We start from the raw sequence: 53,975 nt of genomic DNA, 5'->3' as shown, positions 1-53,975 counted from the left end.
TGCGGTGATGGTGGTTCGAAGCGTGGCTTCGATGTTGATGTATGGCGAGGCTGCCCCCTCACCTCGATCCTCTCCCCACAGGGGAGAGGAGGAAGAGCGGTGGCTCGTACAGCGGGTGTGTTCGCGGCGCGCTCTGCTCCCTCTCCCCTGCGGGGAGAGGGCTGGGGTGAGGGGGACACTCTTGCGGCGATGGTGGTTCGAAGCGCGGCTTCGATGTTGATTTACGGCGAGGGTGGCCCCTCACCTCGATCCTCTCCCCGCAGGGGAGAGGAGGAAGAGCGGTGGTTCGTGCGGTTGGCGTGTTCTACGGCGTGCAGGGCATCTTCGAGTTGCACGGCGGCCATTTCGAAACACGTGCCCAACACGGAACGCCGAATTTCCAGCAGTTCGTCTTCCTCTTCTTTCGTCACTGCGTAAGTCATTTGCGCCAATAGACCCAAGTGATCGCGCAATTGCGCCAGCTTGCTATGGGCCTGTTCCGGCAGCGCCAGGCAAACCCCGGCTGCCGCTGCATGTCGTGCATCGTTCATTGTCTTTGCTCCATGTTGGTAAACACGCCGCACCTTGCGCACGGCGTGCAGGGCTTACAGGAAAAATCCTGTGGTCAATGCCGGAAAGCTGCGCATCCGGTTCGACACGAAGCCCTTAGGGGCTCGACATTGTCTGAGTTGGACAACGGTGAAGCAGTGGGGACGGGCACTGCGGAGGCACGGAGACATGCACGTGCCGTATGATCGAATGTAACCATAACTAATTTCCTAACTCTGGTTGGTTGTGGCCAGCGGATTGTGTGGGTGCTCGCCCATGCAATCCGCGCTTTTCACATCATGTCGGGCGCGCTGCTTGGTTCAAATAACAGAAGCGCGCCCGACAGTGCGACTTTCGCACTTGCGGGTACACCTGTCTGTCGGGGAAAACTGGCAAGCCGAGTAATCGGATTTTGACTAATGCGAGGGCGGCTGCCGCGGAAGCCTGGGCGCAGCGACGCTTAATTTGCCGAGTAATGCAGGCAAAACCATGCCAATGACGAGTGCCAACAACCACGGACTCATCAACCCGTAGGCAGTCATGGCGGCTTGTGTAAGCTTTAGCCATGTCCCACCGTAGGTGATCACCACACCAAGCAGTAGGACGCCCATGCTGCCAAGCAGGGCATTGCTCAGCCACAGTTCCAGGCGTGTATTGAGTGACGTGCGCTGGCGTGCACGTTTGGCAATCTGCGCGGCGAAGTTCGCGGGCAGTTCCATGTCCAGTGGCTCGCGCAGGGCGCGCATCACGCCGCGATAGCGTTGCAGTTCGACATCGGCGCTGGGATCGAGGCCGAGTCGTTCGGCGCGCAAGGCCTGTTCTTGCAAGGACCACTCGCGTTCGTCGACGGGAGGGTTGGGGGGCTGGTTCATGATTCGACTCCTTGCGCCGCTTCCAGAATCGCCCGCAGGCGCAGGCGGGAACGGAATAGGTGGCTTTTGATGGTGCCGCTGGCGAGGCCGGTGATGGTGGCGATTTCCTCGATCGGCAATTCATCCAGATGGTAGAGCGTGAGAACGGTGCGCTGCATCGGCGGCAATGCTTCGATGGCGGTGTGCAGGCGGCCGGCCGTGTCGCTGCGAATGTAGGCGGCTTCCAGGTCGAAGCCGTCGCCGATGTTTTCCAGCAGGCTGGGGGTGTCTTCGTCGCCGGCCTGGTCGACGATGGCGATGCGTTTGCGCTCCAGGTGGCGCAGGGTGATGGTGTAGGCCACACGGCCGATCCAGGATTTGAGCGAGCTCTCGAAGCGGTACTGGTGCAGGCTCTGGTGCACGCGCAGAAAGGTTTCCTGGCACAGGTCGCGGGCATCCTCGGGGTGGCGCACCATGCGGTAGATGATGTGCCAGCACAGGGCCTGGTACTCGCGCACGAGCCGCTCGAAGGCGCCGGGCGCCTTCGCCAGTACGGCTTCCACCAGTGGGCGGTCGGGAGAGGTGCTCATGCGGCGCCAGGATCCAGGATGGGCTTATAGATACGCCATCCGGGCCGCCGGTTGCAGCGGGGTGCACTGCAACCGCGGGGACCCTGGCCGTATCTCTAGCACCAGAAGGCACCCCGCCCGGGGGCCGGCCGAACCTGAGGAGAACAACATGGATAAAACCTTTGTCCCCATCGTGCTGTTTGTCTGCATTACCTTCGCCATCAGCTACGCGATCAAGCTGCTGGTGGAGGCGCGGGTGCGCATCCGCATGTTGCAGGCGACCGATTCGAAGGAGCTGATCGAGACGATCGTGCGCAGCGAGGAGCATATCCGGCGTGGTGCCTCGTTGCGCTGGGGCATTGTGGTGGCGGCGGAGGCGCTGGCCTTCGGGGCGATCCAGCTGGCCGGCTGGAGCACCGTCACCCCTGGCGTGGTGGCCTTGCTGCTGGGTGCGTTCGGCGTGGGGTCGCTGGTTTACTTCTTCCTGTCGCGCCGGCTTGGGCTTGGTTGAGGCGGCGGCGCTGCTTATCATGCGGCGATGACTGTCGATGCCGCTTATACCTTCCGCGTTGCCGCGCCCGCCGATGCCGATACCATCGTGGCCTTGGTCGAGTCCGCCTATCGGGGCGATTCGGGGCGGCGTGGCTGGACTACCGAATCGGACCTGCTCGATGGTCGCCGCACCGATGCGCAGCTGGTCAGCGAACTGCTGGCGGTGGCGGGCAACACGATCCTGCTGATGCACGAAGGCGATGCGCTGCTCGCCTGTTGCCACCTCGAGCAACACGGTCACTCCGCTTATTTCGGCATGTTCGCCGTCGACCCGTTGCGGCAGAACGCGGGTCTCGGCAGGCGCGTGCTGGCCGAGGCCGAACGGTATGCGCGCGAGGTGTGGCAGTGCCGCGCCATGCATATGAAGGTGATTGATCTGCGCGGCGAGCTGATGGCCTGGTACGAGCGCCGTGGCTATCGACGCACCGGTGAGTATTCACCGTTCCCTTATGGCAACGAGCGCGTGGGTGTTCCGCGCCGCGATGACTTGCGTTTTGAATTGATGATCAAGGCCTTTACGGAAGTGAGCGCATGAGCGAAGCATGGGTGGAAGTGGGCACGCGTTCGGAATTGCTGCCCGGTGAATTCAAGGTGGTGTGGGATGGCGGCACCGCCATTGCGGTGTTCAATGTCGATGGCGATCTGTATGCGGTGGAAGATATCTGCACGCACGACGGCGGCGAACTGGCCGGCGGCGATGTGATCGGCTTTGAAGTGGAATGCCCGCGGCATGGTGCGCGCTTCGATCTGCGTACGGGTCAGCCAACATGTCCACCGGCGTATGAGCCGATTCACCGTTTTCCCGTGCGCGAAAGCGATGGCTTGATCTGGACGCGCGACGATCGCTGATACGCTGCATTGAGAGATACACAATAAGCGCCGCATCGTGCCAACGATGCGGCGCTTTTTTTCATATCGATATTCTTCACGCTTCATTCGCACCACATGTCACGCTTTTGACATGTGTTTTTTTGTGCGCGTGTGTGTGCACTGTTGACGGTTCTTTCATCGAAAAATTGATACATCGCAACATAAGTTTTTGATGTTTGCGTCGAGTGTGATGTTGCGCACATCGATGTAGCGGGTCTTCGCGTTGGCCGGGCGTTCGCCGCGCACAAGAGGGAGCAGGTCTAGCCAGTGGCGTCAGCCGGCAATGCGTCGGCAGTCGTCTGATTCGCCGTATCCAGCGTGTCCCGAGTGTCTCCTTGCATGGTGCTGTGGCGGCCGTGACGGGTGAGTTTTGCCCATAACAACAACAGCGCAGTGATCTGCGCCGGGAAGAGTGTGTCCAGGGGTAATGGTGTGAGTCACAAACGCGGGTGCCGCCAGGGCTGATGTCAGGTATCCGCAAGGAGATTGCGCAATGAACCTCGAGCCGGATATGTCGCTGCCGTTGACCACGGCGCAGCGTGGATTGTGGGTGGGCCAGAAGATCGGTGCGGCCGATGCCACCTTGAATATTGCCGAGATGCTGGAGATCTGCGGCGCGGTGCAGCCGGAGCTTTTCATCCGCGCCTTGTTGCAGGTGACGTGCGAGGCGGAGACTTTGCGCCTGAGCGTGATCGAGCAGCAAGGCCAGCCGCGGCAGATCGTACGGGCGGCCTACAACGGCAATTTCCCCTATATCGACGTGAGCCACGAAGCCGATCCGCGCGCTGCGGCCGAGGCCTGGATGCTGGCGGAGCTGAGCCGTCCGGTGGATCTGGCCAACGATCCGCTGTGGGTGAGTGCCTTGTTCAAGGCGGCCGAAGATCGTTACTACTGGTATCAGCGCGCGCATCACATTGTGTACGACGGTTACAGCGGCGGCTTGATCGCGCGCCGGCTGGCGGAGTTGTATACGGCTTATGTCGAGGGGTGCGAGCCGGCGGCTTGCGAGTTCGGTTCGCTCGGCGAGCTGATCGATGCCGAGGCGGCGTATCGCGAATCGGACCGGCCACGACGCGATCGGGCGTACTGGCAGGAAAAGCTGGCGGAGCTGCCCGATGCCGTATCGCTGGCGCGGCTGGGTCCGCATCACAGCATGGGCGGCCTGCGCCGCAGCACCGGGCATTTGTCCCGCGCTACCGTGCAACGCTTGCACGCGCTGGGCAAGGAAACCGGCACCAGCCTGCCGCAGATGCTGATCGCGCTGGTGGCGGCGTATTACCACCGTGCCACCGGTGCGAACGATCTGGTGATCGGCATGCCGGTATCCGGGCGGCTCAATGGCGCGTTGCGCCGTACGCCGGGCATGGTGGCCAATATCATTGCGATTCGGCTCAGCTTCACGCCGCAGACGACGGCCATCGATCTGTTTGCGCAGGTGGCGCAGGTGGTGCGCCAATCGCTGCGTCATCAGCAGTATCGCTATGAAGACTTGCGCCGCGATCTGAATCTGATCGGCAAGGGCAAGCATATTGCGTGGCTGGGCGTGAATATCGAGCCGTTTGACTATCAGCTGCAGTTCGCCGGTGCCGGCGTGATTTCGCACAATGTTTCCAACGGCTCGGGCGAAGATCTCACCATCTTCGTCTACGATCGCGGCGACGGCAGCGACCTGCGTTTCGATCTCGACGCCAATCCGGTGCTGTACAGCATGGCCGAGCTGGACGAACATCGCCGCCGCCTGGCGCTGCTGGTGGATGGTGTACTGGCCGAGCCGCAGCAGGCATTGCGCCGGATCGACATCCTCGGTGCGCAGGAGCGGCAGCGCCTGCTGCAGGACTGGAATGCCACTGCCGCGCCGTTGGCGGCGGAGAGCTTGCCGGCGCAGATTGCGCGCCAGGCGCAGCTTACGCCGGATGCGCCCGCGCTGATCTTCGAACAGACCACGGTGAGCTATCGAGAGCTGCACGCACGCAGTGTGTTGCAGGCGCGGCAGCTGATCGCCGATGGCGTATTGCCCGGCGATATCGTGGCGGTGATGCTGCCGCGCGGCGAGCTATGGCCGATTGTGTTGCTGGCCATCATGCGTACGGGGGCTGCTTACCTGCCGCTGGATCCGGATGGTCCGCCCGAACGCATCGGCATGATGTTGGACGATGCCGCGCCGATTGCGCTGATCGCCTCGCCGGCCTTGTGCGAGCGGCACGGCCTGGGCGGCATGTTGCTGCTGCAACCGGAGCAGATCGATGCGGTGCCGGAGCTGGATGCGCCGGAGCCGGATCTTTCCACCCAGGAAGGCACTGCCTATGTGCTCTACACCTCCGGTTCCACCGGACAGCCCAAGGGGGTGGAAGTAAGCCACCGCAATCTGTGCAACCTGCTGCAGGGTATGCGCGAACAGCTGGCGCTGACGGCGACGGATCGTTTCGTGGCGATCGGCACCATGATCTTCGATATCGCCATGCTGGAGCGCTTCCTGCCGCTGACGGCAGGCGCAAGCGTGGTGATTGCCGATGCGGAAACCGTGCGCCAGCCGCCGGCCCTGCTGCGCTTGCTGCAGCAGCACCGCGCCACGCATATGTGGGCGACGCCTTCGCTGTGGCGTGTATTGCTGGCGGCGCCGAATGCGCAACTGCAGAATCTGCATGCGTTGATCGGCGGCGAAGCGCTGAGCGCCGAACTGGCCGCACGCCTGCTCCAGCACACTGCTCGTGTGACCCAGCTCTATGGGCCCACCGAAACCACGGTGCTTTCCACCGCCATCGAAGTGACCCAGGTAGGCATGGAGGCGCCGCCGATCGGACGTCCCATTCGCAACACGCGCCTGTATGTGCTCGATCAGGAGCAGCAGCCGGTGCAGACCGGTGCCATCGGCGAGCTGTATATCGCCGGTGCCGGCGTGGCCAAGGGCTATCTCAATCACCATCAGCTTACCGAGGCGCGCTTCCTCGCCGATCCGTTTGCCGGCGACGGCAGCCGTATGTATCGCACGGGCGATCTGGTGTACTGGAACGACCAGGGGTTGCTGCATTTTGTCGGGCGCGCGGACGGGCAGGTGAAGATCCGCGGCCACCGCGTGGAGCTGGGCGAAATCGAATCCCGGCTGGCACGGCACATTGCGGTGGCTGAAGCTGCCGTGGCGGTGCATCGCGAAGAAGACGGCGCGGCTGCCCTGGTCGGCTATGTAGTGATGCGGGCCGGCATGCATGCCAGTGCCGATGCGCTGCGTCAGCACCTGGCGATGTTCATGCCCGAATACATGATCCCGGCGCAGATGCTGGTGCTCGATGCGATGCCGCTGACCGCCACCGGCAAGCTGGATCGCCAGGCGTTGCCGGCACCCACACGTTCGAGCAAGGCGGCTTATGCCGAGCCGGTGACGGCGATCGAAAAGAAACTCGCGGCGCTGTGGCAACAGGTACTGGGCGTGGAGCGGATCGGGCTGCACGACAATTTCTTCCAGCTTGGCGGCGATTCGCTTACGGCGGCAGAAATGGTGGCGCGCTTCCCCGAACACTTCGGTATGGAACTGCCGCTGGCCAGCTTTTTCGAAGCCTCCACCATCGGCGGTCTTGCCGTGTATCTGCAGCGTGCGGAAAGCAGCAGCGATCCGTTGGATCCGGTATTGCCGTTGCGTGTGGCGCGGCGCGAACGTCCGTTGTTCTGCATCCATCCGGCGGTTGGACTGAGCTGGGGCTATGCCAGCTTGCTGCGCTATCTGGATGACAAGCTGCCGGTGTACGGGCTGCAATCGCGCGGCTTGCGCGGCGGCGCAAACTTGCCCGGCAGCATTGCGCAGATCGCCGCGGATTACCGGACGCAGATGCGGCGCATCCAGCCGGAAGGGCCGTACCGCATGCTCGGTTGGTCACTGGGCGGTTTGATCGCCCATGAAATCGCCGCGCAATGGCAGGCCGAAGGCGAACAGGTGGAATTCCTCGCCTTGCTCGATGCGTATCCCTTCGTGATCGAAGAGACCGCCGACCCGGCGCGGCAGATTCCGTCGATCCTGCGTTTCCTCGGCTTCCATCGGCAGGCGGAAAATCCGCCGGCGAACCTGGCTGCGCTTACCGATCTGCTATGCCGCGAGTACGGCGTTTTCAACATGCCGCTGGTGCAGGAGATCACCCGCAGCGATCCGCGCCTGATCGAGCATGTCTCGGCGGTCACGCTCAACAACCTGTTGCTGGCGCGCAAGCATGTGCCGCAGCGATTCGACGGCGACGTGCTGTTTGTGCATGCGGCACTCAAGGAAGTCGATCTGAGCGGGCAGCTGTACGACAAGCCTGACGCGTGGCGCCCGTATGTGGATGGCTGGCTGGATGTGCAGGAAATAGCCTGCCATCACCAGGCCATGCTGGATACCGCGCACGCAGCGCAGATCGGCAAGCTGGTGATGCAGCGGTTGCATGCGCTGCCATCGATTCACGCCCCGGCAGCGCTGCCGGCACTGGCGAATACGGCGCAGCCGGTGACGGGAGGCGTGGCTTATGCGTGATGCCATCCATCATGGTGCGCCCATCGCGATCTTCACGGTGGGCACGCAGGGCGATATCCGGCCCTGCGTGGCGTTGGGCGTGGGCTTGCAGCGTGCCGGTTATCCGGTGCGGATTGTCACCAGCGACAATTTCGAAAGCCTGGTACGCGGCAACGGCCTGGACTTCCGTCCGCTGACCGCCAATTTTCAAACCCTGCATCGGGATTATCCGGAGCTCTCCGACCAGGGGCTCGATCTCTCGGCGATGGTGCGGCTTTCGCGCCGCTTCTATCGCCAGTGGGCCATGCATTGGGCGGACGAAGGCATGGCTGCATCCGAGGGGGCGGGCTTGCTGGTGGGCGTGGGGGCCAGCTCCTTGCTGGCCAAGGCACTGTCCGAAGCGCGCGACATTCCTTTCGTGAATGCGCAACTGCAGCCTTTGACGCCATCGCGCCTGGTGCCGCCGCTGGTGTTGTCCGGCGCCGGCAAGTTGCCGCCGGCGCTGAACATGGCCATGTTCAAAGTGCTGCGGATGATGATGTGGTACGCGATGAAGCCGGCCATCAACGATGTGTTGCGGCCGCAACTCGGCTTGCCGCGCTATCCCTGGAACGGGCCGCGCGTGCGGCAGCATCGTGTGCTGTACGGTTTCAGCCGGCATGTGGTGCCACGGCCGGCCGATTGGCCGGATACCGCGCAGATCACCGGCTACTGGTTTCTCAACCAGCCCGAATGGCAGCCGTCGCAAGCGTTGCGCGAATTTCTCGAGGCGGGGCCCAAGCCGATCTATGTCGGCTTCGGCAGCATGATCAGCAACGGCGCCGAGCAGTTCACCGCCCATGTGCTGGATGCCGTGCGCAAGAGCGGGCAACGTGCCGTGCTCTCGACCGGGTGGGGCGGATTGTCCGGCGAAGAAGGTGCGCAGGACGGGCAGATCTTCTTTATCCGCAGCGCGCCGCACGACTGGCTGTTTCCGCGCATGGCGGCGGCGGTGCATCACGGCGGCGCGGGTACCACCGCGGCAGCCGTGCGCGCCGGCATTCCCTCGGTGATCGTGCCGTTCTTCGGCGACCAGCCGTTCTGGGCGCGTTGCCTGCAGCGCGAGGGCGCGGCGCCGGCCATCGTGGATCGCCGGAAGTTGAACGCTGAGACGCTGGCAGCCGGCATCGAAACGGCCGTGGACAATGTGATGCGCGGAGCGGCGGCGTCACTGGGGCAGAGGGTGCGTGCGGAAGACGGCGTGGCCCACGCCATCGCATGGTTGCGGCAATGGGAATTGCTGCCCCACGCCGACAACGACACGACCCGCGTAGGTTGGGTTAGCGCGGCCTAACCCAACGATGCCGCACAGCCATGTTGGGTTACGCTGCGCTAACCCAACCTACGTGCTGCCCTACGAAGGTGGGAATCCATCTTCGCTCTTGCATCGAAGCAACATGGATTCCCGCTTTCGCGGGAATGACGGCACTCAAGAATGAGGCCTGAGGAAGGAGTGGTGCTTATAGCCAGCTGCGTAGGTTGGGTTAGCGCAGCGTAACCCAACGATGCCGCACGACCATGTTGGATTACCCCTGGATCAAGTCCGGGAGTAACCCAACCTACGTGCTGCATGCATTACGGGGACAAGGCAGGTGTTGTGCCTAAGTGAGCACGAGTGCCACGCCAGACTCGGCAACCCTACTTGCCGAACTTCACCACCACCCGCTGCCCAATCCGCAACGGCATCGCCGGCGCCTGGTCGAACGTAAGCACGCACTCCACCGTACGCGTATTGGCGCGCACCTGCGGATCGTCTTCCAGCGTACTGGCGCCGAACACATTGCCGATGCGCAGCACATGCGCCTGCACCGGCGCCATGCCGCTGCCGCTGTCGTCATCCACTTCGGCCGCCATGCCGTCGTGCACTACGCCGACAAAGGATTCGTTGAGTTCGGCGCGCACGATGCGCGGTGCATCGGGCAGCATCACGAAGATCGGACCGGTGGCCGGGGATACGGAAGCGCCGGGCTGCACCATGCGCTGTACGATCTGGCCGTCGACCGGCGCGTGCAGGCTGCGCAGTTCCAGCTGATAGCGGGCGCTGGCCACTTTCTGCGCAGCGAGCGCGACGTTGGCGTGCGCGCTTTCGAGTTCGGTGTGAATCTGGCGGGCGGCATCGCGCGCATCGTCGGCGCTTTGCATGTCGCCCGCACCGGCGGTGGCGGCTTGCTGCAGACGCGAAGCACGCAGATCCGCGGCTTTTACGCGCTGCTCCAGTCCATCGGCCTGGGCCTGGGCCTGCTGCTGTTCGGCCAGGGCGGAATCCAGCGCCAGCTTGGCCGGCTGCGGATCGACCTGAGCCAGCAACTGGCCTTTGTGCACCTGTTCGCCTTCGTGTGCAGCCACGCTTTGCACTACGCCTTCGCTGGGCATGGTGAGCTTGAGCAGGCCGCCTTCGATATCGATGCGTCCGCGTGCAATCGCTGAGTAGGCAGGTGCATGGGCGCTGCTAGCTGCCGGCGCATCGTCGTGCGAGCAGGCGGTCAGTGCTGCGGCCGCGAGCAAGGCGAACGGAAGGCGAAGCTGACGCAGGTTCATGCAGAAGGCTCCTTGGCCTTGGGTTCGGCAGGGGGCGTGGGCACATGGTCGCTCAGGATGCGGCCGTCTTCCATCGCCAGCACGCGGTCGGCGTGGCCGACCAGGCGTGGGTCGTGGCTGACGCACAGCACGGTGGTGCCGTGGTTGCGGGCAATGCGGTGCAGGATATCGATCACGATCTGGCCGTTGGCGGCATCCAGTGCACTGGTGGGCTCGTCGGCGAACAGTAGCTCCGGCTGCTTGGCCAATGCGCGCGCAATCGCCACGCGCTGTTTTTCGCCGCCGGAGAGTTCGGCCGGCAGCAGTTGCATGCGCGGGCCCAGGCCTACTTCTTCCAACGATTCCACCGCGCGGCGGCGTGCGGCGCTTTTGGCCAGGCCCATGTAGCTCAGCGGCAGTTCCACCTGTTCCAGCGCGGACAGGGCCGGGAACAGGTTGAAGCCCTGGAATACGAAGCCGGTGTGCTGCAGGCGAAAATGCTCTAGAGCGCGCATGCTCATGCCGCCCAGCTCGTGTCCGAGCGCGCGCACCTGACCGGCGTCGGCCGGCTGCAAGCCGCTGAGAATGGCCAGCAGCGTGCTCTTGCCGCAGCCGGAGGGACCGGCGATCAAGGTGAGTTCGCCGGCCCGCACATCCAGTGTGAGGTCGTGCAATACCGTGCTTTCCAGGCGCCCGGAAACGAATGACTTGCGTACGTTGAGCGCCTGCAGCGCCGGGTTGGTCGAGGTGGCTGCCATGCTTACCTCAACAAGCTCGCCGGATCGGCACGCCGCAGACTGCGCATGGCGGCCAGGCCGGACACGATCGCCAACGCCATGCTCAGCGCCAGGCAGGCGCCGGCGGTGAGCGGATGCATTTCCATCGGCACGCTGCGGTTGCGCGCGATGATCAGCAGCACGATGCCGATCACGATGCTGCATACGATGCCCAGCAGCCCGACCCAGAAGGCCTGTTCCATGATCACCTTGCGTAGCGCACCGCGGCCTACGCCCAGTGCGTTCAAGGTGGCGTATTCGCGGATCGAGCCGATCACGGCGGCGATCAGCGTCTGGCTGGTGATTACTGCGCCGACCAGAAACACGATGCCGGCCAGGAACAGCACGCCGGCACCGGCGCCGGTATCGAGCATCCAGTAAAGCTGGGAACGGCGCGCAAAGGCTTTGGCCGTCCAGACGGTGTAGGGGCCGAAGGTGTTGGAGCCACTCAGGCGCCGGGCAATCTGCCGCGCCTTGTGCGGATCGCGCAGCTTGGCCACGAAGTAGGTCATCATGCCGGCATCTTCGGGTGCCACGTCCAGCACGCGCGCGGTTTCCAGCGAGGAAACGATATTCACGCCGCCCAGCGCGCGCAGGCCGCTGCTGACACCGACCACGCGCACGCGCTGGCCGTTGATGGCGGCGGTGTCGCCGATGTTCACGCCGAGGCTGTCCAGATCCGCCTTGTCCACAATCACTGCGCCGGGCTCGTTCAGGCGCGCGCGCAGGGCAGGGGCCAGCGCCTTGGAAAACATCATGGCGTCGGAGCTGGTGTCGATGCCGGACACGAATACCGACACGCCGCCGGTATCGCGCGGTCCGCGCCAGTCCGCATCCACCCAGCGGAACGGTTCCACCTTGGTGACATCCGGATCCATGCGCAGACGCATCGCCACGTCTTCGCTGATCGGGCGGCCGAGGTTCACGCTTTGCGTGCCCGGATAGCCAGCCCACAAGTCGGCGGACGAACCGGTGATGTAGACGCTGGCGCTGCCGAAGATGCCCAGCACCAGTGCGGCCTGCAGCAGTTGCAGCAGGCTGGCGAAGCCCACGGCCAGGATCGCCGGCAGAAAGCGGCGCCATTCGTGGACCAGGGTTTTGCGGGCGAGGGCGACCATCAGCCGGCTCGCTCCTTTGTTTGTTTGGCTGGACGGGATGTTTGGGCTTGCCGCGAGTGTGAGGGCTTCACCCCACCCCAACCCTCCCCTACTACACGTAGGAGAGGGAGTGGATTACGCAAGGTTGTTGCAGCAACGCACTTGCCGATGCGCTCCCTCCCCGGTTCGACAGGGGAGGGCTGGGGTGGGGTTGTCCGCGCTTGCCGCGAGGTGAGGGGCGTCATGGCATCCATCAGCGATCACCCTGGTGCTGGTAATCCGCAGCCACGCTGGTCGAGGGCAGCGGCGCGCCACCCAGCGCCTTGTACAACGACACATATGCCAGATCGCGCTGCGCACGCGTGGCCAGCAATTCCAGTTGTGCATGCTGCTGCGCGATCAGGGCATCCTGCTGGTCCAGTCCGCTGCTCAGACCCAGTTGCGCACGCTTCGCCTGCGCCGCCGCATTGCTGTCCACCGCGTGCACCGCCTGTTCGGCGGCGACTTCGCGCAGATGCAATTGCTGCAGATCGCCCATGGCCGTTTCGCTTTCCGCCACGCCTTGCAGCACGGCTTGCCGGTACGCATACACGGCGGCCTGCAATGCGTGGTTCTTGGCGTGTGCCTGCGCCACGCGCAGGCCCCAGTCGAACAGCGGCATATCCACCACCGGACCGGCCGAGAAAATGCCCTCGCCGGAACGGAATACGTTGTGATGGCTGAGAATGGTCAGCGACCAATCCAGTGAGCTGCCCAGGCCGATATGCGGATACACGTCGGCGCGGGCGATGCCGGCCTCGCCGGCCGCGCGCAGCACATCGGCTTCGGCCAGGGCGATTTCCGGGCGCGAGCGCAGCAGGTCGGCCGGTGCGCTGGTGATCTGCAAATCGCCCAGCTGCGGCTGGCTGCCGCCCTGGTCCAGCCAGGCGGGATCGGGCTCGGGCTGGCCCAGCAGTACGGCCAGCTGCTGGGCATTGGCGTTGATGGCGCGCTGCGGCTCGGTCAGCGCCATCTCGGCGCGGGCCAGCTCCGCTTCGGCATTGGCCACCTCAGTCGGTGGCGCCAGTTGCAGTTTTCCGCGTACCTGCAGCAGCTGCAGCCTGGCCTGGTCGGCATCGCGCACGGCGCCAAGCAGCTGTGCCTGTTGCTGCGCGGTGCGCAGTTCCACCCAGCAGCGCACCACCTCGGCCACCAGGGTCACATGCGCGCCATGCAGTTGCGCCTGGGCGGTATCCAGGCTGCCGCTGGCCACGCGATGCGTGCTTTTCAGGGCGCCGAAGAACGGCAGCTCCCACAGCGCGTCGAAGCCGGCAATGAAATACGAGGCGCTGGCGTTGGGCTCGATCACCTGGTTGGTATCGGCGCGCAGGCTGGGCAGGTACTTGTCGTCGGTGTGTTTGTAGAGCGTGCGGGCGGCGAGCAGGCGTTCGCTGGCGGCGGCCACGTCCAGGTTGTTGGCCAGCGCACGCTGTACTAGCGAGTTCAGATATGGATCGTTGAAGGCCAGCCACCAGCCCTGCAGATCGGGCGCGGGCGCGCCGGCCGGCGCAGCCGTCGTATTGCGCCAGGCCTGGGGCAGCGGCGGCTTCAGCTCCGGCAGCGGCGCGGCGCGGCACCCGGCCAGCACGGTCAGTACCAGCGCGGGAAGCAGGCGGGGCAGGCCGCCAAGGCGAAAGGATTTACGCGGGCTGGCGTGGTGCACGGGCGGGGACCGTTGTGAAAGGCGTGCAAGCAAACCGTAAGCATATCCGCTCATAGCCAAGATTTGGCTTACTTACGCGAGGCTTGCTCAGCCGGAAAGGAGACCGAAAGGGGGTAATGGCCAAGATGCCAGCCTCTGATACTGGTTTTACTGCTGGGGTAGCTTGCACGTGACTTCCTGGAACATCCTCTGCGATTTCGACGGCACCATTTCTGTCGAAGACGTAATCGACTCGCTGCTTGACCGTTTCGGTCGCCCAGGATGGGAAGCCCTGGAACAGGAATGGCGCGCCGGCCGCATCGGCTCGCGCGAGTGCATGAGCGGGCAGGTCGCCCTGCTCGATATGCGCAAGGACGAGCTGGACAAGCACCTGGAAGGCCTGTGGATCGACCATGCGTTTCCGGCGTTCGTCGCGCGCTGCGCGGAAAGCAAGACGCCGATCCGCATCGTCAGCGACGGCCTGGATTACGCCATCCACCGCATTCTCGGCCGCTACGGCCTGGATCACCTGCCGCTGGCCGCCAACCATCTGGCGCCGGCCACGCCGCCGCGCCAGTGGCAGCTCACCTCGCCGTTCCAGGCCGAAGGCTGCCGCAGCGGTACCTGCAAGTGCGCCTGTGCGGCGCAGGCCCGCACCCAGGGCGGCAAGACCCTGCTGATCGGCGATGGCGCTTCGGATTTCTGCGCTGCCGATCGCGTCGATTTCGTGTTCGCCAAGCACCGCCTGATCGAGCATTGCCGCGCAGCCGGCATTCCGTACGTGCCGATCACCGGTTTCGAAGATGCGCTGGACCTGTTGCCGCGTTTGCTCGATGGCAGCCTGCTGGCCGAGCATCAGCAGCCGTTGCCGGCGGTGTCGAATTTCTGATTCGAGCGCGCGAAGCGCTCACCGTTCTGCGTGATGCTGGTTCCTCGGAGACGTCATTCCCGCGCAAGCGGGAATCCATTTTGCTCTGATGCACAAACCGACATTGGATTCCCGCTTGCGCGGGAACGATCACGCATCACCCTCCATTTCATCCATTCCTGAATCCCGCCCATGAACACCTACGACAAAAACGCCGCCGGCTACGTCATCCCCGACGCCGAACTCCTCGCCGACGAAGCCGAATGGAGTTCCTTCGGCGACACCGTGCATTACGTCGATCCGCCGAAGATCTTCCGCCACGGCGAAGGCAGCTGGATGTACGACACGGCCGGCGTACCGTTCCTCGATCTGCAGATGTGGTACTCCGCGGTCAACTTCGGCTACGGCAACAAGCGCCTCAACGACACGCTGAAGCGCCAGATCGACGTGCTGCCGCAGGTGGCCAGCCAGTATCTGCACCAGACCCGCATCGAGCTGGCCAAGACCATTGCCGTCGACGCGCAGAAAAAATTCGGCCTGAAGGGCCGCGTGCACTTCAACGTCGGCGGCGCGCAGGCGGTGGAGGATTCGCTCAAGCTGGTGCGCAACTACAAGAACGGCAAGAGCCTGATGTTCGCCTTCGAGGGCGGCTATCACGGCCGCACCCTGGGTGCGTCGTCGATCACCTCCAGCTACCGCTATCGCCGCCGCTTCGGCCATTTCGGCGAACGCGCGATGTTCATTCCGTTCCCGTATCCGTTCCGTCGCCCCAAGGGCATGACGCCGGATGAATACTCCGACGCCTGCGTGCGCCAGTTCGAGCGCCTGTTCGAAACCGAATACAACGGCGTGTGGGATCCGAAGGTCAACCAGGCCGAATACGCCGCTTTCTACGTTGAGCCGATCCAGGGCACCGGCGGCTACGTGGTGCCGCCGCGCCACTTCTTCAAAGACTTGAAGAAGGTGCTCGACAAGTACGGCATCCTGATGGTGGTGGATGAAATCCAGATGGGTTTCTGGCGCACCGGCAAGCTGTGGTCGATCGAGCACTTCGGCGTCACGCCGGACATCATCGTGTTCGGCAAGGCACTCACCAACGGCCTCAATCCGCTGTCCGGCCTGTGGGCGCGCGAAGAAATGATCAACCCCACCATCTTCCCGCCGGGCTCCACCCATTCCACCTTCAATTCCAACCCGCTCGGCACCTCGCTGGGCCTGGAAGTGATCAAGATGGGTTACGAGCTGGATTACGAAACGACCGTGCCGGCCAAGGGTGCGCACTTCCTCGATGCCCTGAAGGATCTGCAGAAGCGCCACAAGGAAATCGGCGACGTCGACGGCCTGGGCCTGGCGCTGCGCGCGGAAATCTGCACTGACGATGGCTTCACGCCCAACCGGGCACTGTTGGACAAGATGGTCGACATCGGCCTCGCTGGGGACCTGGAGCATAACGGCAAGAAGATCGGCCTCGTGCTGGACGTGGGCGGCTGGTACAAGAACGTGATCACGTTTGCGCCGTCGCTCGACATCACCCACGAGGAAATCGATCTGGCCGTGGCGCTGCTCGACCAGCTGCTGACCAAGGCGAAGAAGGCGATGTAATGACGTGGGCGAATGCAGCTTGCTGCGTTCGCTGCGGGACACGAGTTTTTTTGTCGAAACTTCCCATGCAGGGGAACCTGGCAAACACGGCGGCGCTTACGCGCCGCCTTTTTTTTGCGCGCAAGTTGCCGTGAGCAGTATTCCCTTTGCTGCGTAGGCAACGGAGGCTGGGTTAAGGCACGAGCTTGCCGTGCATCGCTGCCATCTGGCACGTCATTGGATAGCCGCGAAAATCCCGGGCTCAGGCTGCGAATCAATAGGTAGTCGGCGACAGTGCGGGACGAATCCGTGCATCACCGATTACTAGTTTTTTCCAGGATGCGCACGATAGCTTGAACTCTATGATGACCATCCCGCGCGCACCCTCCCAATGTGCGTTCGTGTTCTGCGTGCGGGTTTTTTGCCGTATGCCCATGCAGGGGTCTTGGCAATCAGGCGGTGCTTCGGCACCGCCTTTTTTTATGCCTTGCGCCGTGAGCGGCAAATTCTGGTTTTTTCCAGTTCAATAACGACTAGTCGTATTTCTATTATCCAGCTCCCTTCGCGTTCGCTGTTGTGCGTTCGCGAGGTTTGCAAATCCTGATTGCGTCATCGCATCGCCCGGCTGGCCGGCCGCGCGACGGGGTAGTGCGCGCTCGTTTAATGACTGGGAGTTTTTTATGAATGCAATTTATCGGGTTGTTTGGAATGCCGAGACCGGTAAATGGGTGGTGGCGTCGGAGTTGGCCAAGGGGCGCAAAAAGAAGTCGGCGTCAGCAGTGGCGATGGCAGTAACGGCTGTGCTTGGTCTTAGTTTCACTGGTGGCTCGGCGTTTGCGGATACCGGTAGTGCTGCAACTCCGGGGGCAGCATGCACCATGGCAGATGGACGGCTTGGCGTGTATGACACTTCGAATACGTGTGTAGCCAATACCCGTGGCCAAGGTGGAGTCGATCAGCGAGCGGTTGCACCTCGTGCGGCGCTGGCTGATGACCTTATCAAGGTTACTTACAATACATCGTCAGGCACACAAACCAATGCCAGTGCCACGGGTTCCGGGACTATTGCGATAGGAGATGGTGCTGTTTCGGGTGGCACCAATGCCGTTGACTCTATCGCAGTTGGTATTGGATCCAAGTCGACGGCAAGTCAGGCGGTTGCGGTCGGAAGGTATGCATCCGCGACCGGAGTTTATGCGATTGCTTTGTCCAATGAAGCATCTGCGGCCGCTACAAGTTCCTTGGCTTTTGGTGACAAGTCTTCTGTCGATGCTACCTCGACAGGTGCGGCAGCTATCGGATCGAGTGCAAAAGTTGCTGCAAATGCAGCTAATTCTGTTGCACTCGGGAATGGCTCGACCGTGAGCGCTGCCAATACAGTCTCTATCGGCAGCAGTACTCTTACGCGCACGCTCACCGGCCTTGCGAACGGCGAGGTAAGCAGCGCCAGTAAAGACGCGATAAATGGTGCGCAGCTGTATGCGCTTCAGGGCCGGATCGACAACGGCACCGTTGGCTTGGTGCAGCAGGATGCCACCACCAAGAAAATCACAGTGGCGTCGGGTAGCGAAGGCGATACGGTAGATTTTTCAGGTACGAAGGACGGCAAGGCGCTGACGCGCAAGCTGACCGGTCTGTCCGCCGGCAGCCTGTCCGAGAACAGTACCGATGCGGTGACCGGTGCGCAGTTGTATGCCACCAATGCCAACGTCAAGACGAACAGCGACGATATCGCCGCCTTGCAGACCGGCTCGCTGGGTCTGGTGCAGCAAGATGCCGATACCCATGCGATCACCGTGGCAGCTGGCACCGGCGGCAGCGCAATCAGCATTGCAGGCACCGATGGCGGCCGTGTCTTGGGTGGCCTGGCCAATGGCACTGAAAACACGGATGCGGTAACGATCGCGCAGCTCAAGGCCGTGGGCCTGATGGACGGCAACGGCAACACCCTCGCAGCACTGACGTACGACGATCTGACCATGAGCAGTGCGATGCTGGGCGGCACCAAGGGTACGGTGATCAGAAACCTCGCCAATGGCTCGATCGCGCATGGCAGCTCGGAAGCGGTAAACGGCGGCCAGTTGTTCGACCTGCAGCAGAACTTCACCAACCAGATCAATACGCTCAACGGCCAGGTCAATAATCTCAACGACAACGTCAACGGCATTTTGCAGGGCATTGCCGACGGTTCGATCACGGGCAATGGTTCGGTCACGTCGCCGGGTACCGGTACGAACAGTGCGTCGGTGGGTGAAGGCTCCACTGCTTCAGGCAGCGGCAGCACGGCGGTGGGCGTGGACGCCACTGCCAGCGGCGACAACAGCACCGCTTCGGGCAGTCATGCTGTGGCCTCGGGTACGGACTCCACCGCAACGGGCGCCAATGCGGTGGCATCCGGCAGCGGCAGTACCGCGAGTGGCGCAAACGCCGTGGCGTCGGGTACCAACAGCACTGCTGTAGGTTCCAACAGCAGCGCAACGGGTAACAACTCGGTAGCGCTGGGTGCGAACTCCACGGCCGATCGCGACAACACGGTATCGGTAGGGTCTGCCGGCAACGAGCGCCAGATCACCAATGTGGCTGCTGGCACCGAACGCACCGACGCGGCCAATTGGGGCCAGGTGCAGGATGCCGTCAACGGCGTGCAGGATTGGGCGCGTGGCCAGTTCGAGCAGGTCGATCGCCGCATCAATGGCATGGGTGCGATGAGTGCCGCCTATTCGCAGATGGCGTTCAGTGCGCAGGGCGTGGACAAGCTCAATCGCGTCGGCGTGGGCGTGGGTACGCAGGGTGGGCAGTCGGCGTTTGCCGTGGGGTATTCCCACCAGATCGCCCCGAACTTGAATGTGTCGTTCGGTGGTTCGACGTCGGGCCGGGATACCTCGGTGGGTGCGGGTATGGCTATTGGCTGGTAAGGGTGGCGAGTAGTGTGTTTGCTTGTGGCCGGCATCGATGGATGCCGGCCTTTTTTGTGGAACGCGCGATGCGTAGGTTGGGTTATCCCGGCTTGATCCGGGTAATTCACCGATGCTTGATGGCCGGGATGAAGCTACGTTGGGTTACACCCGGATCACCTCAGGGTTAACCCAACTTACGTGTGTTTCGTGGGTGGTGTGGCTGGGGGGAAAACGATCTCCACCCGCAAGCCGCCTTTGCTGCTGGCGCTGAGATAGCGCACGCGTGCGTTGTGCCATTCGGCAATGCGCTGCACGATCGCCAGGCCCAGGCCGCTGCCTTCTTCATCGCTGCCGGGGACGCGGAAGAAGCGTTCGCCGAGGCGTTCGATCCAGGTGGGCGGTACGCCGGGGCCGTTGTCTTCCACGGCGAGGCAGATGCCGTCGCTGTCGCGGGTGAGCATCACGGTCATCACCGCGCCGCTGCCGGCGTAGCGCAGGCCGTTGTCGATCAGGTTGTCGAGCAGTTCCTGCAGGCGGTGGCGGTCGCCGTCGATCCAAAGCGGGCCGGCAGGACCGTCGTAGCCCAGGTCGATGTTGGCGGCGAGTGCTTCGTGCACGCGCTGGCCGACCAGCTCGGGAGTCAATTGCGCCAGATCGAGGAATTCGCTGTCGCCGGCTTCGTGCTCGGTGGTTTGCGCGCGGGTGAGTGCCAGCAGCTGGCTGGAGGTGCGGTTGGCGCGGTGGATCAGGCGCTGGATATGGTTGAGCGCATCGCCGATGGTGACGGGATCGGAGCTGCCTTGGGCGCGCTCGGCGTGCACGCTCAGGCCGGCCAGCGGCGTACGCAGTTGATGCGCGGCGTCGGCGATAAAGCGTTCGTGCAGCGCCAGCATGCCACGCAGGCGTGCGAACAGGCCGTCGATGGTGCGGGTGAGCGGCAGGATTTCCACCGGCACGTCGTGGTCGCCGATTGGCGCTAGGTCGTGTTCGCGATTGGCCAGCTGTTTGGTCAGCGGATCGAGCTGGCGCAGGCCGGTGCGTACGCCCAGCCACACCAGCAAAAAGGCGGCGATGATCAGCAATGCTTGTGCGGGGATGCTCAGCAGCAGGATCTGCTGCGCTTCGACATGGCGATCATGCAGGGTTTCGGCCATGGTCACTTCAAGCTGGTCGCCGGCATCGTGCGGATCGATCATCTGGATGCTGGCGGCGCGCAGCGCGTGCTTTTCGATGTGCACGTTGTAGAGCTGCGGCTCGTTGCCGTCGGTGAACAGGCCGCTGGGCGGCTGCAGGCTGGCGTTGCCGGCGATCAGTCCGTGCTTGCGGCTGAAGACACTGAAGTAGTTGCGGCCTTGCGGTTCGTATTCCAGCAGGAACTGCGCCTGGCGCGTGACCTTGTCGTCGGGGCTTTCGCTGGCCATCAACTGCACCAGGGTGAGCGTATCGTCGACCAGGTTTTTATCGTGCACGTAGTTGGCGTAAATCAGCGCGCCGACGTAGGTGATCAGGCTGTTCAACAGCAACAACAGCACCAGCGGCACCATCACCGTGGTAAGCAGGCGCCGGCGCAGGCTCTGCCGTCCCCAGCGCCATTGGTTCATGCCTGCTTGACCTCTTCCAGCAGATAGCCGAGGCCGCGGATGGTACGCACCTGCGTGCCGGAATCGGTCAGCTTGCGGCGCAGGCGGTAGATGGCGATATCCAGGCCGTTGTCGGTGAGCTCCTGGTCCCAGCTGCACAGCGCTTCGATCAGCTGCGCGCGGCTGGTGACCCGGTCGGGGCGTGCGGCCAGGGCTTCGAGCAGGCCGAACTCGCGGGCGGTGAGTTCCAGCGGGGTGTCGTCGACCCAGGCGCGATGGCCGGGCAGGTCCAGGCGCAGCCGGCCGAGGGTGAGCTCGGGCGCGCCCTGGGTGGTATAGCGGCGCAGCAGGGCGCGCACGCGGGCTTCGAATTCGGCCAGGGCGAACGGTTTGACCAGGTAGTCGTCGGCGCCCAGGTCCAGCACGCGTACGCGTTCGCGCAGGCCTTCGCGGGCGGTGATCACCAGCACCGGCAGGCTGCTGCCGCGGCGGCGTACCCGCTGCAGCACTTCGCTGCCGTCGAGGTTGGGCAGTCCCAGGTCCAGTACCAGCAGGTCGTAGGGGGTGTCTTTCAGTGCGGCGTCGGCGCGCACGCCATCGGCGACATGGTCGACCGCGTGGCCGCCCTGGCGCAGGGCCGCGCTGACGCCGGCGGCAATGGAGGGATCGTCTTCGGCTATCAGGATACGCATGGTTCTCGGGCTCCATCAGGCCTGCAGTGCGCGGGCGGCATGTCCATGAATTCCATTGCGTTCCATGTCGTCGTGCGGCTTGCGTGGCCTGTTGATTGCGCAGCTTAACGCCTGCAGGCATGGGCGCACAGACAGAAGAGGTGCGTAGCCCGAGGCTCGTCATCCCAGCGAAAGCTGGGATCCAGCGTCTTTGATGGCACAAGGCACGGGATCCCAGCTTTCGCTGGGATGACGGACTAAGGGTTCATGGCATGCGCAGCTGCCTTGCGGGCATGGTGTGACCGGCTCGTGACGTATGGCCTATGTCCTCCCCGCTATGCTTGCCCCACGCTCGATACATCTCTTGGGGAGATCGTTAGATGAGACTAGCAACCGGTAGGGGCGGGCTGTGGCTCGCTGCGGTGGTTCTATTGTGGTCGGGACAGGCCCTGGCACAGACGGCGGCGCAGCCAGCGGCAGCGGCAGCGACCGATGCCGGCGGCGAGATTCCCTTCGCCCCGGCGCACGACACCATGATCACGCAGCAGAGCGCACCCAATGCCTGGGGCGGCGAGCGCACCGGCAACGAGCCGACGCTGTCCGACCGGGTGGTGAGCTACACCATCGATGCCACGCTGGATGCGCCCAAGCATGCGGTGACCGGCAAGGAACATATGACCTGGCGCAACCGCAGCGATCGTGCGGTGAGCAGCGTCTATTTCCATCTTTATTTGAACGCCTTCCAGAACGAGGGCAGCACCTTTTTCACCGAGCGCGCGGTGGAAGCGGCGAACGGCGGTTCGCGCGGCCTGGCACACCTGAAAAAGGGGCAGTGGGGCTGGATCCGCCTGCAGCAGGTACAGCAGAACGGTGCGGCGCTGAAATGGAGCTATGTGCATCCCGACGGCGGCCCGGATGCGGACCAGACCGTGGTGCGCATCGACCTGGCCCAGCCGGTGCCGGCCGGTGGCACGCTGGCGCTGGATATCGACTTCCTCAGCCAGCTGCCGCGGGTGGTGGAGCGCACCGGCTGGTGGGGCGACTTCAACATGGTGGGCCAGTGGTTCCCGAAGATCGGCGTGCTGGAGCTGCCGGGCGAACGCGGTGCCGCGCAGGTGCGCTGGAACGTGCATGAATTCCATTTCAGCAGCGAGTTCTACGCGGACTTCGGTTCCTTCGACGTGCATATCACCACCCCCAGCGATTACACGGTGGGCGCGGTAGGCCAGTTGCAGGGCGCGCCGGAACAGAAGGACGGCAAGACCACCTATCACTTCATGCAGGCGGACGTGCATGACTTCGCCTGGGTGGCCGCCAAGGATTTCAAGACGCTGGACGGCAGCTATGAAGGTCCGGGCAGCCCGAAGGTGGCGGTGCGCGTGATCTATCCGGCGGAATACGTGGCCAGCGCCGCGCCCAGCCTGAAATCCAGCATCGATGCGATCGGTTATTTCTCGCGCACGCTGGCGCCGTATCCGTATCACACGCTGACGGTGGTGATTCCGCCGTACAACGCGGATGAAGCGGGCGGCATGGAATACCCCACCTTCTTTACTTCCGAAGGCTATAAGGAAGTGGAGCCGGATACCGCCAACCAGATGGCCAGCGACTTCGTGAATATCCACGAATTCGGCCACGGCTATTTCTACGGCATTCTCGCTTCCAATGAGTTCGAAGAGCCGATCCTCGACGAAGGCCTGAACGAGTATTGGGACAACCGCATGCTGCGCGAGCGCCAGCAGGATCTGGTGCTGGCGTCACCGTTCACCAAGTGGCTGGGCATTACGCCGCATCTGAAGGGCTTCGAGTTCGAGCGCCTTACCGCCACGCTGCGCCATCCGCACGATCCGCTGGCGCAGAATAGCTGGGATCGTCTTTCCGGCATGAGCTACGGCACGGTGTATTCGCGCACCGCCACCGCCATGCACGATCTGGAAGAGCGCCTGGGCCATCCGGCGCTGGAGAAGGCGTTCAAGCTGTACTACCAGCGCTGGCACTTCCGGCATCCGTCGGTGGCGGATTTCCGCGCAGCGCTGATCGACAGCTCCGGCGATGCGAAAGACGTCGATGAAATTTTCAACGACTACGTCTACGGCACGCGTGTGATGGACGATCGAGTGGAATCGGTGGACGCCGAAGAAGTGCTGCCCAAGGTCGGCGTGAGCTGGAAGGACGGCAAAGAAACCGAAGTGGTGGCGGACGACCTGGACAAGCAGCTCGACAAGCAGCGCGATGACTGGAAGAAGGCTCATCCCAATGCCAAGCCCGGCGATCCGGGCCCGTTCCCGTGGCGCAGCACCGTGACGGTGACGCGCGATGGCGTGCCGGCACCGGAACTGCTGCGCGTCACCTTCGAGGATGGCACGCATGAGGACGTGACCTGGAATGACGATCGCCGCTGGGCGCGCTTTGTATTCACCAAGCCGAGCAAGGCCGTGTCGGCAGAGCTGGATCCGGATCAGCACAACCTGCTCGACACCGACCGCCTCGACAACAGTGTGAGCAACAAGCCCGATGGCGCCGCATCCAAGCGCTGGACCGCCGATGTTGCAGCGGTTCTGCAGACCCTCTACTCCATGCTGGTGACACTGTGATGGCCAACAACATGTCTCGTTCCGTCGGCTTTTCCGCCCTGGGTACCAGCATGCGCGCCGCTGCACAGTGGCGCTTGCTGCTGCTGTGGCTGCTGCTCATGCTGATTCCGGCCAGCGTGGTGGCACTGCCGCTGTGGCGCATGCTCAGCGGCTTGCTGGACAACTCCGTGCATGCCGCCGAGTGGGCGCAGCAATTCAGCGGCATCATGTTTTCCGATGTCCTCTTCATCTTCAGCGACCATTTTCAGTGGTTCGGCGCGGTGGCCATCATCGGCCTGGTGCTGACCTTGCTGTTGTCGCCCTTTATCGACGGCATGATCGTCGGCAGCGGGCGGGCAGGGCAGGTGCTGGGGTTCGGTGCGCTGCTGCAGAACGGCCTGATCGAATATGGGCGCATGTTCCGCAGCATGCTGTGGTCGCTGGCACCGTACGGCGTGTTGATGGCGGTGCTGGCTTTTGCCGGGCATGCCAGCGACAGCCACGCCAAAGCAGCCGTGCTGGAGTCGAGTGTGGATGCGCATAACACCTTTGTGCATGTGGTGTTGCTGATCGTGTTTGTGCTGGTGCAGTCGATTGTGGAATCGATGCGCTCGGCGTTTATTGCCGATGTCACGCTGCGTTCGGCGACGCGTGCATTGGGGCGCGGCATTCGCCAGTTGTTGCGGCAGCCGGTGAAGACCCTGGTGTTTTATCTGGTGGTGACGCTGGTCGGCCTGCTGATTGCGTCGATCTTTGCCGTGGCGCGTATTCATGTCACCGCGGTGGGTGGCGGCTTTCTGCTGGCCCTGCTGTTGAGCCAAGTGATGCTGCTGGTGATTGGCTGGATGCGCACGGCGCGGTTGTTTGCGCTGGCTGAGGTTGCGCGGGCGGTGGTGCCGGCGCGGGTGCAGGCGGAATATCGCTGAGCCGAAGCGTAGAGCCATGCGTAGGTTGGGTTAGCGCAGCGTAACCCAACGATACTGCTACGAAGATAGATCGTTGGGTTACGCTGCGCTAACCCAACCTACCTCAGCTTCCGCGGGCCTGCTTCACCGCTGGTGTTGATTTCATGGATTGGGCAGGCCCAGTCCGGCGTGACCATGCCCGCTCTGATGTATCTATGGATGGAAGAGTAGGGCCAGTCGCTGGCGCGATTTACATGACCATGTTTGACCGGGTTGATGTGGACGTAGTCAACATGGCTCTGGAGATCCCGTTCGTCTCTAATCTGGTGCTCCCAAAAGCGGCGTTGCCAGATATTTCGCTCACCTTTGTGCTGCCTTGATGAACTGACGGCTTCCGTTCGTTCGATGGACTTTGAGAATCGCTGTTTGATCAGCTTCCAGCGGTTCGAGTAATCGCCATCGTGTTCCGGCATGACCCAGATGGCGTGCATATGGTCGGGAAGCACGGCCCAGGCAAGGATGCGGAAGGGATGTTGCGCTTTTACCTGCCGTACGGCATTGCGTAGTGCGTCGATGCGGTCAATCAGCAGCGAACTGGTGCGGGTGGCAAGATTGACCGTAAAGAAATAGGTGCCGCCTGGTGTTTTGACGCGCCGATAACGCATGGCCGATCGAACGTAGGTTGGGTTAGCGCAGCGTAACCCAACAGTTCTGGCGGAATCGTTGGGTTACGCTGCGCTAACCCAACCTACGGGGTTATGCGGTGTTTTTTGAAAGTTGTACGAGAATCAACTCACCGCCACCTTCAATCCGTGTGCGCTGACCTGCCGCCGCATCGATCCACACGTTGGCGCCCATCTCCAGCGCCACATGCTCATCACCGACCTGCATATCGGCACGCCCGCCGAGCACATGCACAAACCACAGCCACCCTTCGCGTACCGGCAGCCACATGCTGCCATTCAACGGCCGCGCCATCAGCTCGCCCTGCGCATCACCTCGCAACATCAGGTTGAATGCACGCGTAGGCCCGTCAGGTAGCTGCGCATACGGCGCATCGGCGCCATCGAAATGCGTGACGGACAAGCGCAGCAGCGCAAGTTCGCGTTGGTTTGAAAAGCGCAGGGTGATCGGCGCATCCAGCGCCACGAACTGTCGGCGCGTGGCAGGAAAAGCGGAAAATGCCCCATCCTGGGCGATATCGGCAATGCTCAGGCGCCAGCGCCAGTCCGCATGGTCCGGATCGCTGGCAATAACCGTGGTGGTGCCGGCGCCGTTGGCCCATGGCTGCGTGCGCAGCGTATCGGGCGCAAGCAGGCGCAGGGCGCTCATGCCCAGGCGCGGCGTGGTTCGCGGTGCGGCGGGTAGTAGGCGAAGATGTGGGTGTCGCTGCCGAAGAAGTCGATGTCTTCGATATGCTCGCCGCCAAGGCGTTCGGCCACGCGGTCGGAGGCATCGTTGCCTACGCGCACCATGCTGATCACGCGCTGGATGTGCAGTTGATCCCAGGCATAGCCGAGGATCGCGGCGCCGGCTTCGGTGGCGTAGCCATGGTGGCGGTGGTCGGGCTTGAGCATCCAGCCCAGTTCGATATCCGGCCAGCCTTCCGGATGCAGCAGGCCGGCGCGACCGATGAATTCACCCGTGGCTTTCAGTTCCAGCGCCCACATGCCGTAGCCGCGCAATTGCCAGTGGCCGATCAGCATGGCCAGCGAGCGCCATGCATTGGTGCGGTCCAGCGGCAGGCCGTCGCCGATCCAGCGCGTGCTTTCCGGGTCGGCCAGCATCGCAGCGTAGTCGTTGAAGTGGCGTTCGGTCAGCGCGGTGAGGCGAAGGCGCTGGGTTTCCAGGGTGGGAATGTCGATCATTTCGGATCAGTCGTTGAGACTGGCGCTGTCCAGCACATGGGCCAGAGCGCGAGTCGTGGTCATCAGACTCTCGTACCAGGGCAGACCGATGATTTTCTCACCAGTGGCGGTATCGATAAAGTCTTCTTCCTGGCCGGGCGGCAGCAGGTGACGGTAGTCCACGGTAATTTCGGTGCCGGCGGGCAGCTGGCGCAGGGCGAACACAAAGCCCAGGTGCCATAAGCCGGTCGGCTCGAAACTGTGGTTGACGTAGCACTCGTCGGGCCATTCCGGCGAGAGGGTGTAGCGATCCTCGAACCAGCGTGCGCTGGCGTACATCTGATCCGGCGTGGCCTGCAGTTCGTCCAGGCGGTAGGTCTGGTTGATTGTGTCGGGGGCGATGACGATCCGCCCGGCATCGACGTTTTCTTCCAGAAACAAGCCCTTGCCCGCGCCCTGGATGTGCGAGGCATCGATGCGATAGCGCGGAAGGATCATGTGGGCGGCGGACGGTGGCGGGCGGTTGACCGGCGCGGAGTGTAGCCCATCGGGCCGGAGGGGGTAGCGGGGTGCGCCGCCGGGCCGCATGGAAGCGATACGGCCCACGGCGGGCCGTATCGGGTGGTCGGGCGGCGATCAGTCCTGCGAGGCTGCGTCGGCGGCCGGCTTGGTTTTCTTGGCGTGCTTGGGCTTGGCCGGGGCATCGCCCGTCGCCTTGGCACCTTCGCCGCTGAGCAGGATGGCGTCGTGGTTGCGCTGCAGCGTGGCCTGGCCGATGCCCTTGACCTGGGTCAGTTCCTCCACGCTTTTGAATGGCCCGTGTTCCTCGCGGAAGGCCACGATGGCATTGGCCTTGGATAGCCCGATGCCGTCCAGCGATTTGGCGATGGTGGCGGCATCGGCGGTGTTGATGTTGACCGGCGAGGCGGCAAAGCCCGGCAGTGCCAAGGCAAAGCTGAGTACGAGGCCGGCAAGGATGTGCTTGAACATGCTGGATATCTCCCTGGATCGAAAAGTGACGGCGCTTTCCGGCGCCGAGCTGCACTTTGCGCGATCGCTGCAGTGGTCCGACAGCCGGTGCAGTGCGCGAAAACATGGGCGTTTATGGCCGACATGCTGTCGGCGTCGGCGGGCATGGCTGTACGTGCGCGACCGGCGCGCGCCTGTGGCTGCGGGGTGGGGCTGCTAGAATCGCGCTTTTCCTGTCAGCCATGGAGTCCGCATGGATACCGCGCGTATTACCCGTTTCGTCAGCGATCTGTGGGATGCCGAAATCGTCCCGCAGCTGATGGACTACATCCGGATTCCCAACAAGTCGCCGATGTTCGACAAGGACTGGGTGGCGCACGGTCATATGGATGCGGCGGTGAAGTTGATGGAGACCTGGGCGCGCGGCAAGCTGCCGGCGCTGCCCGGCGCCACGCTGGAAGTGGTGCGGCTGGAAGGACGCACGCCGCTGATCTATATCGAAGTGCCCGGCCAGAGCGACGACACCGTGGTGTTGTACGGCCATCTCGACAAGCAGCCGGAAATGACCGGCTGGTCCGAAGGCCTCGGCCCGTGGACGCCGGTGTTGAAGGGCGACAAGCTGTACGGCCGTGGCGGTGCAGACGATGGCTACGCCATCTTCGGTTCGCTGGCCGCCTTGCTGGCACTGCAGGAGCAGGGCATTGGGCACGCGCGCTGCGTGATCCTGATCGAAGCCTGCGAGGAATCGGGCAGCTACGACCTGCCGTACTACGTGGATCATCTGGCCGCGCGCATCGGCAGTCCGTCGCTGGTGGTATGCCTGGATTCGGGCTGCGGCAATTACGACCAGCTGTGGCTGACCACCTCGCTGCGCGGCCTGACCGGCGGCGAGCTGACGGTGCAGGTACTGGAAGAAGGCGTGCATTCGGGCGATGCCTCCGGCGTGGTGCCGTCGAGCTTCCGCATCCTGCGCGAACTGCTGTCGCGGCTGGAAGACCCGCAAACCGGCCGCATCAAGCCGGAGGCCTTGTACGCGGAGATTCCGCCGCAGCGCATCGAGCAGGCCAAGGCGGCGGCTGGCGTGCTGGGCAAGGAGATCTACAGCAAGTTCCCGTTCGTCGAGGGCATGCATCCGGTCACCGAGGACCTCACCGAGCTGGTGCTCAATCGCACCTGGCGTCCGCAGCTGGCAGTGACCGGTGTGGACGGCATGCCGTCGCTGGAAAGCGCCGGCAATGTGCTGCGCCCGAAAACCTCGGTAAAGCTCAGCCTGCGCGTGCCGCCTACGCTCGATGGCGCCAAGGCCGGCGAGTTCGTCAAGCAACTGCTGGAGCAGGATCCGCCGTACGGCGCCAAGGTCAGCTTCAAGCTGGAAAAGGACGGTAGCGGCTGGCATGCGCCGCAGCTGTCGTCGTGGCTGGAGCAGGCGGTATCCAAGGCGTCGGAGCAGTATTTCGGCAAGCCGGCGGCGTACATGGGCGAGGGCGGCTCGATTCCGTTCATGGGCATGCTGGGCGCCAAGTTCCCGCAGGCGCAGTTCCTCATCACCGGCGTGCTGGGTCCGCATTCCAATGCGCATGGGCCGAATGAGTTCATCCATATCCCCACCGGCAAGAAGGTGTCGATGGTGGTGGCCGATGTGGTGGCGCGGCATTTTGAGCAGGGTAAGCAAGGCTGACGCGGCGCGATCGATTTATGCGTACGTCTGACTCCAGCGCCGTCATTCCCGCTTCCACGGGAACGACGGCTGCGTCTGTGGAGCACATCGCCCATGACTGACACCGCGCAGCTCGCCGCAAACTGGACCGCCGTTCGCCAGCGCGTCGACGAAGCCTGCCGTGTCGCCGGCCGCGATCCGGCGGAGGTCACCATCCTACCGGTCAGCAAGACCTTCGGCGCGGAGTCGGTCCGCGCCGCCATGGCGCTGGGCCTGCATCGCTTCGGCGAGAACAAGGTGCAGGAGATCCGCGATAAAGCGGCCGCGCTGGCCGGCGAGGCGATCGAGTGGGTGGTGATCGGCCATCTGCAGACCAACAAGGCCAAGGACGTGGCGCGGCTGGCCAGCGAGGTGCAGTCGCTGGACCGCCTGGAGCTGGCCGAGGCGCTGCACCATCGCCTGCAACTGGAAGACCGCCGCCTGGACGTGCTGGTGCAGGTGAAAACCGCACGCGAAGAGACCAAGTCCGGCCTTCCCGCCGAGGACCTGGCCGCCTTCCTTGCCCAGCTGCGCGCCTATCCCAGCCTGCGCGTGCGCGGCCTGATGACGCTGGCCACCTTGTCCGAGGATGCCGGCGAGGTGCGTGCCTGCTTCCGCCTGTTGCGCGAGCTGCGCGATCGCTGCGTGGCGCAGGGACATGAGCTGCCACGTCTTTCGATGGGCATGAGCGGCGATTTTCCGCTGGCGATTGCTGAAGGCGCCACCGAAATTCGGATCGGCACGGCCATTTTCGGCAGCCGCGCACAGGCTTGATGTGTGATCTCCATCGCGCCTTGAGCGTAAAAGTTGCCTAAATTTAGGGGTCTGGCGCGCCAAGGTTGCGTAATTCGCTGATTTTTTGCCCTTTAAATCAGTTATTTGAAAGCGATATCAGACGATTCCATATTTTCCGCACGACGGGGTTCAGTTAACGGCATCCGAACATGTGAGGGGACGTGCTTTGTTACCTTCACTGCTTCGTCACGGCCGCCGCAGGGGGCGACGGCCGGCAGTAACCGCCCAGAGATCCACAAATGCCCAACACGCGACTCGTACTCGCCGCGCTTGCCTCGGCTATGTGCTTTTCAAGCCCAGTCCTCGCCGCCTCCGCCGACAACGGTGTGCAGGCCCAGGTTTCCGGAAAGATCTCCAACACGTTGTTGAGTCCCCTGGCCGCTTTCAGCGCCGCGCCCGCCCTGGCGCAATCGGTGATTCCCACCCAGCTTCCGATCGCCGCCCTGGCCCCGGCCAAGAGCGACGATGCCGACACGGCAGATATCGCCCCGGCCCTGGCCAACGACATTGCCAAGTTCAGCGACGCCAACACCTCGCAGAACCTGCGCGACATGCTGATCGGCCTGGCCATGCAGCTGCGCCATGTGCGCTACGTGCGCGGCGGCCGCGATCCTTCCACCGGTTTCGATTGCAGCGGTTTCGTGCGCTACGTGTTCGAGCATGCGCTGGGCCTGCAGCTGCCGACCAATTCCGCTTCGCAGTACCTGATCGGCCACATCGTGCGCCGCAACGACATGCAGCCGGGCGACCTGGTGTTCTTCCGCACCGCCGATCGCCGCGGCCGTGGCCGTATCTCGCACGTGGGCATCTACCTCAGCGACGGCCAGTTCATCCATTCGCCGCGCCGTGGCGAATCGGTGCGCGTGGACAACCTCGCCGACAGCTACTGGTCCAAGCGCTTCGCCGGCGCGCGCCGCCCGGATGCGATGGCCCAGATCGATTCGAGCACGCACAACGGCTGATCCCGCCTTCGGCGCATCGGCAAAAAGGCCACCTGACGGGTGGCCTTTTTTGTGGGGCTGCTGGTGCCCGATACTTGGCGCCGCACTTACCGAGATCGTCCATGCCCACCAGCCTGCCGCCTGTTACCCGCTACCTGCTGATCGCCAACGTCGCCGTGTTCCTGCTGCAGCAGGTGATGGGCGATTTCCTGATAGCGCATTTCGCCCTGTGGCCGTGGGGGCCGGATCAGCTGGCGCAGGGCGACCACGGCAGCGTGTTCACCGTCGGGTTCCGCCTGTGGCAGTTGCTGACCTATGCGTTCATGCACGGCGGCTTGCTGCATATTTCGTTCAACATGTACGCGCTGTACATGTTCGGGGCTACGATCGAGCGCACCTTCGGATCGCGCAACTTCACCCTTTACTATGCGGTGTGTGCGGTAACGGCGGCGCTGGCGCAGTTGCTGGTGGTGAAGTATTTCACCCACGGCTACGCACCGACGCTGGGGGCATCCGGGGCGATTTTCGGCTTGTTGCTGGCGTTCGGCATGCTCTATCCGCAGGAAAAACTGATGCTGATTTTTCTGCCGGTGCCGATTCCCGCCTGGCTGTTCGTGATCGGCTATGGCGCGGTGGAGCTGGTGCTGGGGGTAACCGGCAAGCAGGCGGACGTTGCGCACTTCGCCCATTTGGGCGGTATGCTCGGCGGCTTTCTGATGATCGAATACTGGCGTGGCAAGCTGCCGATCAAACCGCGTAGCCGCTTGATGCGCTGATGCAACGTTTTCACTCACAGGCCCACTCATGACCCAACATCTGCAGCGCGGCCTCAACTCGCGCCTCATTACCTTCATGGCGCTGGGCATGGCCATCGGCGCGGGCCTGTTCCTCGGCTCGGCCGATTCGATCGACAAGGCCGGCCCGTCGGTGATCTTCGCCTACATGTTCGGCGGCGCGATGATCTTCATCATCATGCGCGCGCTGGGCGAGATGGCGGTGCACGATCCGGTGGCAGGCTCCTTCAGCAGCTACGCCCATCGCTACCTCGGCCCGTTCGCCGGCTATCTCACCGGCTGGAACTACTGGCTGCTGATGGTGGGCGTGGGCATCGCCGAGAGCACGGCGGTGGGCATCTACATGAAGCAGTGGTTTCCCCATCTGCCGCAGTGGATCTGGGTGTTCGGCAGTGTGCTGAGCATCGGCGCGCTCAACCTGCTGGCGGTGCGCGTCTACGGCGAGATGGAATTCTGGTTCACCATGATCAAGGTGGTGACGGTGGTGCTGATGATCCTGGTCGGCGCCGGCATGATCTGGTTCGGCTGGGGCAATGGCGGCCAAGCGGTTGGCTTGAGCAATCTGTGGAGTCACGGCGGCTGGTTCCCGCACGGTTGGGAAGGCATGGTGCTGGCGTTGCCGATCGTGGTGTTCGCCTTCGGCGGCATCGAGACCATCGGCATGGCGGCGGGCGAAGCCGCCGATCCGGCACGCAATATCCCGCGCGCGGTCAATTCGGTGCTGTGGCGCATCCTCATTTTCTACGTGGGTGCGCTGTTCGTGATCATGGCGATCTATCCGTGGAACCAGCTCGGCACGCAAGGCAGTCCGTTTGTGAACACCTTTGCCAAGCTCGGCATTCGCGAAGCGGCGGGCGTCATCAATTTCGTGCTGATCACGGCGGCGTTGTCCGGCTTCAACAGCACCACCTTCAGCGGCAGTCGCATGCTGTACAGCCTGTCGCATAAAGGGCAGGCGCCGGCGCTGCTGGGCAAGGTGAGCGAGCAGGGCGTGCCTACGCGCAGCGTGCTGGCGTGCATGGCATGCCTGATTCTGGGCGTGCTGCTCAACTATCGGGTGCCGGACAACATCTTCGCGATGATCATGTCGATTCTGTCGTTCAACACGGTGTGGACGTGGATGATGGTGCTGATCGCCCACTTCAGCTTTCGCCGACGCTTCGGCGCCACGGCGTTTCCGTTGCGCATATGGCCGCTGAGCAGCCTGGTGTGCATGGCGTTCCTGCTGTTTGTGCTGGTGATGCTGGGCTACGACCCGAAGACGCGCATGGCCTTGTATGTGGGCGTGGCGTGGGTGGCGCTGCTGAGCGTTGCGTACGTGGTGTTCGGCGTGGGGCGGCGGATGAGCGTTGCCGAGACCGATGCGAATGCTTGATAAAGACCGGAAATAAGCGCGCGCACTTTCGTCTGATGCGGTGCCCCCTAAGCCGTCATTCCCACGAAAGCGGGAATCCATGTTGCTTCGATGCAAAGGCGAAGGTGGATTCCCCTCTTCGCATGGCAGCCTCGCAATGCGTGCAACACGTAGGTTGGGTTAGCGCAGCGTAACCCAACAATGTCGCACGGCCATGTTGGGTTACCCCCGGATCAAGTCCGGGGTAACCCGACCTATGCGGCTGATGCGATGCCCCCTAAGCCGTCATCCCGCTTTCGTAGGAGTGATGGCTCAGTGTGTGCTGTGGTGAGCGGCGGTATCCGTTACCGCAGCGCGAGAAAATCCGGACTCACCACAAAGCGCACCGCATCCAGCCGCAAGCGTGCCTGCGGCAGTGCACTGAGCAGCGCCGCGCGTTCTTCTTCCACGCTGTTCACTTCCGCCTCGGTGATCGACAGGTTGATGGCCTGCAAGGCACGCAGGCGCGCCAGCTCCGCATCGAGCGTATCGCGCGCATCGTTCACCGCAGTGGCGATGCTGCCTTGCGCATGCAGTGCCGCCGCCGCCTCGGCTTTCTCCAGCATCGGCGGCACCAGCTTGGCCAGGAACTTGCGATAGCGCGGCACTTCGATGGTGCGGTCGCTGGCTTTGCGGATGGCGGCGTCGCTGGGATGGAAATTGCTGCGTTCGACAAGCCGGGTATCGATGGTGACCACGATCGGCTGCGTCGGCAGGAAGCGTTCGGCATCCAGGCTGCGCTCGGCCACGCATTCCAGCACGTACACGGCCTGCAGCAGGGCGCTGCGCGGCGGCAGGGCGTCGTCGACCATGAAGGCAGCGTTGCCGCGTTCGCTGGACAATGCCAGGTCGAGCGCGGCCTGCAGCATCGGATGATCCAGGCGCAGCAGCGGCAGTTCTTCGCGGGCCAGCGCCACCTCGCGCGAGAAGGTGATCGATTGCGGGCCTTCGCTGAAGCCGGGCAGCGCGTCGGTGGAGAGGTATTGCGGATCGAGCAGCACCACTTTGCCGCCGAGTTCCTCGGCGTGGATGCCGAAGGATTCAAGCAGGTTCTGCTGGAATGCATCGCGCGACGGGTCGTCTTCTTCGCGGCGGAACGCCTGCGCCAGTTCGTCGGCGTGCAGGTCGCGACTGGCCGCGAGTTCCAGCAGGTGGTCGCGGCCGGCGCGGATCAGCTCGGCCATTTGTTCGTGGCCGGCGTGGGTTTCGGCCAGCAGCACATCCAGCTCCTGGTCGCGCTGGTCGTCGCCGCGCGCGTGCTCGTCGGCCAGTCGCTTCAGCGGTTCGCCGAAGCGGCGCAGCAGTTCGCGGCCATCGGCGGGACTGGTGCGGAAGGCGTCGACGCCTTCGTCGTACCAGCGCGCCAGCACGTGCTGGGCGCTATCGGCGACAGCGACGATATGGATGCTGATGTCGTGCTTCTGGCCGATACGGTCGAGACGGCCGATGCGCTGTTCCAGCAGGTCCGGATCGAGCGGCAGATCCCACAGCACCAGGCGATGGGCGAACTGGAAGTTGCGGCCTTCCGAGCCGATTTCCGAACAGATCAGCAGGCGCGCGCCATCGGCCTGGGCGAAATAGGCGGCGTTGCGGTCGCGCTGCACGATGCCCAACCCTTCGTGGAAGCGCGCAATGCCGGCGCCGGTGCGCGTGCGCAGTGCTTCTTCCAGCGCCAGCACCTTGGCCTGGCTGCGGCAGATCAGCAGGAATTTGTCTTGCGGGTGGCGTTCGAGCAGCGCCACCAGGTTGTCGATGCGCGGATCGGCGCAGTAGTCCAGTTCAAGCACCGGTACCGGCTGCTGGATATCGGCGTGGAATTCACCAAGCAGGGCCTGGCGGCTGGCATCGTCCAGGCGTTCGGCCTCGATCAGTTCCCACACCGGAATACGCTGCGGAAAGCCGCCAATGCCGGCGCGGCGATTGCGGAACATCGAGCGGCCAGTGCCGTGGCGGTCGATCAGCGCTGCGAGCAGTTCGCGGCTGTGCTCGGGCTTGGCGGTATCGGCCAGATAGCCTTGCAGGGTGGTGTCGCCTTCGAAGGCCAGCTGCAGTTGCTGGCGTTCGTCCGTATCCAGCGGTGTGCGCTCCAGCAGTTTGTCGGCGATGCGCGACAGCGGTTCGAAGCGTTCGGCTTCGGCCAGGTAGGCCTGGAGATCGTGATAGCGCTGCGGATCGAGCAGGCGCAGGCGCGCGAAATGACCGCTGCGGCCCAGCTGTTCGGGGGTAGCGGTAAGCAGGATCACGCCGGGCGTTACGGCGGCCAGTTGTTCTACCAGCGTATAACGCGGACTGGCGGCTTCCGGCGTCCATGCCAGGTGATGCGCTTCGTCTACCACCAGCAGGTCCCACGGCGCTTCGAGCAGCTGCTGGACGCGCTTGGGGCTGTGTTCGAGGAAACTGAAATCGGCGATGACGAGCTGTTCGTCTTCGAACGGATTGTGGCCGCCGTCGGACTGCTCCACCGCTTCGCAGCGCTCTTCGTCATAGATGGCGAAGTTCAAGTTGAAGCGACGCAGCAGTTCCACGAACCACTGATAGACCAGCGTATCGGGCAGCAGCACCAGCACGCGCGCGGCGCGGCCGGTGGCGATCTGACGGGCCATGATCATGCCCGCCTCGATGGTCTTGCCCAGGCCCACTTCGTCGGCCAGCAGCACGCGCGGCGGATGGCGCGAGGCGGCAATGCCGGCCACGCGCAGCTGGTGCGGCACCAGGCCGATCCGTGCCGAAGCCAGGCCCCAGCTCGGCGAGCGGCGCGCCTCGGCACGCCGGCGCAGGCCTTCCAGGCGCAGCTCGAAATGGTGGACGGGATCGGTACGGCCGCCGATCAGGCGGTCGTCGGCCTGGCTGACGCTTTGCTCATCGTCCAGCTGGCCTTCGTGCAGCTCGCGGCCTTCGCCGCGGTAGACCAGCAGGCCTTCACGCTCCTCGATGCGCTCGACCAAGAAGGCGATGCCCTTGCCGGCCACGCGCTGCCCGGCGCGAAATTCCGCGCGCACCAGCGGCGCCGAATCCACGGCATAGGGGCGCAATACGCCGGATTTTGCGAACAGCACCTGCACGCCGCGCCCTTCGACGCGCAGCACGGTGCCGAGGCCGAGCTCGGGCTCGGCGGTGGAGATCCAGCGTTGACCCGGTAGGTACATTAGCCTGCAGCGCTTGTGCGGTTTTGAGGGGGCTCAATTATCCGCGCAATGGACGGGGCTGGCTATGCCTTGTGAAGAAGATGTGGAGTGCGGGCTGCGTGAATCAAAAGATCACCAGCAGCCTGAGGTCTGCGAATTGCCCGAATTGCCCTGCACACCAAGGTCGGTGAGGGTGTACGTGCCACATGCGTCGCTGGCCTGCGGGCCAGTGGACACCGGTACTGCCTGGATAGAGAAACTGGTGCCGGAGGTCGATGCCGACGCCGGGAACTGCACCGTGTAGAAGTTCTGGCCGTTGCCGGGAATGCTCAGCGTGGTGGGGGCACCGCTATAGCCCAGGCTACCGAAGCTGGTCGTGTAGTTGTTGTTGGTGGAGTAATACTTTTCTTCGCGGCTGGCCACGTCGAGCAGCGCCGTTTTCGCCGCCGTGCGCCGCGAACGCTGCACCTGCTGCTGGTAGATCGGCATGGCGATGGCGGCGAGGATTGCGACGATCGCCACCACCACCATCAGCTCGATCAGGGTGAAACCCAGCGCGCCGCGTGCGTTGAGCCGCTGGCGCAGCGAGGACAATGACATCGCGTTCGACATGAATTTCCCCTGTTCCGGCAAGGCGCGTGGTGCAGTGTTGACGAGTGACATGGCAGTTCTGTCCGATCAGTGCAGCTGGAACCAGGTCAGGCGATTGCCGTAGGCCATGTTCTGCGGGTTGACCAGCGAGGATTGCGGCGTGGGCTGACCCTGCGTGATGTAGCTGGTCTTGCCATTGTAAGTGACAAAGCTGCCGCTGCCGGTACCGCCCAGGCCATAGCCGCTGATCGCCTGGCCGTTGACAGTGTCGAACTTGCCGGTCGCCGGATCCGGGAAGAACGACTGGGCGAACGCGCCGCCGGTGCCCGGATCGATCGCCAGGGTGAAGCCGGCGTTGTCGGTGTTGGTGCAGGTCAGCGGCGAGTTGTTGGCGGGAATGGTGGTGTTGACCACGAAGGCACCCACTTCTTCGATCGGGTTGTAGATCACCTGCTCGGTCTGGTTGGGCGCGCCCGATGCATTGACGCCCACGCCGTTGACACCGGTGTAGTTGGTCAGCGGCAGGTACCAGCCATACATGGTGCCGGCGACGGTTTTTCCGCTGCTGTTATTGCAGTTCAGGCCCACGAAGCACACGGTATTGGCGGTAAGGGTTTCGTAGGACTGGGTGGTGCCGTTGCTCAAGGTCGCGGTGTAAGCGGTGGTGGTCTGCTGTTGCAGCGTGGTGGTAGTGATGGGCGTGTTCTTGGCCGGCGCCGCGGTGCCGCTGAGGCCCGCATAGTTGGCGCTGGGGGTGCCCGCCACGCCCATGTTCCAGTCCCAGATGCCGTAGATCGTTTGCGGACCGGTGGCATACACGGCGGCCGACGCGAGGCTCTGCGCCTGCACCGCACCGGTGCCGAATTCGATCAGCACGCGCGCGGCGCCCTGGGTGGACGGCGATACGGAAAGCGCCAATACCTGGCTGGTGATGGGCTGGTAGGTGGTGGCATTGACCGTCGTGGTACCGACCTTGGTGGCGTAGGCGGTCGACGGCGTGCTGAACAGCGCGCCATTGGAGGTATTGGGATACTTCGTCACAGCCCAGCTGGTGGCTGTGGCGCTGGTCAGGTCGAAGCGCCAGACATTGCCGTAGTAGTCGCCTGCGTAAACGTAGTCGGTAATGTGGTCGCCATCCAGGTCGACCGGCGTGACGTAGGCAATGCCGTTGGCGCCCTGCGCATTCGTGGTGCTGCCCACGCCTGTGCTCAGGTAGTAGGTCGTGTCGACCTGGCCGCTGCTGTTGATGGTCATCACATAGATGCCGGCATCGCCCACCGAGTTGCTGAAGCCGTTGCCGAAGATCACGGCCCATTCGCCATTGTGCAGGCGGCGCACGACCGGCGTACCGTAGGTCTTGCCCAGGTGGCTCATGCAGGGATTGGCCGTGGTATCGCCGTAGCACACCAGCGGACTGTTGCTGGAGTTGGACCATTCGCCGACGATATTGCCCGAACCCATGGTGGTGGACGGGCTGGTGATGTCGATCGCAAAGATGGCGTTGCCACCGCCGCCCAGGCCGCTGACCAGCCAGGTATGCCAGGCTTTGCCGTAGAACAGATCGCCTGTGCCGGGCGTGGCATCCACGAAGTAGTTATGGCCGTAATTGGTGGAGGAGTAGTCCAGTGCGGCCGTGGTGGAGTGGATGTTCTGCAACACCGCCTGCGGCATGTAGGCCATCAATTCCTGGCCGGTGTTGTCACTGGTGACGTAGTTGCCGCTGCTGCTGAACTCGCCGGCCCAGAAGGCGTGCATGAAGCCATCGTTCGAACCTTCGTATACCACGTTATAGCGGGTGGCTCCGGCGGTCTTGAATGCCGAATAGGTCTGCACCCCGCTCTGGTTTTCGTTGAGCTTGGAGGTGATGGACGAGTTGGTCAGGTCCTGCCAGCTGTCAGGGTAATCCGTGGACGGGGGGCCGACCCATACCGGACTCGAGTTGACCACATCGCCCAGCACGCTGGTGCGTGCGCGGAACTCGCCGACGCCCTGGCTGTTGATTTCGTTGGTGCGATCGCCCGACAGGTACGACGCACGGTCGCTGCCCTTGGTATCGCCGGCGGTCAGCCACGCCTGTTCGGCGGTGGTAAGGCGGCCCCAGGTAAAGGGAATGCCGGCGGTGCCGCTCCAGGTGACCAGGTTGCGCGAGCTGGGGCCTTGGGCGGTGCCGCTGGTTGCACCCGTGGACGTACAGGCGCCGCCGGTCAGCACGCACGATGCATCCCAGTTGACGCTGCCGAAGGTCACGCTGTCGTCGGCATTGGCGACCAGTTGCACGGCTTCGATCTGACCCCACCAGTTGGTGGTGTGGTAGTAGGCCAGGTAAACCTGCGAGGCGGTGGTGATCTGCGAATTCTGCTGCACGTTGATACCGGCCGAGCTCGCCGTCTGCGTGGCCGGAATGGCCTGGAAGCAGGTGATTTCGTGCACGTTGTCGCTGCCGCCGGTCGAGCCGCCGAAACCGAACAGGAAGCTGCTGGGCATCGTTCCGTTCGATTGCTGGATGCTCTGGTTGGTGATCACCGGCTGATAGGTGCCGCCGTTCCAGCTATAGGCGAGGCTGAGCATGCCGTCTTGCGTCACCGTCAGCTTGTACGCCACCGCCGTGGCGCTGGCGCGCGCACTGGCGCCTTCATTGGCCAGCGGCGTAGTGGACGGAAGGTTGACGTAGCCGTTGGGGATCGCCGCGTAATCGGCGAAGGTTGCCGTGGAGGTGATCGGAGTCGTTGTCGTCTTGGAATTGACGGTGACGGGGTAGTACGTGGTGTTGACCTGGCCGTAAGGCAAATTGTCGGTGCCGGTGTAGCCATCGGTCGTACTGGAGGTTGAGCCGGCTAGCGTATAGCTGACTTTGCCCTTGCTGGTCGTCTGCTGATACAGGTAGCCCGAGTAGGTTTTGTTCTTGGAGCCGTTGTTATAGGTGTACGAATAGGTCGTTACGCTGTTGTAGCCGGACGTGTAGCTATAGCTGCCGCCGTTTTTGCACGTATTCAACACGTCGCTGGTGCTGGCGGTCGCATTCACAGCTTGCAGCGAAATCAGGTTGATATTGCCGTAGCCGCGCAAGCCGATGCGTCCGGGCTGGTATTCGGGGCCGCTGCCGCCGGCCAGCCCCGATACGGAGCCTGACGTCACACCCGTACCACTGGTGGCGTTGGCGGCATTCAAGGCACCGGAATAGGTATTGTCGCCGGCGTTGAGGAAGTTGCCGAACTCGTCCATACCCAGGCCGAGATAGGCGTCGGTCATGCCGTCGTAGGGGGTGTTGCCGTTCGAGCAGCTGTAGCCCAAGCTGCCGCCCCATGCGCCCAGCGTCCATTTGTTGGTGCTGCCGCTGTTGCTCGGGTTGGCCGACGCCGCAATCACATTGGCGGCATCGCCGCCGTTGAGCAAATAGAAACCGATACCGTCCGCACCGTGGCCGCCGGAGTTGTCGCCGCCATAAGTGTAGGTGGTGAAAGTCACCTGGATGCCGGCGCCCGAGGAGAACGGGGTGGTGGAAATGATCGCGCCGTTTTCATCGTCCGCCGCATTGGTAAGGCGCAGCGCGCCCGATCCGACCGGATCGGTATTGCCGGTGCCCAGGCCCTTTTGCGTCTGGCTGCCGTAATAGGCCAGGCCGGAGCACTTGGGCACCGAGCCGCTGCCGGTGCCCGCCGTAAGGCAGGCACCGTTGAAGGGCGCCCAGGTATTGGTGGCGGAGGCGCCGGTGAAGCTGTCCTGCACGACATTGGAGGTCTGCGCGTGCAACGCACCGCTGATGGCAAGGCCCAGCAGGGTGATGCTTGTGGTGACGAGCCGGATCGTTTTCATCAAGCATTCCCCAGATTGCAGACGGTGGGTGTGAGTTCGTAATTGCTCTGCACCACGGCCACTGCGCCGCCGGTGCCGCCATAGCCCAGTGCGGTGATCTGGTAGATCTTCGCCTGGCAGGTGGATTTGGGGTCGTAGCCGAGCCAGCTGACGAAGTATTGCGGCTGCTTGTAATACAGGCCTGCGCCGCCACTGGTGGCGAACTGGACGCTGCTGTCGTCCGTGGTGAGGTTGTAGGTCATGCCGTTAGTGATCTGCATGGGCGTGCCTTGGCTTGCGCTCACCAGCTGCATTTGCGAATTGCTTGCGTTGGTCGGGTCGTAGGGACAGATCGTGAAGACATCACCGTTCGGCGGACCGGAGCAGGTGGTGGCGACGCCCGTGTTCAGTCCGCTTTGCAGTACCTGATACTCGGCGTATTGCAGCGTGCTCATCGCCATCTGGAAGGCGCGGCCCTTTTCCTTGGTATTGGCCGACATGTTTTCCTGCACGGTGAAGTTGTGATACAGGCTGACAGCCATAAAGGTCATCACCACCAGCATCAGCAGCGCGGCGATCAGGACGAAGCCGTCTTCCTTGCGATGAGCTGTTTGGGGCAAAGTGTTCATAGGCATGTAGGCGTGATGGTGGCTGAGGGCGATCAGATCGTTACGGTTGTCTGCGGGACGGCGACAATGCGGGTAATGGCGGGAAGCTGCGCTTTCTGGCCTGCCTGGTTGCCAAGCGGATTGGCGAAGATCAGCTGGATCTTCATGGACCTGACATACATCCAATACGCATCGGAAGCGATCGTGGTGGCGCTCATGTACTGCGTGACCGAGCCTGTGCTGGTCGGGTCGACGCCGTAGGTGACGGTCATCTGGTAGATGCCGGAGGTACTGGTGCCGCCACCTGTGGTGATGTCGTTGATGATCGGTTGGGCAGGGGTGACAGTTATGGCCCCTGCGGAAGAAACGTCGGTCACCTTGCACATCAGCTGCGAAGTGGTTGGATCGACGTAGTACTGATTGGTAACCAGGGCCCGGTCGCTATGCGTTTGCCCGAGGCAATCCAGCGCATTGGCGGTCGACGCGGTGGTGTCGTAGGCGTTGGCGGCGCCGGCCATGAAACGGACGTAGAGCGTGTCACTGGGGGCCGTGGTGGAGCCGGAGGTGCCGCTGGTGCCGTAGATGTACTGTCCGCCGACGGTGTAGCTGCCGGCAGTGCTGGAAATGGTAAATACATTGGTCGGCGTAAGCAGCGGGCTCGGCGGACTGGTGCCGTAGTTTTCGGCCAGCGGATAGAAGCCGGCGCTTTGTACGATGGAGGCCATATTGCTGAGCGCCATGCGCTCGTTGTCCTGCAGCTGCGATAGCGAACCCTGCGCATTGAAGGTATTGCGCGTCTGCAGCCACAGGTCGAACAGGCCGGCGAGCAGGAAGATGCCGATGGTCAGTGCGATCAGCAGTGAGATCAGGCTGAGACCGTGTTGCTTGGCGCGTGTCGTCATCATTGTCATGGCGCTCAGAACTGGTTGACCAGGGTGTAGGTCACGGTGGTGCCCGTGGCAGTGCTTTGCGTGCCGCCATTGATCGCGGCAGACGCCTTCTGGGTCCAGTTCAACTGAATGGTGCATACCGGCGGCGTGGTGGTGTTACAGGCGACCACGGCATTTTTCGCATTGGGTACTTGCTGGAAATATTCCGTCGCCCAATGCTGCACGTCGTAGGCAGCCAGATCCGAAGCGGAGCAATTGCTGCCCGCACCGCAATCGGTGGTGGCGGTGAGCGCCGTGCTGCCGGTGATGGAGGTGCTGCTGGCGATGGTGACGGATGCCGTCGGTGCCGCGCCGCTATCCCAGAAGGCGGGATTGGCCAGCATGGCATCGGCCAGGCTGCGTGCCTCGATCGCTGCGATCGATTCGGTCTGTGAGGTATGCGTGCCGGACAAGGCGGTAGCCTGCATCGCGGCGATACCGATCACGCCGATGGAAATGATCACCAGTGCAACCAGCACTTCGATCAGGCTGTAGCCGCGGGTGCGGTTGAGGTGAATCATGGACATGTGCTGGTGCCCCCGGCTTGCGGCGAATACACACTGATGGTTCCGGACAGCCCGATCTGGATGCAGCGGATCATGCCGGCGTCGCCGGCCGCATCGTTGAGCACTAGCGAACCGGTGGGCGGCGTGGTCGCCGATCCACCAAGACTGGTCGCGCCGCCCATGCGATTGAAGGTCAGCGAAGAAACGGTCGTGCCCGTATCCGAAGAGGAGGAGAGCAGCGAATCGTTGTTCTGCAGCGGTCCATGCACGCGCACCAGCACATCGCCGTTGGCGACGGTGTATTGCTGGCTGTTGGTGGTGGTGGAGGTGTCGGTGAAGATGATCCAGCCGGTGTTCCACTGCGTGGTGGTGGCGCTTTGGCAGGTGGGCGCACTGGCGGTGGGGTTCGCCGACGGGCACATGGTGACGGTGGCGCCTTCGCGCACGGCGGTGGAGCGCGCCAGTTCCACGTCGGTCTGCAGGTCGTTGAGCTCGCCGGTCAACCGGTAGTTGGTGACCATGGTCTTGTACGAGGGGATGGCGTAAGCCATCACAATGGCCGCGATAACCAGCACCACCAGCATTTCGATCACCGTAAAGCCGGCTGTCGCCCTGCGATGCTTGCGCATCGTGTTCATGCTTCCCCCGTGCGGCAGCTGCTACCGAGTTGGTGTGTGTTGGCCGGCGCGACCGGCCCCCCTTGTTCCCCCTGCCAGTCCCGGACGGGTCTGTAGGCGCTTGGACATTATCTTGTAGGGGAATACCAAAGGCATTACCGCCCGTCGGCAGAACGCTGCCGTTTGTCGTCGGAATCTTGACGGCCATCAACGTTTGGCCAACCGGGGTGCCTGGTAGGTTGGGTTGTAACCCAACGAAACCTGCGGGAATGTTGGGTTACAACCCAACCTACGGGGTCAGACGTCCGACCACATCCGCAGCAGGTTGTGATAGCAGCCGGTGAGCTTCACCCGCGAGGCCTCGTCGCCCTGGGTGGCGGTAAGCCGCTGGATGGCGTTGTCCAGATCGAACAGCAGCGTGCGCTGGCCGTCGTCGCGCACCATGCTTTGCACCCAGAAGAAGCAGGCCATGCGCATACCGCGGGTGACCGGGTTGACGCGGTGCAGGCTGCTGGCGGGGTAGAGGATCAGATCGCCGGCGGCCAGCTTTACCGTTTGCGTGCCGTAGGTGTCTTCCACCAGCAGCTCGCCACCGTCATAGCTGTCGGGCGGTGCAAGAAACAACGTGGCGGAAAGGTCGGTGCGGATCTTCTGGCCGGTGCCGGGCAGCAAGCGGATCGAGCCGTCCACGTGGCTGCCGAAATGCATGCCGCCCTGGTAGCGGTTGAACATCGGCGGGTATACGCGGTTGGGCAGCGCTGCGCTGATGAATAGCGGGTGCCGCTCCAGTGCGGCCAGCACGGTCTGGCCCAGCTCGATCGCCATACCTGAGTTTTCGGCTAGCTGCTGATTCTGCTTGACGTGCACGCCCTGGTGGCCGGCGGTGACGCGCCCGTCTACCCATGGCGCGTGGTCGGCCTGCAATTGCTGGCGAAAGTGCGCCAGCTGGTCGCTGTTGAGCAGGGCAGGAATGTGCACCAGCATGCGGCGGGCCTTCGTCGGGAATACAGGTAGGTTGGGTTAGCGCAGCGTAACCCAACGATGTCGCCACGAAGCGAATTCGTTGGCTTACCCCGGATCACGTCCGGGGTAAGCCAACCTACGCGGCTTTCGTGCTTAGAACTTATAGGTAAAGGTCACCATTTCCGTGCGCCCGATGCCCGGCACCGAGCGGCCGCCGTCGGACTGGATCAGCGCATCGAAATAGCGCTTGTTGGTGATGTTCTGGATGTTCAGGCGGATGTCGTAGCTGGGCTGGTGGAAGGCCACCGTGCCGTCCCAGCGGGTGTAGCCGCCGACGCTGACCAGGTCGGTATTGGCCGCATAGCGCTGCGACATGTAGGTGGGGCCGCCGCCGGCTTCCCAGTGTTCGGCGAAGGTCCAGGTGGTCCAGGTGGTGAAGGTATTGCGCGGAGTGTTGGCGGGCACATTGCCCTGGGTGCCGTCCACCGCCTTCACGATCCTGCCGTCCATGTAGCTGTAGCCGGTGAAGATCTGCCAGTGCTTGGTGAGATGGCCGACCACGCCGAGCTCGGCGCCGCGCACGCGGATATTGCCGTCCAGGGTGTATTCGCCGGAGGAGGTTTCGCTGCGCGCGTTGGTCTGTTCCAGGTTGTACAGCGCGGCGTTGATGGCGATCACGTCGTCCATCAGGTTCCACTTGCCGCCGATTTCGTAGGAACGGTTTTTCTCCGGCGCCAGATCCTGCGTGCCGTTGGTCAGCGTCAGCTGTTCCAGCGAGGGATCGAACGAGGTGCCGTAGGAGACGTAGTACGACTGCTTTTCATCCGGCTGGTAGATCAGGCCGCCGCGCACACTGGTGAAATACACGGTCTGCTGCGCATAGGACGGCAGCGAGACGGTGTTGCTGATATGCGCATCGAATTCGTCGCGGCGCACGCCGGCCACCAGCATCCACTGGTCGTTCAACTTGATGGTGTCGTTGGCGTACACGGCTGCGGTCTTGCCGACCGACTGCGCATAGTTGCCCTTGGTGGTGGTGACGTTGGCCGGGGTGATTTCTTCCACCGGATCCAGCAGCGACAGCAGGGGCAGGCCGTTCCGCGTGTAGCTCTGGTTGTTATAGGTTTCGCGCGCCAGTTCCACGCCGGTCACCAGGGTGTGCTGCAGGCTGCCGGTGTCGAAAGTGGTGGTGAGGTCGGTCTGGCTGTCCAGGATGGCGTCGTGGATTACGCGATCGTGGCTGGCCAGCTGCACGTACAGATCCTGCAGCGGCAGGCTGGTGGGATTGCCCAGCGTCTTGTTGAGCGTCACGCCGGTATTGGTCACCACGCTGTTGGCAGCGGTTTCGCGCGCGTCGGTGTCGTACTGGCTGTACATCAGCTGCTCGCGCAGCTTCACGTCGTCGTTGAACGCATGCTCCAGGCGCGCGCTGAATTCGTTGACGGTCTGGTTGGTGCGGTCGTCTTCCAGGCCGTACCAGTTGCGGAAGTTCACATCGGCGGGGCGGCCGTTGATCGGCGGCAGGCCGTAGTCGGGCATGTCGTGGTTGCGCTGGATCAGCGCCGACAAGGTGATCTGGGTGGGTGTGCCGATGCCGAAGCGGATCGACGGTGCGATGCCGAAATCCTGGTTCTTCTGCACATCGCGGGTGCTGTGCATGTCCTGGCCGTAGACGTTCAGGCGTGCGGCGGAGGTGGCCGACAGCTGTTCGTTGAAATCGGCGGTCGTGCGGTAGCGGTCGTCGCTGCCCACCGTGGCGGTGACCTGGCCGAAGTTCTGCAGCTGCGGTTCCTTGGTGACCTGGTTGATCACGCCGCCGGTGGAGCCGCGGCCGAACAGCATGGAGGAGGGGCCTTTCAGCACTTCGATCGCATCCAGGTCGAACACGTCGCGGTAGTACTGTCCCGGATCGCGGAAGCCGTCGATATAGATATCGGTGCGTGCTGTGAAGCCGCGCAGGTTGATGTTGTTGCCGATCTGGCCGCCTTCGGCGCCGCCGATGGTGATGCCCGGCACGTTGCGCAGCGCGTCCGACAGCGAAGTGGCGCCTTGCGCATCGAGCAGATCGCGGTTCACCACCACCACCGTCTGCGGAATATCACGCAGCGAGGTCGGCATCTTGGCGCCGACAGTGGACATATCCGAGTCGTAGTCGTTGCCGACGATGCTGCCGGTGACATGCACCGAGTCGAGCTGCTTGGCTTTGGCGGTGGTCTGGGTGGTGTCGTCGCTGGAGGCCGGGGCGGTTTGCGCGTGGGCCGCGGCAGGAAGGGTCAGGGCGACCAGCAGGGCGGCGTGCAGGGGCGAAGCGCGGAAATTGGCGGGCATAGTGACCAGTCGGAAGTGGAGGGGTGTATCTGGACGCGTTGGTTGGCTCGCTTGAGCGCGTTGTCGGGGCCTTTGGCTCCGACAGGCGCGGTCAATCCCGCTGGCTACCCCTGAATCGCGTCCAGTAAATGCGAATCGTTACTATTATCGCATTGAGTTACGAAGTTGTGAAGCGGGGCGCCGGACATTGGGGGAACGGGGGCGATGCTGGGCGAGATATCTCTCAAGCCTCGAACGGCCCCCTCCCCTATGAAGTAGGGGAGGGCTGGGGTGGGGTGCTCTTCAAACTTGCGGCAAGCTCGGACAACCCCCCCGACCCTCCCCTGCTATGCAGGGGAGGGAGGTGCTGCCCTTTCGCGAGCGGCAAACAAAAAGCCCCGCATTCGCATGCGGGGCTTTTCGGTTTTCTACGACTGCGATCGGCTTACCAGATCTTCACCTGCTTATCGCCATCGCGAACCATCGAATCGCCGGCCTTGCACTGGAACGCCTGTGCGAAGGCGGCCATGTTCGACGGCGCGCCGATCGCACGCAGCGAAGCGGGTGCGTGCGGGTCGACGTTGAGGTACAGCTCGGCCTGCTTCTCGCGGATGTTCTGGCGCCACACGCGTGCCCAGTTCAGGAAGAAGCGCTGGTCCTGGGTGTAGCCGTCGATCTTGGCCTGCGCTTCGGTCGGGTTCTTCTTCAGCGCTTCCTGCAGCGCGTCGTAGGCCACGTTCAGGCCGCCCAGGTCGGCGATGTTCTCGCCCAGGGTCAGCTGGCCGTTGACGTGCAGGTCCGGCTTGTCCTTCAGCGGCGCATAGCCATTGAACTGGTCGACCAGCTTGCCGGTGCGATCCTTGAACTGCGACTTGTCCTTGGACGTCCACCAATCCGATTCGTTGCCGTCGCCGTCGTACTGCGCGCCCTGGTCGTCGAAGCCGTGGCTGGATTCGTGACCGATCACCGCGCCGATGCCGCCGTAGTTGATCGCGTCGTCGCCGTCGGCATAGAAGAACGGCGGCTGCAGGATCGCGGCCGGGAAGTTGATCGTGTTGGTGCTCGGGTCGTAGTAGGCGTTGACCGTCTGCGGGGTCATGCCCCATTCGGTGCGGTCGGTCGGCTTGCCGATGTGGCCGATGTCGTACTGGTAGTTGAACTTGGCGGCGGCCATCACGTCGCCGTAGAAGTCGCCCTGCTTGACGTCCAGGCCGTCCCAGCTACGCCAGTGGTCCGGATAGCCGATCTTGGGCAGGAACTTGTTCCACTTGTCGATCGCCTTCTGCTTGGTGTCGTCGCTCATCCAGTCCAGGTGCTCGATGCGGTTCTTCAGCGCTTCGCGCACGTTGGTGACCAGGTCCTGCGCATGCTGCTTGGCTTCGGGGGTGAATTCCTTGGCCACGTACAGCTGGCCCAACGCCTCGCCCATCGACTGGTTCACCGTGCCCAGCACGCGCTTCCACAGCGCCTTCTGTTCCGGCTGGCCGGACAGGGTCTTGCCGTAGAAGTCGAAGCGGTTGTCCTGGAAGGCGGTGCTGAGGTCCGAGGAGGCGTCATCGATCGCGTGGAAGCGCAGATAGGCCTGCCACTGCGCCACCGGCGCGGTGGCCAGCAGCTTGTCGAACTCGGCGAAGAACTTCGGCTGCGACAGCGAGAAGCCCTTGTCGATGGTCAGGCCCTGGGCCTTGAAGAAATCCTGCCAGTTGAAGTGCGGGGTGACCTTGTCGGCCTGGGCCACGCTGACGAAGTTGTATTCGTTCTTCAGATCACGCAGTTCGGTCGGCGTCAGCGAGGCCTTGGCCAGCTGCGTTTCGAAGGCCAGCACTTCGTCGGCCTGCTTCTTCGCGTCGGCGTCGGACACGCCCGTAAGCGTCAGCGACTTGGCGATATACGCCTTGTACGCATCGCGCAGATCGGCGTGCTTGGGATCGGTGTAGTAGTCGGCGGTGGGCAGGCCCAGGCCGCTCTGGTTGGCGAACGCGATCTGCAGCTTGGCATCCTTGAAGTCGGCGCCGGAGCCGAACTGGAACACCTGCTGATCGCCCTCGGCGAAACGGTCGTCGATGAACTTGCTGATATCGGCCGGCGTCTTCAGCCCGTCGATCTGCGCCAGCTTGGGCTTGATCGGATCGAAGCCGAGCTTGTTGCGGGCGTCTTCGTCCATGCCGGCCTGGTACAGGTAGCCGATCTTCTGCTCGATCGAACCGGCCTTGGCCTGGGCAGCATTCTTGGCCGCTTCGTCGGCGATGTCGTGCTGGGTCGCCAGGCTCTTTTCGGCGAGCGCGTTGAAGGCGCCCCAGCTGGTGCGGTCGTTCGGGATCGGGTTGGCCGCGATCCACTTGGCGTTGACGAAGCCGTTGAAGTCCTGGCAGGCATTGATGCTGCTATCCAGCTCGCTGGCGTCGAACACGCTGGCCGGCTTGGCGGCGCTGGCGGTGGTCGCAGCGGCGGCCGGTGCCGTGGCGGCAGGCGCCGGGGCGGGTGCCGCGGCCTGCTCCTGCTTGCCGCAGGCGGCCAGGGCAAAGGTGACGCTGGCGGCGAGCAGCAGCGGCTTCAAATGCTTGTAGGTCATGGATATCCCTCGTATATGAGTCGACGGAACGCGCGCAGGCGGCTTCCGGTGTGGCTGGCCATCCCCGTGATCCGGCCATGACCCTCCACGCTAGGTCAAAGGTCATGGGCACCCATAGTGTCAAAGGTCAGGGGTAGTAGTGGGCGGCCCGGCTGCGTCTGGGGCGCGCCGGGCCGGTTGGCGTTGCCCATGACCGGGGCAGGGCAAGGCTGCGTCCCGTGCGCTGACACAAAAAACGGAACCCTCGTCGTCTGGCTGTTACCGGCCTGTCATGCGCCCTGCGTATGGTCTTCGGCTATCCACGCTTAGGGGAGCGTGCCCATCGACCGTCACCGGAGACTGCCATGCGCACCCGTCTTGCCGTCTGTCTTGCCGCAAGTTTGCTTACCCTGTCCGTTGCGTCGTCTGCGCAGGGGCCCGATTCCGCCGATTTCCATCGCGGCGGGGATCATGTGCGCACGGCCACCCCGATCAAGCACCTGGTGGTGATCTTCCAGGAGAACGTGTCCTTCGATCATTACTTCGGCACCTATCCCTATGCGCAGAACCTGCCGGGCGAGTCGAAGTTCTATCCGGCGCCGTTTACCCCGCGCGTGAACGGCTATACGCCGTCGCTGCTGTCGCACAACCCGAACGCCAGCAACAGCGGCAACGGCACCGGCGCGATCAATCCGTTCCGCCTGTCGCCGCAGCAGGCCGCGACCGCCGACCAGGATCACGATTACCAGCCCGAACAGCAGGCCTTCGATAACGACGCGATGGACCTGTTCCCCGAATTCACCGGCGCCGGCGAAACGCTGCCGGGCGCCACCGCGGCCGAAGAAAGCAATGGCCAGGTGATGGGCTATTACGACGGCAACACCGTCACCGCGATGTGGAACTACGCGCAGCACTTCGCGATGAGCGACAACAGCTACGGTTCCACCTTCGGCGCCTCCACCCAGGGTGCGATCAACCTGGTCTCCGGCCAGACCAACGGCACCACCGATACGATCGCCGCCGCAGCCGACGAAGTGGCCGACGGCCAGGGCGGCTACACGCTGACCTCCGACGCCGATCCGACCGATGACGCGTGCTCCACCACCAGCGGCGCACGCGTGCGCATGAGCGGCAAGAACATCGGCGATCTGCTCAATGCCAAGGGCATCACCTGGGGCTTCTTCGAAGGCGGCTTCGACCTCGGCACGGTGAACGCGAACAACACCACCGGCTGCCAGCGCAGCACGCTGTCCACGGTGACGCAGACGCTGAAGGCCGACTACATTCCGCATCACCAGCCGTTCCAGTACTACGCCAGCACGGCCAACCCGAACCACACGCGTCCGACCTCGGTGGCAATGATCGGCCACCAGGGCGATGCGGCCAACCATCAGTACGACGTCAACGATTTCTACGCTGCGGTGCAGGCGCACAACCTGCCGGCGGTGAGCTTCCTCAAGGCGCCGGGCTACCAGGACGGCCATGCCGGCTATTCCGATCCGTTGGATGAGCAGGCCTTCGTCACCCACGTGATCAACTTCCTGCAGCAGCAGCCGGAGTGGAAGGACACCGCGGTCATCATCGCGTATGACGACTCCGACGGCTGGTACGACCATCAGGCGGCGCCGCACGTCAACGGTTCGCAGAGCAGCCAGGATGCGCTGAGCGGTTCGGGCCAGTGCAGTGCGCACGGCACGCTGCCGGGCACCAACAGCAACGGCAAGCCGGTGCAGGGCCGCTGCGGTTATGGTCCGCGCCTGCCGATGCTGGTGGTCTCGCCGTGGGCCCGCCAGAACTATGTGGACCACACTCTGGTCGACCAAGCCTCGATCACCCGCTTTATCGAAGACAACTGGCTGCGCGGCCAGCGCATCGGCGGCGGCTCCTTCGACGCCACGTCCGGCTCGATCAGCGGCATGTTCGACTTCTACCTGCCGTTCCCGGTCAACCGCCCGCTGTATCTCAACGAGCAGACTGGCGAACCGCTGGCGCGCAACTGGTAAGGTTGCCGCAGCAACGCATGCTGTGATGCAAACTCGCGCATCGCCCCATTCCGGTGGGGCGATGCTTTTTTGCTTATTGCCGGCGCATGCCGGCCAGTTGTCTGGAGGCGCTTGCGCGTGTCTGCTTCCCGTCGCGATTTCCTGAAGTGGTCGATGTTGGGTCTGGGTGCCGGCGCATGGCCCATGCGCATGCTGGCGCATGACATGCAATCGATGCCAAAGCCGAGAATGGGCGGTGGCACGCTGTGCAAGCACATGGTCACCGACCAGGCCAAAGTGCCGTTGCTGCTCGATCCGACCACGCTAAAAGCCTTCGTCGATCCGCTGCCGCTGCCGCCGGTGCTGCATGCCGATCCGGGCAAGCTGCTGCAGATCGATATGCAGGAAACCAGTCAGCGCCTGCATCGCGACCTGCCGCCCACGCGGCTATGGACCTACGGCAACAGCATGCCGGGGCCGACTATCGAAGCGCTGAGCGGCAAGCCGGCGCGGATCGAATGGCGCAATCGGCTGCCCGGCAAGCATTTCCTGCCGATCGATCACCGTATCCACGGCGCCGAACAAGACAAGCCCGAAGTGCGCGCCATCGTGCACGTGCATGGTGCCTGCGTGCAGACGGAGAGCGACGGTTATCCGGATGACTGGTACGTACCGGGCCAGTCGCGCGTGCACACGTATCCGAACAAACAGGAGGCGGCCACGCTCTGGTATCACGACCATGCGATGGGCATTAATCGGCTGAACATCTATGCCGGCATGTTCGGCAACCTGATCCTGCGCGACGAACACGAGCAGTCGCTCGGCCTGCCCAGTGGCGAACAGGAAATCCCGCTGACCTTGAGCGATCGCCTGCTGACCAAGGATGCGCAGCTGTATTACCCGGTATCCGGCAATAGCGATGCGCCGTGGGTATCGGAGGTTTTCGGCGATGCCATGCTGGTGAATGGCGCCTTGCTGCCGTACCTGGAAGTGCAGCCGCGCCGTTATCGTTTCCGCGTGCTCAATGCAGCCAATGCACGCTTCTTCCATTTGAAGCTGGCCGGTGGCCGACCGTTCCAGCAGATCGGCAGCGACCAAGGCCTGCTGGCAGCGCCGCTAGTGCAAAAAAGTGTGCTGCTGGCGCCGGCGGAGCGGGTCGATCTGGTGATCGATTTTTCCGGCATGGGCGGACAGCAGCTGGAGTTGATCAACGACGCGCTGCCGATCATGCAGTTTCGCGTCGGCCGCGGCAGCGTACGCGATACCAGCGTGGTGCCGGCGGTGCTGCGCGACGTGCCGCGCATGCCTGAATCTGCCGCCACCCATCAGCGCCTGATGACGCTGGACGAATACGACGATTGCGTGGCCGAGCCGATGCTGATGCTGCTCAACGGCAAGCGCTGGCATGAGCCGGTGACGGAAAAGCCGGTGCTGGGCAGTACCGAAATCTGGAGCCTGCTCAATCTCACCGACGATACGCACCCGATCCACCTGCATATGGTGCGCTTCCAGATTCTCGATCGCCGTCCATTCGACCAGGGCCAGTGGCTGGCCTCGAAAACCATCCGCTATATCGGCCCGGCACAGCCGCCGGAAGCCGGCGAAGCGGGCTGGAAGGATGTGGTGCAGGCGTATCCGGGGATGATTACGCGCATCATCACGCGCTTCGATGGTTACGTCGGCCGCTATGTATGGCATTGCCATCTGCTGGAGCACGAGGCTAACGAGATGATGCGCCCGTTCGAAGTCGTCGCAGCATAAGCCGGGTAGGTTGGGTTAGCGCAGCGTAACCCAACAAATCTCCATCGAAGCCGTGGGACATCGTTGGGTTACGCTGCGCTAACCCAACCTAGCCGGCTTACGCGCTGTCTCTATTTTGTGGCGAGTATCGCCATCTGTTTTGCATCCAGTCGCAGTACCGGATAGCGGCCCGCATTCTGCACGCGATACCACGGCGAGCGCTCGAAGAAGAATTCCAGCCGCGCCCGGCTGCTTGCCGCAAACGCCGGATCGTCATGCAGCTTCTGCTCGAACTCGGCTTTCAATGCGGGATCCTTGGCCAGCATGTCGCGCGCCAGCTTTTCCAGCACGCGCGGCTCGCCGTATTCCTTGAGCTCGAAGATCGCGTCGAGATAACCCCAATGCAGCAGCGAATCGGGCGCCTGCGGTTCCAGCAGTTCGATCGCCACGTTCGCCGCGCGCTGGTCCATTGGCACGATCACCGAGCCCGGCGGCAGCTCCACTTCGGTCGGCACGCTGTGCAGGTCGAAGCTGCGCAGCATCAGATGTCCTTCGAACGGCTGGCTGGCCCATTGCGGATGATCGAGCTGATAGGCCTGGGCCTGGATCTGCTTCATCTTGTGACCGATGCGGCGATAAGCGATGCCGTGCGCATCGAGCTTCTGGATGATGGCGGTCCATTCGGCTGGTATCACATAGGCCACTGGCGGCGTGATCGATACATCGGGCAGCAGCCCGTTCCAGTTGTCGATGCGGTAGGTCTGCGGCTTGCTGGGGTCGTACTGGATCCAGGTGTCGTT

42 protein-coding genes and 1 pseudogene (1 of these 43 only partly in view) are annotated in these 53,975 nt (G+C 63.5%); 18 read left to right on the top strand and 25 right to left on the bottom strand.

Annotated elements, in window-relative coordinates; genetic code table 11:
- Positions 1–221: 221 nt before the first annotated feature.
- The 3 genes from IGX34_RS06875 to IGX34_RS06865 all read right to left on the bottom strand — a co-directional run bounded on the left by IGX34_RS06875 (position 222) and on the right by IGX34_RS06865 (position 1,969).
- The gene (locus tag IGX34_RS06875; RefSeq protein ID WP_192554941.1) at positions 222–530 is read right to left on the bottom strand and encodes an XAC0095 family protein; all 309 of its coding nucleotides are present in this window, start codon (positions 528–530) and stop codon (positions 222–224) included.
- A 414-nt stretch (positions 531–944) separates the two neighbouring features.
- Complete coding sequence (locus IGX34_RS06870) at positions 945–1,400, bottom strand: hypothetical protein (protein ID WP_192554940.1); 456 nt, start codon at positions 1,398–1,400, stop codon at positions 945–947.
- A complete protein-coding gene (locus tag IGX34_RS06865; RefSeq protein ID WP_192554939.1) occupies positions 1,397–1,969 on the bottom strand; it encodes an RNA polymerase sigma factor in 573 nt (190 codons plus the stop codon). Before IGX34_RS06865 ends, IGX34_RS06870 begins: the two co-directional genes overlap by 4 nt.
- A gap of 148 nt (positions 1,970–2,117) precedes the next feature.
- On the opposite strand from IGX34_RS06865, the gene IGX34_RS06860 reads away from it, so the two are divergent.
- The 5 genes from IGX34_RS06860 (at position 2,118) to IGX34_RS06840 (ending at position 9,177) form a co-directional block, all read left to right on the top strand.
- A complete protein-coding gene (locus tag IGX34_RS06860; RefSeq protein ID WP_192554938.1) occupies positions 2,118–2,459 on the top strand; it encodes a hypothetical protein in 342 nt (113 codons plus the stop codon).
- Between the two features lie 27 nt (positions 2,460–2,486).
- Positions 2,487–3,035, top strand: a complete 549-nt coding sequence (locus tag IGX34_RS06855; RefSeq protein ID WP_192554937.1) for a GNAT family N-acetyltransferase — start codon at positions 2,487–2,489, stop codon at positions 3,033–3,035.
- Complete coding sequence (locus tag IGX34_RS06850; protein ID WP_192554936.1) at positions 3,032–3,349, top strand: non-heme iron oxygenase ferredoxin subunit; 318 nt, start codon at positions 3,032–3,034, stop codon at positions 3,347–3,349. The genes IGX34_RS06855 and IGX34_RS06850 overlap by 4 nt, the downstream gene beginning before the upstream one ends.
- A gap of 514 nt (positions 3,350–3,863) precedes the next feature.
- Positions 3,864–7,865 carry a non-ribosomal peptide synthetase gene (locus IGX34_RS06845; protein ID WP_192554935.1) on the top strand — a complete coding sequence of 1,334 codons (4,002 nt, stop codon included), beginning with the start codon at positions 3,864–3,866 and terminating at the stop codon, positions 7,863–7,865.
- Positions 7,858–9,177: a glycosyltransferase gene (locus tag IGX34_RS06840; protein ID WP_225737267.1), complete on the top strand. Its 1,320-nt coding sequence runs from the start codon at positions 7,858–7,860 to the stop codon at positions 9,175–9,177. Before IGX34_RS06845 ends, IGX34_RS06840 begins: the two co-directional genes overlap by 8 nt.
- Positions 9,178–9,521: 344 nt before the next feature.
- Here IGX34_RS06840 and IGX34_RS06835 read toward each other — a convergent pair whose 3' ends face one another.
- The 4 genes from IGX34_RS06835 to IGX34_RS06820 all read right to left on the bottom strand — a co-directional run bounded on the left by IGX34_RS06835 (position 9,522) and on the right by IGX34_RS06820 (position 13,975).
- Positions 9,522–10,421, bottom strand: coding sequence for an efflux RND transporter periplasmic adaptor subunit (locus tag IGX34_RS06835; protein ID WP_192554934.1), 900 nt, complete (start codon positions 10,419–10,421; stop codon positions 9,522–9,524).
- Positions 10,418–11,158 (bottom strand): ABC transporter ATP-binding protein, encoded by a 741-nt coding sequence (locus tag IGX34_RS06830; RefSeq protein WP_192554933.1) that lies wholly within the window; start codon positions 11,156–11,158, stop codon positions 10,418–10,420. Before IGX34_RS06830 ends, IGX34_RS06835 begins: the two co-directional genes overlap by 4 nt.
- Before the next feature lie 2 nt (positions 11,159–11,160).
- Entirely contained in the window at positions 11,161–12,294 is a 1,134-nt protein-coding gene (locus IGX34_RS06825) for an ABC transporter permease (protein ID WP_192554932.1), read from the bottom strand.
- A gap of 232 nt (positions 12,295–12,526) precedes the next feature.
- Complete coding sequence (locus IGX34_RS06820) at positions 12,527–13,975, bottom strand: TolC family protein (RefSeq protein WP_338015424.1); 1,449 nt, start codon at positions 13,973–13,975, stop codon at positions 12,527–12,529.
- Positions 13,976–14,144: 169 nt separating this feature from the next.
- Between IGX34_RS06820 and IGX34_RS06815 the strand changes: the two genes are divergently transcribed.
- The 4 genes and pseudogenes from IGX34_RS06815 (at position 14,145) to IGX34_RS06805 (ending at position 19,318) form a co-directional block, all read left to right on the top strand.
- Positions 14,145–14,843 carry an MtnX-like HAD-IB family phosphatase gene (locus IGX34_RS06815; protein WP_425598779.1) on the top strand — a complete coding sequence of 233 codons (699 nt, stop codon included), beginning with the start codon at positions 14,145–14,147 and terminating at the stop codon, positions 14,841–14,843.
- Between the two features lie 171 nt (positions 14,844–15,014).
- Positions 15,015–16,424 carry an aspartate aminotransferase family protein gene (locus tag IGX34_RS06810; RefSeq protein WP_192554929.1) on the top strand — a complete coding sequence of 470 codons (1,410 nt, stop codon included), beginning with the start codon at positions 15,015–15,017 and terminating at the stop codon, positions 16,422–16,424.
- A 659-nt stretch (positions 16,425–17,083) separates the two neighbouring features.
- Positions 17,084–17,572: pseudogene (locus IGX34_RS22475) on the top strand (ESPR domain-containing protein); the annotation flags it as partial.
- Positions 17,573–17,764: 192 nt separating this feature from the next.
- Entirely contained in the window at positions 17,765–19,318 is a 1,554-nt protein-coding gene (locus IGX34_RS06805) for a YadA family autotransporter adhesin (protein WP_338015423.1), read from the top strand.
- 176 nt (positions 19,319–19,494) lie between these two features.
- Here IGX34_RS06805 and IGX34_RS06800 read toward each other — a convergent pair whose 3' ends face one another.
- Together IGX34_RS06800 and IGX34_RS06795 are read right to left on the bottom strand one after the other, a co-directional pair.
- On the bottom strand, positions 19,495–20,901 hold the full coding sequence (locus IGX34_RS06800) for a sensor histidine kinase (RefSeq protein WP_192554927.1): 1,407 nt from the start codon (positions 20,899–20,901) through the stop codon (positions 19,495–19,497).
- Positions 20,898–21,572, bottom strand: a complete 675-nt coding sequence (locus IGX34_RS06795; RefSeq protein WP_192554926.1) for a response regulator — start codon at positions 21,570–21,572, stop codon at positions 20,898–20,900. Before IGX34_RS06795 ends, IGX34_RS06800 begins: the two co-directional genes overlap by 4 nt.
- Before the next feature lie 359 nt (positions 21,573–21,931).
- Here IGX34_RS06795 and IGX34_RS06790 point away from each other — a divergent pair, with 359 nt between their 5' ends.
- Both IGX34_RS06790 and IGX34_RS06785 read left to right on the top strand, forming a co-directional pair.
- Complete coding sequence (locus IGX34_RS06790) at positions 21,932–24,145, top strand: M1 family metallopeptidase (RefSeq protein ID WP_192554925.1); 2,214 nt, start codon at positions 21,932–21,934, stop codon at positions 24,143–24,145.
- A gap of 11 nt (positions 24,146–24,156) precedes the next feature.
- Positions 24,157–25,050 carry a hypothetical protein gene (locus IGX34_RS06785; protein WP_225737266.1) on the top strand — a complete coding sequence of 298 codons (894 nt, stop codon included), beginning with the start codon at positions 24,157–24,159 and terminating at the stop codon, positions 25,048–25,050.
- A gap of 98 nt (positions 25,051–25,148) precedes the next feature.
- Here IGX34_RS06785 and IGX34_RS06780 read toward each other — a convergent pair whose 3' ends face one another.
- From IGX34_RS06780 to IGX34_RS06760, 5 genes are all read right to left on the bottom strand, one after another.
- On the bottom strand, positions 25,149–25,694 hold the full coding sequence (locus IGX34_RS06780; RefSeq protein WP_192554923.1) for an REP-associated tyrosine transposase: 546 nt from the start codon (positions 25,692–25,694) through the stop codon (positions 25,149–25,151).
- Between the two features lie 91 nt (positions 25,695–25,785).
- A complete protein-coding gene (locus IGX34_RS06775) occupies positions 25,786–26,361 on the bottom strand; it encodes a HutD/Ves family protein (protein WP_192554922.1) in 576 nt (191 codons plus the stop codon).
- Positions 26,358–26,897 (bottom strand): GNAT family N-acetyltransferase, encoded by a 540-nt coding sequence (locus IGX34_RS06770; RefSeq protein WP_192554921.1) that lies wholly within the window; start codon positions 26,895–26,897, stop codon positions 26,358–26,360. Before IGX34_RS06770 ends, IGX34_RS06775 begins: the two co-directional genes overlap by 4 nt.
- Positions 26,898–26,903: 6 nt before the next feature.
- On the bottom strand, positions 26,904–27,374 hold the full coding sequence (locus IGX34_RS06765; RefSeq protein WP_192554920.1) for an SET domain-containing protein-lysine N-methyltransferase: 471 nt from the start codon (positions 27,372–27,374) through the stop codon (positions 26,904–26,906).
- A gap of 138 nt (positions 27,375–27,512) precedes the next feature.
- Complete coding sequence (locus IGX34_RS06760) at positions 27,513–27,866, bottom strand: ComEA family DNA-binding protein (protein ID WP_192554919.1); 354 nt, start codon at positions 27,864–27,866, stop codon at positions 27,513–27,515.
- A 232-nt stretch (positions 27,867–28,098) separates the two neighbouring features.
- Between IGX34_RS06760 and IGX34_RS06755 the strand changes: the two genes are divergently transcribed.
- The 5 genes from IGX34_RS06755 to IGX34_RS06735 all read left to right on the top strand — a co-directional run bounded on the left by IGX34_RS06755 (position 28,099) and on the right by IGX34_RS06735 (position 33,446).
- On the top strand, positions 28,099–29,523 hold the full coding sequence (locus IGX34_RS06755) for a M20 family metallopeptidase (protein ID WP_192554918.1): 1,425 nt from the start codon (positions 28,099–28,101) through the stop codon (positions 29,521–29,523).
- Between the two features lie 93 nt (positions 29,524–29,616).
- Positions 29,617–30,315: a YggS family pyridoxal phosphate-dependent enzyme gene (locus tag IGX34_RS06750; RefSeq protein ID WP_192554917.1), complete on the top strand. Its 699-nt coding sequence runs from the start codon at positions 29,617–29,619 to the stop codon at positions 30,313–30,315.
- A gap of 260 nt (positions 30,316–30,575) precedes the next feature.
- Positions 30,576–31,298: a C40 family peptidase gene (locus IGX34_RS06745; protein ID WP_192554916.1), complete on the top strand. Its 723-nt coding sequence runs from the start codon at positions 30,576–30,578 to the stop codon at positions 31,296–31,298.
- A gap of 101 nt (positions 31,299–31,399) precedes the next feature.
- Positions 31,400–32,053 carry a rhomboid family intramembrane serine protease gene (locus tag IGX34_RS06740; protein ID WP_192554915.1) on the top strand — a complete coding sequence of 218 codons (654 nt, stop codon included), beginning with the start codon at positions 31,400–31,402 and terminating at the stop codon, positions 32,051–32,053.
- A 28-nt stretch (positions 32,054–32,081) separates the two neighbouring features.
- Positions 32,082–33,446, top strand: coding sequence for an amino acid permease (locus IGX34_RS06735; RefSeq protein ID WP_192554914.1), 1,365 nt, complete (start codon positions 32,082–32,084; stop codon positions 33,444–33,446).
- 323 nt (positions 33,447–33,769) lie between these two features.
- Here the strand turns inward: IGX34_RS06735 and rapA are convergent, their stop codons facing one another.
- The 10 genes from rapA to IGX34_RS06685 form a co-directional block, all read right to left on the bottom strand.
- The gene (gene rapA, locus IGX34_RS06730; RefSeq protein WP_192554913.1) at positions 33,770–36,610 is read right to left on the bottom strand and encodes an RNA polymerase-associated protein RapA; all 2,841 of its coding nucleotides are present in this window, start codon (positions 36,608–36,610) and stop codon (positions 33,770–33,772) included.
- Positions 36,611–36,721: 111 nt separating this feature from the next.
- Positions 36,722–37,201 (bottom strand): type IV pilin protein, encoded by a 480-nt coding sequence (locus IGX34_RS22325; RefSeq protein WP_274380816.1) that lies wholly within the window; start codon positions 37,199–37,201, stop codon positions 36,722–36,724.
- A 66-nt stretch (positions 37,202–37,267) separates the two neighbouring features.
- The gene (locus tag IGX34_RS06720; protein WP_192554912.1) at positions 37,268–40,993 is read right to left on the bottom strand and encodes a PilC/PilY family type IV pilus protein; all 3,726 of its coding nucleotides are present in this window, start codon (positions 40,991–40,993) and stop codon (positions 37,268–37,270) included.
- A complete protein-coding gene (locus IGX34_RS06715) occupies positions 40,993–41,601 on the bottom strand; it encodes a pilus assembly PilX family protein (RefSeq protein ID WP_192554911.1) in 609 nt (202 codons plus the stop codon). Before IGX34_RS06715 ends, IGX34_RS06720 begins: the two co-directional genes overlap by 1 nt.
- Positions 41,602–41,633: 32 nt before the next feature.
- The gene (locus IGX34_RS06710; RefSeq protein WP_192554910.1) at positions 41,634–42,485 is read right to left on the bottom strand and encodes a PilW family protein; all 852 of its coding nucleotides are present in this window, start codon (positions 42,483–42,485) and stop codon (positions 41,634–41,636) included.
- An 11-nt stretch (positions 42,486–42,496) separates the two neighbouring features.
- Entirely contained in the window at positions 42,497–43,036 is a 540-nt protein-coding gene (gene pilV / locus IGX34_RS06705) for a type IV pilus modification protein PilV (protein WP_192554909.1), read from the bottom strand.
- Positions 43,027–43,653, bottom strand: a complete 627-nt coding sequence (locus tag IGX34_RS06700; protein WP_192554908.1) for a GspH/FimT family pseudopilin — start codon at positions 43,651–43,653, stop codon at positions 43,027–43,029. Before IGX34_RS06700 ends, pilV begins: the two co-directional genes overlap by 10 nt.
- Before the next feature lie 276 nt (positions 43,654–43,929).
- Positions 43,930–44,616 (bottom strand): Fe2+-dependent dioxygenase, encoded by a 687-nt coding sequence (locus IGX34_RS06695; protein ID WP_192554907.1) that lies wholly within the window; start codon positions 44,614–44,616, stop codon positions 43,930–43,932.
- Positions 44,617–44,748: 132 nt separating this feature from the next.
- Positions 44,749–46,923 (bottom strand): TonB-dependent receptor, encoded by a 2,175-nt coding sequence (locus tag IGX34_RS06690; RefSeq protein ID WP_192554906.1) that lies wholly within the window; start codon positions 46,921–46,923, stop codon positions 44,749–44,751.
- 424 nt (positions 46,924–47,347) lie between these two features.
- The gene (locus IGX34_RS06685) at positions 47,348–49,474 is read right to left on the bottom strand and encodes a M13 family metallopeptidase (protein ID WP_192554905.1); all 2,127 of its coding nucleotides are present in this window, start codon (positions 49,472–49,474) and stop codon (positions 47,348–47,350) included.
- A gap of 344 nt (positions 49,475–49,818) precedes the next feature.
- Here IGX34_RS06685 and IGX34_RS06680 point away from each other — a divergent pair, with 344 nt between their 5' ends.
- Together IGX34_RS06680 and IGX34_RS06675 are read left to right on the top strand one after the other, a co-directional pair.
- On the top strand, positions 49,819–51,456 hold the full coding sequence (locus tag IGX34_RS06680) for a phospholipase C (protein WP_192554904.1): 1,638 nt from the start codon (positions 49,819–49,821) through the stop codon (positions 51,454–51,456).
- A 117-nt stretch (positions 51,457–51,573) separates the two neighbouring features.
- Complete coding sequence (locus IGX34_RS06675; RefSeq protein WP_338015422.1) at positions 51,574–53,196, top strand: multicopper oxidase family protein; 1,623 nt, start codon at positions 51,574–51,576, stop codon at positions 53,194–53,196.
- A 110-nt stretch (positions 53,197–53,306) separates the two neighbouring features.
- Here the strand turns inward: IGX34_RS06675 and IGX34_RS06670 are convergent, their stop codons facing one another.
- Positions 53,307–53,975: the 3' portion of a M14 family metallopeptidase gene (locus IGX34_RS06670; protein WP_192554903.1), read on the bottom strand. The gene runs 1,140 nt beyond the window's last position; only the last 669 of its 1,809 coding nucleotides appear in the window; the start codon falls outside the window, past its right edge; its stop codon occupies positions 53,307–53,309.

Source organism: Dyella acidiphila, from assembly GCF_014863405.1.
GTDB lineage: Bacteria > Pseudomonadota > Gammaproteobacteria > Xanthomonadales > Rhodanobacteraceae > Dyella_B > Dyella_B acidiphila.
This window is presented reverse-complemented; position numbering and strand designations above follow the sequence as displayed.

What these genes read in the sequence shown, in the direction of transcription:
- IGX34_RS06875 (WP_192554941.1), bottom strand. Translation starts at nt 530, where the DNA reads ATGAACGATGCACGACATGCAGCGGCAGCCGGGGTTTGCCTGGCGCTG.
- IGX34_RS06870 (WP_192554940.1), bottom strand. Translation starts at nt 1,400, where the DNA reads ATGAACCAGCCCCCCAACCCTCCCGTCGACGAACGCGAGTGGTCCTTG.
- IGX34_RS06865 (WP_192554939.1), bottom strand. Translation starts at nt 1,969, where the DNA reads ATGAGCACCTCTCCCGACCGCCCACTGGTGGAAGCCGTACTGGCGAAG.
- IGX34_RS06860 (WP_192554938.1), top strand. Translation starts at nt 2,118, where the DNA reads ATGGATAAAACCTTTGTCCCCATCGTGCTGTTTGTCTGCATTACCTTC.
- IGX34_RS06855 (WP_192554937.1), top strand. Translation starts at nt 2,487, where the DNA reads ATGACTGTCGATGCCGCTTATACCTTCCGCGTTGCCGCGCCCGCCGAT.
- IGX34_RS06850 (WP_192554936.1), top strand. Translation starts at nt 3,032, where the DNA reads ATGAGCGAAGCATGGGTGGAAGTGGGCACGCGTTCGGAATTGCTGCCC.
- IGX34_RS06845 (WP_192554935.1), top strand. Translation starts at nt 3,864, where the DNA reads ATGAACCTCGAGCCGGATATGTCGCTGCCGTTGACCACGGCGCAGCGT.
- IGX34_RS06840 (WP_225737267.1), top strand. Translation starts at nt 7,858, where the DNA reads ATGCGTGATGCCATCCATCATGGTGCGCCCATCGCGATCTTCACGGTG.
- IGX34_RS06835 (WP_192554934.1), bottom strand. Translation starts at nt 10,421, where the DNA reads ATGAACCTGCGTCAGCTTCGCCTTCCGTTCGCCTTGCTCGCGGCCGCA.
- IGX34_RS06830 (WP_192554933.1), bottom strand. Translation starts at nt 11,158, where the DNA reads ATGGCAGCCACCTCGACCAACCCGGCGCTGCAGGCGCTCAACGTACGC.
- IGX34_RS06825 (WP_192554932.1), bottom strand. Translation starts at nt 12,294, where the DNA reads ATGGTCGCCCTCGCCCGCAAAACCCTGGTCCACGAATGGCGCCGCTTT.
- IGX34_RS06810 (WP_192554929.1), top strand. Translation starts at nt 15,015, where the DNA reads ATGAACACCTACGACAAAAACGCCGCCGGCTACGTCATCCCCGACGCC.
- IGX34_RS06800 (WP_192554927.1), bottom strand. Translation starts at nt 20,901, where the DNA reads ATGAACCAATGGCGCTGGGGACGGCAGAGCCTGCGCCGGCGCCTGCTT.
- IGX34_RS06795 (WP_192554926.1), bottom strand. Translation starts at nt 21,572, where the DNA reads ATGCGTATCCTGATAGCCGAAGACGATCCCTCCATTGCCGCCGGCGTC.
- IGX34_RS06790 (WP_192554925.1), top strand. Translation starts at nt 21,932, where the DNA reads ATGAGACTAGCAACCGGTAGGGGCGGGCTGTGGCTCGCTGCGGTGGTT.
- IGX34_RS06785 (WP_225737266.1), top strand. Translation starts at nt 24,157, where the DNA reads ATGTCTCGTTCCGTCGGCTTTTCCGCCCTGGGTACCAGCATGCGCGCC.
- IGX34_RS06780 (WP_192554923.1), bottom strand. Translation starts at nt 25,694, where the DNA reads ATGCGTTATCGGCGCGTCAAAACACCAGGCGGCACCTATTTCTTTACG.
- IGX34_RS06775 (WP_192554922.1), bottom strand. Translation starts at nt 26,361, where the DNA reads ATGAGCGCCCTGCGCCTGCTTGCGCCCGATACGCTGCGCACGCAGCCA.
- IGX34_RS06770 (WP_192554921.1), bottom strand. Translation starts at nt 26,897, where the DNA reads ATGATCGACATTCCCACCCTGGAAACCCAGCGCCTTCGCCTCACCGCG.
- IGX34_RS06765 (WP_192554920.1), bottom strand. Translation starts at nt 27,374, where the DNA reads ATGATCCTTCCGCGCTATCGCATCGATGCCTCGCACATCCAGGGCGCG.
- IGX34_RS06760 (WP_192554919.1), bottom strand. Translation starts at nt 27,866, where the DNA reads ATGTTCAAGCACATCCTTGCCGGCCTCGTACTCAGCTTTGCCTTGGCA.
- IGX34_RS06755 (WP_192554918.1), top strand. Translation starts at nt 28,099, where the DNA reads ATGGATACCGCGCGTATTACCCGTTTCGTCAGCGATCTGTGGGATGCC.
- IGX34_RS06750 (WP_192554917.1), top strand. Translation starts at nt 29,617, where the DNA reads ATGACTGACACCGCGCAGCTCGCCGCAAACTGGACCGCCGTTCGCCAG.
- IGX34_RS06745 (WP_192554916.1), top strand. Translation starts at nt 30,576, where the DNA reads ATGCCCAACACGCGACTCGTACTCGCCGCGCTTGCCTCGGCTATGTGC.
- IGX34_RS06740 (WP_192554915.1), top strand. Translation starts at nt 31,400, where the DNA reads ATGCCCACCAGCCTGCCGCCTGTTACCCGCTACCTGCTGATCGCCAAC.
- IGX34_RS06735 (WP_192554914.1), top strand. Translation starts at nt 32,082, where the DNA reads ATGACCCAACATCTGCAGCGCGGCCTCAACTCGCGCCTCATTACCTTC.
- rapA (WP_192554913.1), bottom strand. Translation starts at nt 36,610, where the DNA reads ATGTACCTACCGGGTCAACGCTGGATCTCCACCGCCGAGCCCGAGCTC.
- IGX34_RS22325 (WP_274380816.1), bottom strand. Translation starts at nt 37,201, where the DNA reads ATGTCGAACGCGATGTCATTGTCCTCGCTGCGCCAGCGGCTCAACGCA.
- IGX34_RS06720 (WP_192554912.1), bottom strand. Translation starts at nt 40,993, where the DNA reads ATGAAAACGATCCGGCTCGTCACCACAAGCATCACCCTGCTGGGCCTT.
- IGX34_RS06715 (WP_192554911.1), bottom strand. Translation starts at nt 41,601, where the DNA reads ATGAACACTTTGCCCCAAACAGCTCATCGCAAGGAAGACGGCTTCGTC.
- IGX34_RS06710 (WP_192554910.1), bottom strand. Translation starts at nt 42,485, where the DNA reads ATGATGACGACACGCGCCAAGCAACACGGTCTCAGCCTGATCTCACTG.
- pilV (WP_192554909.1), bottom strand. Translation starts at nt 43,036, where the DNA reads ATGTCCATGATTCACCTCAACCGCACCCGCGGCTACAGCCTGATCGAA.
- IGX34_RS06700 (WP_192554908.1), bottom strand. Translation starts at nt 43,653, where the DNA reads ATGAACACGATGCGCAAGCATCGCAGGGCGACAGCCGGCTTTACGGTG.
- IGX34_RS06695 (WP_192554907.1), bottom strand. Translation starts at nt 44,616, where the DNA reads ATGCTGGTGCACATTCCTGCCCTGCTCAACAGCGACCAGCTGGCGCAC.
- IGX34_RS06690 (WP_192554906.1), bottom strand. Translation starts at nt 46,923, where the DNA reads ATGCCCGCCAATTTCCGCGCTTCGCCCCTGCACGCCGCCCTGCTGGTC.
- IGX34_RS06685 (WP_192554905.1), bottom strand. Translation starts at nt 49,474, where the DNA reads ATGACCTACAAGCATTTGAAGCCGCTGCTGCTCGCCGCCAGCGTCACC.
- IGX34_RS06680 (WP_192554904.1), top strand. Translation starts at nt 49,819, where the DNA reads ATGCGCACCCGTCTTGCCGTCTGTCTTGCCGCAAGTTTGCTTACCCTG.